This is a genomic window from Streptomyces sp. NPDC006385, assembly GCF_040612485.1.
Classification (GTDB): Bacteria; Actinomycetota; Actinomycetes; order Streptomycetales; family Streptomycetaceae; genus Streptomyces.
In genome coordinates this window covers 57034-113779 of sequence record NZ_JBEXQG010000004.1, presented here as the reverse complement: position 1 = coordinate 113779, position 56746 = coordinate 57034, and the positions used below count along the sequence as shown (strand labels likewise).

Below are 56746 nucleotides of genomic sequence, written 5' to 3'. Positions count from 1 at the left end.
GACGAAGTCACGCGGCGACGACTTCGTCACCGCGTGGGGCGGGACGGGCATCGGCGAGGCGAACCCGCTGGGCGCGAACTGGCTGACGATCGTGCTCGGCCTCGGCTTCGTGCTCTCCTTCGGCTACTGGACGACGAACTTCGCGGAGGTGCAGCGCGCCCTGTCCGCGAAGAACCTCTCGGCGGCCCAGCGCACCCCGCTGATCGCGGCGTTCCCGAAGATCTTCATCGTGTTCCTGGTGATGATCCCGGGTCTGGCCGCGGCCGTCCTGGTCCCGAAGATCGGCACCGCGGGCTCCGACCTCCAGTACAACGACGCCATCCCGTACCTGATGGAACAGCTCCTGCCCAACGGCGTCCTGGGCATCGCGGTGACCGGCCTCCTCGCCGCCTTCATGGCGGGCATGGCGGCGAACGTGTCGTCCTTCAACACGGTGTTCACCAACGACATCTGGGCGCGGTACGTGGTCAAGGGCCGCGAGGACGGCTACTACGTCCGCTTCGGCCGCCTGATCACGGCGATCGGCGTGCTGGCGTCGATCGGCACGGCGTTCCTGGCCTCGTCGTTCTCCAACATCATGAGCTACCTCCAGACGCTGTTCTCCTTCTTCAACGTGCCGATGTTCGTGGTCTTCGTCGTCGGCATGTTCTGGCAGCGGGCGTCGATGAAGTCGGGCTTCTGGGGCCTGCTGGCAGGCACGACAGCGGCGATGGTGAACTACTTCGTCCTCTACAAGCAGGACGTCGTCTCCATCCCCTCCGACCAGGGCGCGAACTTCGTCTCCGCGATCGCGGGCTTCGTGGCGGGGGCGGTCGTCATGGCCGCCGTCTCCCTCTTCACGGCTCCCAAACCGGCGGAGGAACTCCAGGGCCTCGTCTACGGAACCAGCTCCCCCGGCATGACCGAGCCGCCCGCCCCCGGTGACGAGGCCTGGTACCGCAAGCCGGCGCTGCTGGGCTGGGGCGCGGTGGTGCTGGCGGCCGTCTGCTACGTCCCGTTCTCCTTCTGACGACCGGAGGTCGACCCACCATGACCGAACATCCCGAACACTCCGGGTACTCCGAGAAGGACGTCCTGCGCGAAGTCACCGAACTCCAGGAGAAGTCCGCGACGGCCGCCCGCCTCTTCGACATCCGGCGCATCATCGGGGGCCTGTTCGTGATCTACGGCGTCATCGTCACGATCACCGGGCTCACCGACGACGATGCCGCGATCGACAAGGCGGAGGGCGTCAACATCAACCTCTGGACCGGTCTCGGCATGCTGGCCCTCGGGGTCTTCTTCCTGCTGTGGCTGAAGTTGCGGCCCATGGCACATCCGACGCCGCCGCTGCCGTCGCAGGAAGACGGGCCTTCCGAATAGCCGACCGGGACACGGCGCCGGGGTCTGTTGAACAGGCTCGGACACCGGGCCGTGCCGCGCTCAGCCAAGCGGGGACGACTCGGCACGCCGAATGTCCCGTTCCACGACCTCGGGGAGGACTCGGGAGACGGTGGCGAAATCGTTGTCCGCGTGCAGCAAGGTGAGACCGTGGTGAACGGCGGTGGCGCACAGCACCAGATCAACCGGCCCGGGACCGCGGTGCTGCCCCTTCTGAGTGAGCTTGTACTGGGCGTTCTCGGCCCAGCGCCACGCGTCCTTGGGGACGGCGACTCCCTCGAAGAGGGTGACCAGCTCTGCCTCCATCTCGTCCCGGCCGGCGGGGCTCTCCGCCGAGTACAGATATTCGAGGCAGGTCGGGGCACAGACCTTGAGCAGCCCTGCCTCGATGGGCCCGATCCACTGGGTCTGGACGTCCCTGTTACGAAGGATCTGCCAGATCCCTGAGGTGTCGATCAGATAGGAGCCGATCACGCGCCGCTCCGCTGCGCGCTCTTGCGGGCCTCGTACGCATGAATGGCGGGATCGAGTTCACCTCGTGCGGCACGCGCTGTCATCTGCTCAAGCGCCTCCAGCCTCCTCAGACGCTGGACGACCTCCCGCAGTGCCGTATTGACCGTGTCCTTCTTGGTCCTGGTCCCCAGCAGACGCATGGCATCGGCCAGCAGCTCGGGGTTGACCTCGATGTTCGTCGCGCTCATGCACCGGCCTTTCGCACATGATGTGCGCACACCTTGTGCGCTACCTCCAGAATATCGCCGATGAGACGGATCGGACGAAGCAGAAGACGGCGCGGGCTCATGAGCGTGCTCGTGCTCTGCTGTCGCTGATCTCGTCGTCCCCGCTGCCCCTGGGTCGCGGTCACCCGCGCCGCCATCCCCGGCCTCTGGCGCCGCGGAGCGACGGCGCCATCTGCTGGTACAGACGGCGCCATCTGCTGGTACATGGGCAGGGCGTCGGTGATCGGCAGTAGGGACGGCGTGACCAACGCGACGACTCGGCACACGGACAGCGGTGATCAGCGCGGACGGCGACTGGAAGACGACGAAGCCGCGGTTCGGCCGAGCGGGCCACGGGCAGGGGCGGGGCAAGAGTTGTTACGACTCCCGCCCCACCTCCGTCTCCCCGGACGTGTGCGGGAGGGGTCCCGCCCGGTCCAGCAACCCCGTCCGCGCCGCCAACGCCGCCGCCTCCAGTCTCGACCCGACGCCCAGCTTCATCAGCACCCGCTGCACATGCGTACGCGCCGTCGACGGTGCGATGCCCATGCCCGCGGCGATCAGCCGGGTGTCCTCGCCATCGGCCACTCGGACCAGGACCTCGACCTCTCGCGGGGTGAGCATCTGGAGCAACCGCTGGCCTTCGTCGTCCGGTTGGGCCACGGGGTTGAGCAACTCGCTGAACGCGCCCTGCAGAAGCTGCGGCGCCACCGCCGCCTCCCCCGCCCGCGCCTTCATGATCGCCCGCTCGACACCCTCGATGCGCTCGTCGTGGCGTACATAGCCGGAGGCCCCCGCCGCGAAAGCCGCCGCTATGCCGCGCGGACTCGGCACCGGACCGAGCACCAGCACCGCCACCTGCGGCCGTTCCCGCTTGATCTTCACGACCGGATCGAAGATCCCCGGCTCGGCCGGTGTCGCCGTCCCCACCAGACACACCTCGGGCGCCCGCGTGATCACCAGCTCCGCCGCCCCCGCGGCCGGCGCCGCCGCGGCCAGCACCCGGTGCCCCCTCAACTTCAGTGCCGAGGCCAGCGCCTCGGCGAGCAATCGGTGGTCGTCGACCACCATGAGCCGCACTCCCATCGAGCAACCCCCCAGTCCCCCAGTGCCCCCAGCGGATCCCCATCACTACCCAGGACGCCCAGGACCGGCCACGCCGGTCCGGACGACGCCCCCCTATGGATGCCCACTGGTCCGTGCGGACAGAAGCCCCCTCCCGGCTCCCCCACCCTTCTTGCCCCCGGAAGCTACACGCTTGTTCGACGTTGCGCTCCCCCTACCGGTGAGAAGTGCCCCGGAACGGCGGATTTTCTGGCTTTCCCCGCATTCGAGGACGATCAGCGGTACGCGTACGGCCGCGGCCCGCCCGCTCCCCAGCAGACAGGATCAGCCGCTCACGCCGAACGCGATCACGTGGTACCTCTTCTGGTACGCACTGCCCAGTTCACTCGCGAAACGCGCCGACATGTACAGCCGCCCCTGCGAGTAGAGGAGTTCGGCGTACTCCGGCAGCATCCGGGTCTCCACGTCCCGCACCGTCCTCGCCGCCGGGTTCTCCAGCAGCTTCGTCTCCTTGAAGCTCCCGCCGTCGATGCTGACGATCTGCCCACCCTTGTCGTACGGCGGACGCTTGTACGCGATCACGTTGCCACCGTCCATCCGCAGCGGCGTGATCGTGTAGCGGTCGCCCGCGTCCGCACGCTGCCCCGTCTGCTTGCCGGTGCCCAGGTCGAAGGCGACGATCTCGTTGGTCTGGCCGTACTCCCCGCCGCCCTGGTGCTGCTTGGTCTCCACATAGAGCCGGTCGTTGCCGACCACGACTCCCGTGCACGCCTCGATCGTGGTGACGCCGGAGCAGCGGGCCGCGTACTGGGCGGCCGGCACGGAGATGCGGATGCGCAGCTTGCCGGTCTTGTTGTCGATCGAGAAGACGTCCGAGATGCCGATGGAGTCCGTCTTGCCGAGCTCCGCGGCCACGACGAGCGGCTCGGTGGAGATCACGCTGGCGTACTCGACGCCCTCGGCCATCTTGTACTCGGAGATCACCTTCCCGGACGTCGGGTCGATGGTCTGGATGTTCAGCTGGGGGGTGTCGTAGGAGCCGCACTTGCGCACCACGACCAGCTTCGGGCCGCCGGCGTACCCGAGGTCGTAGCAGCTGTCGTCGGCCTTGGGGACCCACAGTTGCTTGCCGGACTCGATGTCGAACGCGGCGCCGCCACTGGTGCCGCCCGCGGCGACCGTGCCGCCGCTGACGGTGATGTTGTCGTAGAAGATCTGCCGGCCGTTGACCTCGGCGGTCTTCGTCCACAGCTTCTTGCCGGCGTCGAGGTCGATCGCCGCGACCTGGCTGCACCCGTGCGAGGGCCTCTTCTCGGTCGGCTTCGCGGGCTCGTAGGCGATGGCCGTGAGGTTGTCCTCGGTCATGTGCTCGCTGGCCCGGCACACGGGGCCCGGCAGCTTGATCGTCCACAGCTTCGTGCCCTTGTCGGGGTCGTAGCCGACGATCTCGGAGACGCCGCTCTTGACGTACGCCTTGTCGGTCAGCCACGAGCCGGACACGGAGATGCTGGTGTCGTCCGGGACGGCGGGCGACGGGATCTGGAAGAGAACCCGGGAGTTGGGGTCGGAGGGCACCTTCTCCTTGCCGGGCGTGGTGGTGCCGCCGCCGTCGGCGTTGTCGCCGCCGGTGCCGCCGCTGGAGTTCGCGGTGTCGTCCTTGCCGCCCTCGTCACCGGACTTCGCGTACCACACGCCGCCGACGACCAGGGCGATCGCGACGACGGCCGCCACGATGACGGCCAGCTGCGTGCTGGTCTTCCGGCCGCCACCGCCCGGCCCGCCGTGCTGCGGGTGCGGCGGCATGTTCGGCTGCTGGTAGCCGTAGCCGGGCGGCTGCCCGTACGGGTTCTGCGGCTGACCGTACGCGCCGGGCTGCTGCCCGGGGTGGCCGTACCCGGGCGGCGGGGCCTGCGGGACTCCCTGCGGCATGTGGGGCGCCGGGGGGTGGCCGTACCCGGGCTGTGGCGTGGGTGCGCCCTGGGGTGGCTGCGGGGGCTGGGGGGCCTGCGGGTAGCCGTAGCCCGGCGCCCCGCCCGACGGGGGAGCCGGTGGTGCCTGCGGAGGCTGCGCGGGCGGCGGCTGCTGGGGCGGCTGGTCCTGCGGCGGGCCGAACCCTCCCCCGGACGGGGGCTGATGCGGCGGTGGGGGCGGCTGGGTCATGGCGTGGGCACCTCGGAGGAGGGGAGCGGCGGACGACGCGGTGGGACGGTGGAGAGCGGGGACGCGGGGAGCGCAGAAGGGGGCACCCTGCGCACGCCTCACTCGCCGAAGGCGAGCATCAGCTTCTCCTTGGCCTCGTCGTTGCCGCTCAGCCGGGTGCTCGCGAGGTAGAAGCGCCCGTCGCCCCAGTCGTAGATCCGGGAGAAGAAGCCGTTCTCGACGCGCGCGGCGCCCGCCGGGTTCTGCAGCAGCTTCGCCGGACGGTGGCTGCTTCCGGTGACCGGGATCGACACCACCTGGCCGCCCGCGTCGTACGACGGCTTGACGTAGGCGATGAGCTTTCCGTCCTCGACCTTGACCGGCATCATCGGCTCGTCCGCCGGGGACTTGACGCGCCACTTCTCCTTGCCGTCGGAGAGGCCGATCGCGACGATCTCGTTGGCGCTGGAGGTCGCCTGGGTGGGCAGGTAGAGCGTGTCGGCGTCGGCGGCCACGCCGGCGCAGCCGCGCAGGTTGCGCTCAAGGATGGCCCAGCCGCACTCGACGCCGATGTTCAGGTCGACACCGACCTCCGAACGGAACTTGCCGCCGGAGCCGAGGGTGGAGATGTTCCAGGCCTTCTTGTCCTCGTTGGTGCTGTAGACGACCAGCGGGTCGATGGAGAAGACGCGGGCGATCTGCCAGCCCTTGTCGTATTTCTGGGTCCACTTGGCCTTGCCGGTCGCCGGGTCCAGCTCCTGGATCTCGTCGTGCTCGTTGGAGCCGCTGGCGTCGCAGGACGCCACGGCGATCAGCTTCTCGCCGCCCGCGAACGCGTCCGGGAAGCACTTGTCGCCGTACCGCTCCTTCTCCCACAGCTTGTCGCCGCTGTCGACGTCGTACGCCGTGCCGGACTGCGCGCGGCCCACCATCAATGTCGTGCCGGTGATGGACAGGTCGATCTTGATGGTGTTGTCGAACAGCCCGCCGTTGGCAACCGTGGCCTTCCAGCCCTTGGCTCCGGTGGTGAGGTCGATCTGCTGGAGCTGGTTGCACTTGGCGCGGTCGCTGGTGCCGCTCTCGTACGCCACGACGATCTTGTTGTCGGCCGACTTCTGCGGGGTGACCGCGCAGATCTTCTGGGGGAGGGTGATCGGCTCCCACGTCTCTTCGCCGTCGGTGATGTTGTAGGCGAAGACCTGCTTGTACGCCGCCTTCACCGCGGCCTGGTCGGTGATCCACAGGCCGGGGGCGTCGGCGCCGGACTTGGGCGCGTCGGGCGCCTGCTTGTACCAGAGCACCTTCGCCTCGCCGGGCTGGCGGCCCCCGTTGAGGTTCTCCGGGTCCGCGCCGCCCGCGCCGCTGCCGCCGGTCTCGGGGTCGGTCGGGGACGGGGAGCCCTTCGGGTCGTTGCTGCCCTGGACGACCGGCTTCTTCGGGTCGTCGTCACCGCCGCTGGTCACCGCGTAGACGGTGCCGCCGATGACGAGCAGCGCCGCGACCGCCGCGCCGATGGCGAGGGCGGGCTTGCCCTTGAAGGGGTTGCGCGAACCGCCGGGCGCGCCCGGGTACGGCGGCTGGGGCGGGTAGCCGTACCCGGGGGCGGGCTGCTGGCCGTAGGGGCCGGGCTGCTGCGGATAGCCGTACGGTGCCGGCTGCGGCTGCGGCTGCGGCTGGGCGTACGGGCCGGAGTTGTAGGGGCCGGGCTGACCGGGTTGGCCGGGCTGTTGCGGGTAGCCGTAGCCGGGTTGCGGGGCGGCCGGCGGCGGGCCCTGCGGGGGCGGCGGCTGCTGGGGCGGGCCCTGCGGCGGCGGAGGGGTCTGGGGGGCGCCCTGCGGCGGGGGCGGGGTCTGCGGAGCGCCCTGCTCCGGGGGCTGCGGTGCCCCGAAGCCGCTCTGCCGCGGATCCTGCGGTGCGCCGAAACCGCCCTGCGGCGGTTGGTTGGGCGGCTGGCTCATGAGCGGTTCCCCCTTGTGACCCGGTGTGGTGGCACGTCCTGTGCCGTCACGTTTTCGCCACACCCGCGGTTCTCAGACTGTTCTCAGACGGACCTTTCTATCACTCGCCACGGACAGCGCACCGGGCCGTGTCCACCCCTGTTCCCAAGGGAGAACCGGCCCGTGACGCCCCCGTTATGCGCCTTCACGCCCCCTTCACGCAACGCTCCTCCCGCCCTCGCCGAGGCCCTGAGCGGGGTACGCGGGAGACGTGTGCGGTGCTACGCGTCCTCGGCGAGTTCCAGCCAGCGCAGCTCCAGTTCGTCCCGCTGACCGGCCAAGTCCCGCAGTTCCGCGTCGAGTTCGGCGACCTTCGCGAAGTCGGTGGCGTGCTCGGCGATCCGCGTGTGCAGCGAGGTCTCCTTCTCGGAGATCTTGTCGAGCTGCCGCTCGATCTTCTGGAGCTCCTTCTTGGCGGCGCGCGCGTCGGCGGCGCTCTTCTCCGGTACGGCCCTCTCGGCGGCCGGGGCGGTGGCCGTGGCGGCGACCTGCGCCTCCATGCGGTGGCGCCGCTCCAGGTACTCGTCGATGCCACGCGGCAGCATCCGCAGGGTGGCGTCGCCGAGCAGAGCGAACACGCGGTCCGTGGTCCGCTCGATGAAGAACCGGTCGTGGGAGATGACGATCATCGAGCCCGGCCAGCCGTCGAGGACGTCCTCGAGCTGGGTGAGGGTCTCGATGTCGAGGTCGTTGGTGGGCTCGTCGAGGAAGAGGACGTTCGGCTCGTCCATGAGCAGGCGCAGCAGCTGGAGCCGGCGCCGCTCACCGCCGGACAGGTCCCCGACCGGCGTCCACTGCTTCTCCTTGCCGAAGCCGAACGTCTCGCAGAGCTGTCCGGCGGTCATTTCGCGCCCCTTGCCGAGGTCGACGCGCTCGCGCACGCGCTGAACGGCTTCCAGGACACGCCAGTTCGGGTCGAGCTCGTCGACCTCCTGGGAGAGGTAGGCGAGTTTGACGGTCTTGCCCACGGCGATCCGCCCGCCGGCCGGCTGCGTCTCGCCGTTCGTCCGCGCCGCCTCGGCCATCGCCCGCAGCAGTGAGGTCTTGCCCGCGCCGTTGACGCCGACGAGCCCGATGCGGTCGCCGGGGCCGAGCTGCCATGTCACGTGCTTGAGCAGCATCTTGGGGCCGGCCTGGACGGTCACGTCCTCCAGGTCGAAGACGGTCTTGCCGAGCCTGGACGAGGCGAACTTCATCAGCTCGCTGCTGTCCCGGGGCGGCGGTACGTCCGCGATGAGCTCGTTGGCGGCCTCGACCCGGAAGCGCGGCTTGGAGGTGCGCGCGGGCGCGCCGCGGCGCAGCCAGGCCAGCTCCTTGCGCACGAGGTTCTGCCGCTTGACCTCTTCGGTGGCGGCGATGCGCTCGCGTTCGGCGCGGGCGAAGACGTAGTCGGAGTAGCCGCCCTCGTACTCGTGGACGGTGCCGCGCTGGACGTCCCACATGCGGGTGCAGACCTGGTCGAGGAACCAGCGGTCGTGCGTGACGCACACGAGGGCCGAGCGCCGTTCGCGCAGGTGCTGGGCGAGCCAGGCGATGCCCTCGACGTCGAGGTGGTTGGTGGGCTCGTCGAGGACGATCAGGTCCTGCTCCTCGATGAGCAGCTTGGCGAGCGCGATGCGCCGCCGCTCGCCGCCGGAGAGCGGGCCGATGACGGTGTCGAGTCCCTGGGGGAAGCCGGGCAGGTCGAGGCCGCCGAACAGCCCGGTGAGCACGTCGCGGATCTTGGCGTTCCCGGCCCACTCGTGGTCGGCCAGGTCCCGGATGACCTCGTGCCGGACGGTCGCCTCGGGGTCGAGCGAGTCGTGCTGGGTGAGCACCCCGAGCCGCAGCCCGCCGGAGTGGGTGACCCGGCCGGTGTCGGCCTCCTCCAGCTTGGCCAGCATCCGGATCAGGGTCGTCTTGCCATCGCCGTTGCGCCCGACGACGCCGATGCGGTCCCCCTCGGAGACGCCGAGCGACACACCGTCGAGCAGGGCACGGGTGCCGTACACCTTGCTGACGTTCTCGACATTGACCAGGTTGACGGCCATTTTTCTCCTGCCCAGGGGGCTGTGTTGATGTGCGGCTCCGCCGCGTGGGTCAGCCTCCCAGAGTAGTCGGCCCGTACGACGCCCCCGCCCGCGCGCGGAACGTCCCCTACTCGGACGTAGGGATTCCCCTAATTGACGTGATCTCCTCAAAGAGCCACGGTGGTCACACGCACTCGCGTACCACCCCCCACGCCCGCCCCGGGGAATCCGATCCCCGGGGCGCAGCGCTGTGCGCGGGGTCAGCGGCGGGCGGCGGCCGCCGTGCGGACCTCGGCGAGGAGGTCGTACATGACCTGACCGGGGCACTCGGTGGCGAAGTAGTCGCGGTGACCGCCGACCGTGTGCGTGTCCTTCTTCGTGCCGTTGACGGGGTTGGTGTACGTGACCCTCGCCTGCGGGTCCAGACCCTTGAACCGGGATATCACCTTGATCAGCCGGATCAGGGACGCCTTGGCCGCGTCCGTCGGGGCCTGCTGGTCGAGGTTGCCGAGAAGGGCGATGCCGAGGGCACCGGAGTTGTAGCCCACGGAGTGGAAGCCGGTGACGAGGCGGCCGTCCGGGTTGAACGCCGGGATGCCGTCGTCGCCGGAGTAGCGGCCCTCGTAGACCCGGCCGGCCTCGTCGATGAGGAAGTGGTAGCCGATGTCACCCCAGTCGTTGGTGATCGCGTGGTACTCGTAGATCGCGCGCACCGTCGCTGCGGGGTCGGGATCGGCGTTCGGGGTCGCGGTGTGGTGGACCGTGATGATCTGCAGCGGGTAGTACGTCTCGGGCGAGTTGACCTTGCCGTCCTTGTACCGCTTGGACTCGTCGGCACCCCAGGCCGCGCGCGAGAGATAGCCGACACCCCGCACGCGCGTGGGCTCGCTCGGCACGCGGACGGTGCGGTCGGGGCCGTCCGTGGTGTCGATCGCCAGCGAGCGGACGCCGGAGACGCCGCTGCGGGCCTTCACCTCGTACGCGGTGGCGTTGCGAGCGGCGACCAGGGCGGTGCCTCCACCCTCGACGGTCGCGCAACCGCTCGTGAGGCTCTGCCAGTCGCCGTCGGCGAGACGGATGGCGGCGCCCTCCTTCGCGCCGGACCAGCGCACACCGACGTAGGAGGCGGCGAAGGCGGTGGTGGCCTCGCCGGTGCCGGTGGCGGTCTCCGTCCGGGTGGCGGGGAACTTCTCCGGCGTCGTACCGGCATCGGTGGAGCCGGACGCGGAGTTGTCCGTCTCGCCGGTGTCGCTGGACGCGAACACCATCGGCGTGATCGCGGCTCCGGCGGCGACCGCGCCACCGGCGGCGATCACGCCACGGCGGGACAGGGAGCGCTTTCTGCGGTGGGACGGCTGGGCGGGGGTGGGGGATTCGGACACGGAAGTGTCCCCTTCCAGAAGTGCACTTGACGGGGAGCCGGGCACACAGACAGCGGCCCGGCAGTTGAAATGTCAAGTGACCCTAACGACCCCACCCGCCCCACGAACACTGCGATCGCAGTACTTTCGTGTGGAGATCGGGCGAAGAAGTCCTACTTGTAAGTATGAGGTCACGCTCCGGCGCAGCGGGTCAGGCCGGCAGCACGGTGGCGCCCGGCGCGGGCCCTGATGCCGTGCGCACCGACCGGCAAGTGCCGGACGCCCGCAGGGTTTCGGCCACCTTCAGCGCCGACTCGGGGTCGCGGGCGAGGAACGCCGTCGTCGGGCCGGATCCGGAGACGAGCGCCGTGAGCGCGCCGGCACCGCGGCCGGCGGCGAGCGTGTCGACGAGCTCCGGGAAGAGGGAAAGGGCGGCGGGCTGCAGGTCGTTGGAGACGGCGGCGGCGAGCGCGTCGGGGTCGCCCTTCGCGAGGGCGTCGAGGAGCGGTTCGGAGGCGACGGGTTCGGGGATGTCCGTGCCCTCGCCGAGCCGGTCGAACTCCCGGAAGACGGCGGGCGTCGACAGCCCGCGCTCGGCCATCGCGAACACCCAGTGGAAGGTGCCGCCGACGTCGAGCGCACGGAGCTTCTCGCCCCGCCCGGTGCCGAGCGCCGCCCCGCCGACCAGGCTGAACGGCACGTCGCTGCCCAACTCGGCGCAGATGCCGAGGAGTTCCTCCCGGGAGGCGTGCGTGCCCCACAGCGCGTCACAGGCGAGCAGCGCGCCCGCGCCGTCCGCGCTGCCGCCCGCCATGCCGCCGGCGACGGGGATGTCCTTGGCGATGTGCAGGTGCACGTCGGGCGTACGGCCGTAGCGCGCGGCGAGCGCCTCGGCCGCGCGGGCGGCGAGATTCGTACGGTCGAGGGGGACCTGGTCGGCGTCGGGGCCGTCGCAGGTGACGCGCAGTCCGTCGGGCGAGGGGGTCACGGTGACCTCGTCGTACAGGCCGACGGCGAGGAAGACGTTGGCCAGGTCATGGAACCCGTCGGGACGCGCGGCACCGACCGCGAGCTGGACGTTGACCTTGGCGGGGACGCGGACGGTGACGCTCGCGCTCACTTACTCGGACTCCTTGTGGTGCTGGGCGGGGGGCTGCGGGGGCCGAGTGGCGTGGGCGGCGGGCTCCTGGGGGTGGGCGGCCGCTTCCTTGTGTTCGGCGATGCGTGCGAACTCCTCGACGGTCAGGGCCTCTCCGCGGGCCTGCGGGGAGACGCCGGCCGCGACGAGTGCCGTCTCGGCGGCTGCCGCGGAACCGGCCCATCCGGCGAGCGCGGCCCGCAGGGTCTTGCGGCGCTGGGCGAAGGCCGCGTCGATGACCGCGAAGACCTCGCGCTTCGAGGCGGTGGTCTTGATCGGCTCGGCACGCCGGGTCAGCGCCACCAGGCCGCTGTCGACGTTCGGCGCGGGCCAGAAGACGTTGCGCCCGATGGCGCCGGCCCGCTTGACCTCGGCGTACCAGTTGGCCTTCACCGACGGCACGCCGTACACCCGGGAACCGGGCGCGGCGGCGAGGCGGTCGGCGACCTCCGACTGCACCATGACGAGGGTGCGTTCGATGCTCGGGAAGGTGTCGAGCATGTGGAGGAGGACGGGGACGGCCACGTTGTAGGGGAGGTTGGCGACCAGGGCGGTGGGCGGCGGACCCGGCAGCTCGGCGACGTGCATCGCGTCGGAGTGCACCAGCGCGAAACGGTCGGCGCGCTCCGGCATGCGCGCCGCGATGGTGGCGGGGAGCGCGGCGGCCAGGACGTCGTCGATCTCGACGGCGGTGACGCGGTCGGCGACCTCCAGCAGGGCGAGCGTGAGCGAGCCGAGCCCCGGGCCGACCTCGACGACCACGTCGTCGGGGCGGACCTCCGCGGTGCGGACGATACGGCGGACCGTGTTCGCGTCGATCACGAAGTTCTGGCCGCGCTGCTTGGTGGGGCGCACACCGAGGGCCGCCGCCAGTTCACGGATGTCGGCGGGGCCCAGGAGGGCGTCAGGGGTGGGGCTGCTGCTCACCCGACCAGGGTACGGGGCCGCGGGGACACGCCTCGCCGTGGCCGGACGCGGGCCCCTGGCCGCTCAGCCGTGCAACCGCTCCCCACAGTGCGGCCAAGGACTCGTCCCCTGGCGCACGAACAGCTTCTTCGCCCGCATCGTCTGTTCCGCCGCCGGAGCGTCCTGCGGGCGCCCCTTCCCCCCGAGGTTCCGCCAGGTCTGCGTGTCGAACTGGTACAGGCCGCCGTACGTCCCCGACGAGTCCACCGCGTCCGGCCGTCCGCCGGACTCACACGCCGCCAGGCCCTGCCAGTCCAGCCCGTCCGCACCGCGCACCGTCGTCGGCAGCGGCTTGGTCCCCACCTTCACCACCTGGGTCCGCGGCTCCCGCACCACCTCGGACCTGATCCGCCGCGGCTTCTGCTTGACGCCGTTGACCGTGCGCAGGGAGTACGTGACCCGGCGCAGGCCCGGCTCCCCCGCCCGTTCGACGACCTCCGTGCCCCGGAAGACCTCCGGGTCCTCGACCCGCTCCACGGCGAACGCGATCGCCTCGTCGCGGATCTCCTTCCTGCCGGTGATCCTCAGGACCGTGATGGTCTGCCCGTCGCGCGGGAAGCCCTCCAGCGGGACGGAGGTGGTGTCCTGCCCGCGCAGGGTGATGCCGGCCTGCTCCACGACTTCGCGCACGGTCGCCGCGTTCGTCCGGATGGTGCGGGCCCGCCCGTCCGCCATGACCGTCACCGCGCGCTCGGTGCGCACATCCAGCGCGAGCCCTTCCCGACCGATGCGCCGGGAGCGCGACGTCGACAGATACGCCCCCTCCGCACGCACCCCCAGTTGTTCGAGCGCCCCCTCCACCGTGCGCTCCGTCGTCCACACCTCGCGCCGCTGCCCGTCGAGAGTGAGCCGCACGGGCCGCCCGTAACGCACCGCGATCTCGTCCCCGCTGTCGAGCCGCGCGTCGGGGGAGGGCGCCACCACATCGTGCGCCCCCACCTCCACGCCCTCCTCGGCGAGCAGTTCGGTCACGTCGTCCGCGAAGGTGTGCAGGCTGCGCGGCGTGCCGTCGACGCTCAGCTCGACCGCCTTGTCCTCGGCCACGAACGCGGTCGTCCCGCCCGCGAGGAACGCCACGACCAGCGCCTGCGGAACGAGCCGGCGCATGGACCCCTCGCCGCGCTCGGTCGGCCGCGCCCGGCGCCGGTGCGCGGCCCGCCGACCGCCCCTGGCACGCCGGCCGGACGCGGGCGCCGCCGCCTCGGAGTCCTCGTAGGCGGGCCGGTAGGTGTCCTCGTACGCCGCGTAAGCGTCATGTGCCTCGTATGACTCGTAGCTCTCATGGGTCCCCTGCGTCTCGTACGCGGGTCCATACGTGTCCGCACGCCTCTCGTACGTCCCCCGCAGCCCGTACCCCAGCGTCTGAGCGCTGTACGGGTCGAAGCCGCCGTACGCCGGGGGCTGGTGGGCGGGGCTCGGGCCATACGTCTCGAACTGCGCGTTGCTCACGACGACACGCTCCAGCGGAGGACTCCGGATTTGGGCCCCCAGAACCTAGCGGAGGGTCGGTGACTCTCCAAAGTGACTCGACTACACACAGTAGTTGAGCACTTGGGCGGACCGCGCGAGCGTGATCGGGCGGTTATCGGTCAGTAACCGAAGGCACGTGCCGTGTTCGAGCCGAGTGCCGCCGCCAGCGCGTCCTCGTCGATACCCCGGACGGCCGCCATGGCCCGCACCGTGACCGGAATGAGATACGGCGCGTTGGGCCGTCCGCGGTACGGCACCGGCGTGAGGAAGGGCGCGTCGGTCTCCACGAGGAGCAGCTCCAGCGGGGCCACCGCCACCGCGTCCCGCAGGTTCTGGGCGTTCTTGAAGGTGACGTTGCCGGCGAAGGACATGAAGTAGCCGGCGGCGGCGCAGACCTCGGCCATCTCGGCGTCACCCGAGTAGCAGTGGAACACGGTCCGCTCCGGAGCGCCCTCCTCCTGCAGGACGCGCAGCACGTCCGCGTGGGCGTCGCGGTCGTGGATGACGAGGGCCTTGCCGTGGCGCTTGGCGATCTCGATGTGGGCGCGGAAGGACGCCTCCTGCGCCTCCTTGCCCTCGGGCCCGGTGCGGAAGTGGTCGAGGCCGGTCTCCCCGACTCCCTTGACCTGCGGCAGCGCGGCGAGGCGGTCGATCTCCGCGAGCGCCTCGTCGAGCGCCCGCGCGCCCCCCGGCTCCCGCGCGCCCTGGCGCGACCAGCCGTCCGGGTCCCCGTGCACGATGCGCGGCGCCTCGTTCGGGTGCAGGGCGACGGTCGCGTGCACGGCGTCGTACGCCGCCGCCGTCTCGGCCGCCCACCGCGAGCCGCGTACGTCGCAGCCCACCTGCACGACCGTGGTCACCCCGACCGACGCCGCCTTCGCCAGGGCCTCCTCCACCGTGCCGGACTGCATGTCGAGGTGGGTGTGGGAGTCGGCGACCGGGACCCTGAGCGGTTCGGGGAGGGGCGGGGCCGCGTGCTTGTCGGAGGCGTTCGAAGGCATGTCCCGATCCTACGAAAGGGGCATGCCTTCTCATCCGGCGCTCGGTTCGCCGGCCGGCGCTCAGCTCGCCTTGCGGTGGAAGACGTGCAGGAGATCGGACAGGTGCCAGTGGTGGTGCGGCTGTTCCTCGGCCGCTTCCGCTCCGGGCTGCGCGGGGTGCGACTGCCGGGGTATCGGGCGGGGCCGGTGCAGCGAGTTCTGCACGGAGGCGACCTGCCCGGCGCGCATGATCCGCACGATGTGGCCGTCGCAGTTCTGGCACGTCGGCCGGCTCAGCGGCGACGGGACGACCTGCCCGTCCGCGACGTACATGACGAACTCGTGGCCGTCACCGTCGATGTGGTGCTCTATCTCGTACGACTGCTCCCAACCGTGCCCGCATCGCATGCAGGCGAAGGAATACGACTCGTGGACGACGGCGGTCGCGGCGCTGCGAAGGCCCGTGGTCTGCTGTGCGATCTCGCTCATGCCAGCTCCTGTGGTCCGCTGGTGGGACGGGTTGCGTCCCTGCGTCCAGTGGACTCCTCGGCCGGGGCGAACGCACGGGACCTGTCGAGTGTTTGGACCCCTTTGAACGTTCCTTGCCGCAACGGCCCGGTCGCTTTACCCGCCCATGGGGCGCCCGCTCAGCCGAGATACGCCCTGCTCACACGGTTTTTCACGCCCCGTCACCCGCCCGCGTTCTTCGCCGCCACGACCGCGTCGAAGACCTCCCTCTTCGGCACCCCGGCCGCCGCGGCCACCGCGGCGATCGCCTCCTTGCGCCGCTCCCCCGCCTCCTCGCGCACCCGCACCCGCCGCACGAGCTCCGCGGCGTCGACCTCCTCGGCCCCCTTCGCCGGCGCGCCCTCGACCACCACGGTGATCTCGCCGCGCACTCCCTCGGCCGCCCAGGCCGCGAGCTCCCCGAGCCCGCCCCGCCTGACCTCCTCGTACGTCTTGGTCAGCTCCCGGCACACGGCGGCACGCCGTTCACCGCCGAACACCTCGGCCATCGCGGCGAGCGTGTCGTCGAGCCGGTGCGGTGCCTCGAAGTAGACGAGGGTGCGCCGCTCCTCGGCGACCTCCCTGAGCCGCGACAGCCGCTCGCCCGCCTTGCGCGGCAGGAACCCCTCGAAGCAGAACCGGTCGACGGGCAGCCCCGACAGGGCGAGCGCGGTCAGCACCGCGGACGGCCCCGGCACGGCGGTGACCCGGATGTCCCGCTCGACCGCCGCCGCCACCAGCCGGTACCCGGGATCCGACACCGACGGCATCCCGGCGTCCGTCACCAGCAGCACCCGCGCGCCGCCGAGCAACTCCTGGACCAGCTCCGGCGTACGAGCGGCCTCGTTGCCCTCGAAGTACGACACGACACGCCCCTTGGGCGTCACCCCCAGCCCCTGGGTCAGCCGCCGCAGCCGCCGCGTGTCCTCCGCGGCGATCACGTCGGCCCCGGCCAGCTCCTCGGCGAGCCGGGGCGGCGCGTCCGCGAGGTCGCCGATGGGAGTGCCTGCCAGTACGAGGGTTCCAGTCACGTCCCCCATCCTCGCAGGGACCAGGGGGGACCCTCGCGGGGACCGCGAAGGCCGAGCACAACAGCCGTCGGCGGCGAACGGTTGCGCCCCCTTACCGCACATGCACGGGACTCCCACAGAACGGTTCCCTACGATGGCGCGGTGACCAGTACCGCGTCCTCCATGGACACCCGGCAGGGCCAGGCACCGCACGAGCAGCGGCCGTCGTGGCAGCAGCGGCTGCGCCGATTCGGCTATGCGGCGGCGCCCAGAAGCGACGTACGCGACCGGCTCGTGCCGCCGTATGTCCAGCCCAGCCCGCGGATGTGGCAGTTCCTCGGCGTCCCGCGGCCGCTCGCCGAGCGGATCACGCGCTGGTCGGGCTGGGGCGGCCCGCTGCTGGTGACGCTGCTGGCGGGGGTGCTGCGCTTCTGGAACCTGGGCAGCCCGAAGGCGGTGATATTCGACGAGACGTACTACGCCAAGGACGCCTGGGCCCTCGTCCACCGCGGTTTCGAGGTCGGCTGGGACAAGAAGGCCAACGATCTGGTCCTGAAGATGGGCGACCAGGTCCCGATCCCGACGGACGCGGCGTACGTGGTGCATCCGCCGGTCGGCAAGTACGTCATCGGACTCGGCGAGCTGATGTTCGGGTTCAACCCGTTCGGCTGGCGGTTCATGACGGCGCTGCTCGGCACGCTCGCGGTGCTGATGCTGTGCCGCATCGGCCGACGTCTCTTCCGCTCCACGTTCCTCGGCTGCCTCGCGGGCGCGCTGATGGCGGTGGACGGGCTGGCCTTCGTGATGGCCCGCACCTCGCTGCTCGACGGGGTGCTGATGTTCTTCGTGCTGGCGGCGTTCGGCTGCCTGGTCATCGACCGGGACCGGGCGCGCGCGAAACTCGCGGCCGCCCTGCCGTCCGACGCCCACGGCCGGGTCCGCCCGGACGCGCACATCGCCGAGACCCTGTGGCTGGGGTGGCGTCCCTGGCGGTGGCTGGCGGGTCTGACGCTGGGCCTGGCCATCGGCACCAAGTGGAACGGCCTGTACTTCCTGGCCGCGTTCGGCCTGATGACGGTGGTCTGGGACGTCGGCGCCCGCAAGGTCGCCGGCGCCTCGCGCCCGTACACGGCGGTGCTCAAGCATGACCTGGGCCTCGCCTTCCTCGCGACCGTGCCGGTGGCGGTCGTCACCTACATCGCGTCGTGGACCGGCTGGATCCTCTCGCCGGCCGACGGCACCGGCGGCTACTACCGTGACTGGGCCACCGCCAACGGCCGCAGCAGCGACTGGTCGTGGCTGTTCCCCGACTGGTGGCTCAGCCTGTGGCATTACGAGAACCGGGTGTACGAGTTCCACGTCGGCCTGTCGTCGCCGCACACCTATCAGTCCAACCCGTGGAGCTGGATCGTCGACGGCCGTCCGGTGTCGTACTTCTACGAGTCCCCGCTGCCCGGCAAGGACGGCTGCCCCGTCGACGCGGGCGAGAAGTGCGCGCGCGAGGTGCTGGCGATCGGCACGCCACTGCTGTGGTGGGTGGCCGCGTTCGCGATCCTGTACGTCCTGTGGCGCTGGCTGCTGCGTCGCGACTGGCGGGCCGGGGCGATCGCCTGCGGGGTCGCGGCCGGCTACCTCCCCTGGTTCCTCTACCAGGAACGCACGATCTTCTTCTTCTACGCCGTCGTCTTCCTGCCGTTCCTCTGTCTCGCCGTGGCCATGCTCCTCGGCGCGATCATCGGCCCACCCCGGACCGGCGAGACCCGCCGGGTCGCGGGGGCCACGGGCGCGGGCGTACTGGTGCTGCTGATCGCCTGGAACTTCATCTACTTCTGGCCGATCTACACCGGCACGGCGATCCCGATCGACGACTGGCGGGCGCGGATGTGGCTGGACACCTGGGTCTGACCCGACCCACGGGTCTCCCCGGCCCGGCGCCGGGCCGGGGAGACCACGGGTCCGCTAGCCGCGGCAGAGGTTGATCTTCGAGCAACCGCGGTCGTAGGGGTTGGCCTGCTGCCCCTGGTGGTTGCTGCCCGCGATGGTCCCCCACCGCATCGCGTCGTAGCTGATGTAGCCGTTGGCCGACACCTTGGTGGGCTCCGGCTGAGCGGCCGACGCGCTGTACGCGCCCGCGCCGACCAGAAGGGCGGCGGTGGCGGCGACGAACGCGGCCACGCCCTTACGGCGCAGAGCAACGATGTTCCTGCTCACGTGGTACCTGCTTTCTCTTGCTTTTTCTTGTCTGCTCACCACCCGACCGCGCCCCTCGAGTAGGTGCGATTCGGTTCTTGGTCGCAAACCCCCCTGAAGTGAGCGACTCAAGTTGAACAGGGCGCCGGTAAGCACCCGGACAAGAAAAGGGAAAGGGGAACACAAGAGAGGGCCAGCATTTGTACAAAGCACGGTCAGTTTCAATACCGGCGCGTTGCGTCGCGAATTCGAAGGGCACCCCAGAGTAAAGGTTGTAAAACTCTAAACCAAGTTCTGGCCGCCAGACACCACCCGTTCGTATCCGGGTCACTTCCGCGCCAAGCGAAGGAAAACTTTTCTCCCGGTCTCCACTTCCGGCACATACAGTGCGGGGGACGAACCGGGAGGGGATCATGGCCAAGGGGGTCAAGGCCGCCGTCATAGGCGGCGTGTTCGCTGTGATGGTGGGTGGGGCCGGGTACGGCGCGTACAACATCATGTCCGCGCTCGACGGGGGCGGGGCGACGGGCGCGGGCGGCGGGCCGGCGCCGGTGCGGTCCGGGCCGCCGAGCGCGGACGAGGTCAAGGAGACGACGGCCAAGTTCTTCGCGGCCTGGGAGAAGGGGCAGGCGGCGCAGGCGGCGTCGTACACGAACAACGACGCGGCCGCCGAGCCGCTCCTGAGGTCGTTCGGCGAGGCCGCGCACATCACCGGCGTGACGATCACGCCCGGTGCGGCGAAGGGCGACACGGTGCCCTTCACGGTGAAGGCGAAGGTCACCTACGAGGGCAGGTCCAAGCCGCTCGGCTACAAGAGCGAGCTCACCGTCGTCCGCGGCCTCACCACCGGGCGGGCCCTCGTCGACTGGCAGCCGGCCGTGGTCCATCCGGAGCTGAGGAAGGGCGACACCCTCGTCACCGGCGAGGCGGCGAGCCCGCCGATCGAGGCCGTCGACCGCAACGGCGCGGTGCTGACGAAGCAGAAGTACCCCTCGCTCGGCCCGGTCCTGGACACACTGCGCGAGAGATACGGCGACAAAGCCGGCGGTGAGCCCGGAATCGAGCTGGCGATACGTCACGCCGACGAGTCGCCGGACACCTCGCTGCTGACCCTCGCCAAGGGCAGGGCGGGCAGGCTGGAGACGACGCTCAGCGCGAGTGTGCAGGCGGCGGCCGAGAAGGCGGTGAAGCGGTACGCCGAGTCCTCGGTGGTGGCCCTCAAGCCGAGCACCGGCGAGGTGCTGGCGGTGGCCAACCACCGCGACGACGCCTTCAACGCGGCCTTCGAGGGCCGTGTCGCCCCCGGCTCCACGATGAAGATCATCACCGCGGCGATGCTCATCGACAACGGCGTGGCCTCCATGAACGGCCCGGCTCCCTGCCCGCCCACCGCCACCTGGCAGAGCCAGACCTTCAAGAACCTCACGGGCCTGCGGCCCGACGAGAGCGCGAACGCCACCCTCGCCAACGCCTTCGCGCGCTCCTGCAACACCGCCTTCATCAAGCTCATCGACGAGGAGCCGCTCACGGACGCCTCGCTGACCGCCGAGGCCGAGGAGCGCTTCGGGCTGCGCGGGGACGACTGGAAGACCGGCATCACGTCCTTCGACGGCAGCGTCCCCGCCTCCACCGGCCCGGACCGCGCGGCCAACGCCATCGGGCAGGGCCAGGTCCAGATGAACCCGCTGAACATGGCGTCGGTGACGGCCACCGCGATCACGGGCCGGTTCCGGCAGCCGTATCTCGTCGCGCCCGAGCTCGACGACCGGCGGCTCGCCACCGCCGAGGGGCTGAGGGCGAGTACCGCCGCCCAGCTCAAGCAGATGATGCGGCTGACCGCGACGTCCCCGCAGGGCACCGCCGTGCGGGCCATGGCCGGGCTGAGCGGTGACATCGGCGCCAAGACCGGTTCCGCCGAGGTCGCCGGAAACGCCACCTCCGACAGTTGGTTCACCGGCTTCCGCGATGACGTGGCGGCCGCGGCCATGTCCCAGCAGGGCGGCCACGGCAGCGACGCGGCGGGGCCGATTGTCGCAGCCGTGCTACGAGCGTCCGGCTGAAGTCACCCCGGGCGGCGCGGGACCCTAGTGTGGTCGTCGTCGTTATGGGTGAGGGCAGCGGGGCGGCGGGGACCCCTGGGATGTGGCGAGGGAACGGAAAGCAGTGGGCAACAGAAAGCGCGTCGCCGAGCGACGGAAGACCAACCCCGCCGTGCTCGGCGGGATGATCGCCGTGGTCGTCGGCGGCGCCGGGTTCGGCGTCTACGCCCTGTACGGCGGCGGAGCGTCGGCCGACAGCCGTACGCCGGCGGCCTCGTCCGCCGACGCCAAGGCGAAGAAGGTCAAGTCCGGCCCGCTGTCGGCCAAGGAGGTCACCACCGCGGCCGAGACGTTCCTCACCGCCTGGCAGCAGGGCGAGGTGACCGCGGCGGCCGCCGCCACGGACGACACCGACGCCGCGAAGACCCTGCTGACCGGCTACGCCAAGGACGCCCACATCAAGGACGTCACCCTCACCGCGGGCACCCGCACCGGCGACACCGTGCCCTTCTCCGTGAAGGGCACGGTGTCGTACAAGGGCACCAGCAAGCCGGTGGCGTACGACAGTTCGCTGACCGTCGTCCGGCGGGCCGCGGACGGTGAGCCGCTGGTCGAGTGGCACTCCGCGATCGTCCACCCCGACCTGAGGGACGGCGACCGGCTCGTCACCGGTGAGTCCGGCACCCCGCCGGTCAAGGCGCTCGACCGGGACGGCGGCGAACTGACCGAGGACGCGTACCCGTCACTGGGCTCGGTCCTGGACGGGCTGCGCGAGAAGTACGGCAAGAAGGCCGGCGGCAAGCCGGGCGTCGAGCTGCAGGTGGTCCGCGGCGAGGCGTCCAAGAAGGCCGAGCTGTCCGACAAGACCCTGCTGGAGCTGAGCAAGGGCACGCCGGGCACGGTGAAGACGACGCTGAGCCCGACCTTGCAGGCCGCCGCCGAGAAGCAGGTCGCCGCGAAGGCGAAGGCGTCGGTGGTCGTGCTGCGCCCGTCGACCGGCGAGATCCTGGCGGCCGCGAACTCCTCGCACGGCTTCAACATCGCCTTCCAGGGCTCCCTCGCCCCCGGCTCCACCATGAAGGTCATCACCTCGTCGCTGCTGATCGAGAAGGGCCTGGCGTCGGCGGACGAGAAGCATCCCTGCCCGAAGTACTTCACGTACGGCCACTGGAAGTTCCAGAACGACGACAAGTTCGAGATCAAGGACGGCACGTTCAAGGCGAGCTTCGCCCGCTCCTGCAACACGGCCTTCATCAGCCAGGCCCCCGAACTGGACGACGACAGCCTCACCAAGCAGGCCCAGCAGGTCTTCGGCCTCTCCCTCAACAACTGGTCCGTCGGCGTCCCGACCTTCGACGGCTCCGTCCCGGTCCAGTCCCAGGCCCAGATGGCGGCCTCGCTCATCGGCCAGGGCGGGGTGCGGATGAACCCGCTGAACATGGCGTCGGTCTCGGCGACGGTCAAGGCGGGCACCTTCAAGCAGCCGTACCTGGTCTCCCCGGAGTTCGACGGGCGGCAACTGGCGACGGCCTCGCGCACCATGTCGGGGGCCACGCTCTCCCAGCTGCGCGAGCTGATGGCCTACACGGCGGCCTACGGGACGGCGGCCGAGGCGATGGCCGGGGTCACCGGCGACGTCGGCGCGAAGACCGGCTCGGCGGAGGTCGACGGGCAGAAGAAGCCGAACGGCTGGTTCACCGCGTACCGGGGCGACCTGGCCGCGGCGGGCGTGGTCCAGGCGGCCGGCCACGGCGGAGAGACGGCGGGACCGATCGTGGCGGCGCTGCTGAAGGCGGGCGGCTGAAGGCCGGAGGCTGGACCGGAGGCTGAGGACCGGAGGCTGAAGACGGGCGGCCGAGCCTCAGCGCGCCATGGGCGCGGCGGCCAGATACGTGCGCCGCAGGAACCTCATCAGGGCCTTGGTCTCGAACTGCACGACCGCGACCCCCTGCTCGGAGTGGAACTCCACCACGGCCTGCACCCGCCCGCACGGCCACACACGTATCTCTCCGCTCCCGGCGGGGGCGCGCAGCCCCTGTTCCAGCAGGGAGCGTGAGAACGTCCACTCATGTGCCTCGCGCCCGGGCAGCCGGATCCGCACCGAGCGCGGGTCGGTCTCGGGGTCGTAGCGCAGGATCACGGGCACGGCGTCCTGCTCCTCGGCCAGGATGTCCGCGTCCGTGACGATATGGGCTCGCGCGTACTGTTCGACTACAGACATCGGACGACCCTTTCACCCTGCGTGACCTACGCGAAAGTCGTGCATCCGTTCCCCCTCCAATGTCGCATATCTTCCGGAAAGCGCTCCCTGGGGCCGCCGTATCTCACATCTGCGATACACGAGCTCCTCGCTCTTGCAAGGCGTTCGCATCAAGCCACTATCATCGAGCGGTGCACGTACCTGACGGATTCATAGACGCCCCGACCTCGCTGGCGACCGGAGTGGTCGCCGCCGGCGCGGTCGCCGTGAGCCTGCGCGGCGCGCGCCGTGAGCTGGACGAGCGGACGGCGCCGCTGGCCGGCCTGGTGGCGGCGTTCATCTTCGCGGTGCAGATGCTGAACTTCCCGGTCGCGGCCGGGACCAGCGGGCATCTGCTCGGCGGTGCCCTGGCCGCGATACTCGTGGGCCCCTACACGGGCGCGCTGTGCATCTCCGTCGTCCTGCTCATGCAGGGCATCCTCTTCGCGGACGGCGGCCTCACCGCGCTCGGCGTGAACATCACCAACATGGCGATCGTCGGCGTCGTCGTCGCCTACGCCGTCTTCCGTCTCCTGGTGAAGGTCCTGCCGAGGACCCGGCGCTCGATCACCGCCGCCTCCTTCGTCGCCGCACTGGTGTCGGTGCCGGCCGCGGCGCTCGCGTTCACACTCCTGTTCTGGATCGGCGGCACCACCGACGTCCCGATCGGCAAGGTCGCCACCGCCATGGTCGGCGTCCACCTCCTGATCGGCATCGGCGAGGCGGCGATCACCGCGCTGACGGTCGGCGCCGTCGTCGCCGTGCGCCCGGACCTCGTGTACGGCGCCCGCGATCTGCACCGGCCGCTCAAACTGCGGGTCGGCGACGCACTCGTCGACGCTCCGGCGCCCGAGGCGGCGCGGCCGGTCGCGGCCCGGACCTCTCGCCGCACCCTGTGGATCAGCGGCCTGGTCACCTCCCTCGTCCTCGCCGGATTCGTCAGCTTCTACGCCTCCGCCAGCCCCGACGGTCTGGAGAAGGTCGCCGAGGACAAGGGCTTCGCCGAGTCCGCCGAGGAGCACGCGAACGCCGACTCGCCGCTCGCCGACTACGGCGTCAAGGACATCGACGACGCCCGTCTGTCCGGCGGTCTCGCCGGCGTGATCGGCGTCGGCGCCACGGTGGTCGCGGGCAGCGCGGTCTTCTGGGCGGTGCGCCGGCGCCGTGCGGACGAGGGGGCCGACACCGCGCCCACGAGCCCCGGCGTCTGACATGGGAGCAGGGCACGCGCACCGGCTCTACCGGCACGGCCACTCGCCCGTGCACGCCCTGCCCCCGCACACCAAGCTCGCGGCGGTCTTCGCCTTCGTGGTGGTCGTGGTCTCGACACCGCGGGAGGCGATGTGGGCGTTCGGCCTGTACGCCGTGCTGCTCGCGCTGGTCGCGTGTGTCGCGCGCGTGCCCGCCGGTTTCCTGCTCAAGCGGCTGCTGATCGAGGTGCCGTTCGTCGCGTTCGCGGTGCTGATGCCGTTCGTGGCGGAGGGCGAGCGGGTCGAGGTGCTGGGCATGTCGCTGAGTGTCGGCGGGCTGTGGGGCGCCTGGAACGTGCTCGCCAAGGGGACCCTGGGCGTCGCCGCCTCCGTCCTCCTCGCCGCCACGACCGAGCTGCGTGAACTCCTGCTCGGCCTCCAGCGGTTGCGGCTTCCGCCGCTCCTCGTGCAGATCGCCTCCTTCATGATCCGGTACGGCGATGTCATCACCGACGAGATGCGGCGCATGCGCATCGCGCGGGAGTCGCGCGGCTTCGAGGCGAGGGGCGTGCGGCACTGGGGCGTCCTCGCGAAGTCGGCGGGCGCGCTGTTCATCCGGTCCTACGAGCGCGGCGAACGCGTGCATCTGGCCATGGTCAGCCGCGGGTACGCCGGTTCGATGCCGGTGATCGACGAGGTGACCGCGTCCCGGGCGCAGTGGTCGTACGCCCTCGCGCTCCCGTTCACCGCCCTCCTCGTCTGCGTGTTGGGATGGACCCTGTGAGTACCCCCGCGAGTACCCCTGCGAGTACCCCTGTGAGCGCCGCTTCCCTGGAGGTCTCCGGCCTCGCCTTCGCCTACCCCGACGGCCACCAGGCGCTGTTCGGCGTGGACTTCTCGGTCGCGCGCGGTGAGCGGGTCGCGCTGCTCGGGCCGAACGGCGCCGGCAAGACGACCCTCGTGCTGCACCTCAACGGCATCCTGAGCGGCGGGGTGGGCAGCGTGCGGGTGGCCGGGCTGTCCGTGGACAAGAAGAACATGGCCGAGATCCGGCGCAAGGTCGGCATCGTCTTCCAGGACCCGGACGACCAGCTGTTCATGCCGACCGTGCGCGAGGACGTGGCGTTCGGACCGGCGGCGGCCGGGATCAAGGGGCCCGAGCTGGAGGAGCGGGTCGACCGGGCCCTGGAGCGGGTCGGCATGGCGGACTTCAAGGACCGGCCCCCGCACCACCTCTCCTTCGGCCAGCGGCGCCGGGTCGCGGTGGCGACCGTGCTGGCGATGGAGCCGGAGATCCTCGTCCTGGACGAGCCCTCCTCCAACCTCGACCCCGCCTCCCGCCGTGAACTGGCCGACATCCTGCGGGCGTTGGACGTCACCGTCCTGATGGTCACGCACGACCTGCCCTACGCCCTGGAGCTGTGCCCGCGCTCGCTGATCCTGAGCGAGGGCGTGATCGCCGCGGACGGGAGGACGGCGGAGCTGCTGGCGGACGACGAGCTGATGCGGGCGCATCGCCTGGAGCTGCCGTTCGGCTTCGACCCTCGCTCCGTGACAATGGGCGCGTGACGAACGAGGAGCCGACGGGCGAGGAACCGCAGACGAGCGAGGTACCGCAGACGAGCGAGCAGTCCGGGGACGAGGGCTCGCTGCTGCTGGACGAGCAGCTCTGTTTCGCGCTGTACGCCGCTCATCGCGCGGTGACGGCCGTGTACCGCCCGCTCCTCGACGAGCTCGGGCTCACCTACCCGCAGTACCTGGTCCTGCTGGTGCTGTGGGAGCGCGGTGAGTCGACGGTCAAGGAGCTGGCGGCGGCGCTGCGACTCGACTACGGCACGGTCTCCCCGCTGCTCAAACGGCTGGAGTCGACGGGCCTGGTGCGACGTGAGCGGTCGGCGCGCGACGAGCGGTCGGTGCTCGTCGCGCTGACGGAGCGTGGGCAGGAGCTGCGGGGGCGCGCGGCGTGCGTGCCCGGCGCGCTGCTCGCGGCGACGGAGCTCGGTATGCCGGAAGTCGCCCGGCTGCGCGCGGAGTTGGTGCGACTGGCGGACAAGGCGGAGGCCGCCGCGAACCGGGCCCGCTGATCTCGGGTTACCCACGGTTTCCACCCCCTGGTAAGCGGTGTCTTCCTACCAGCAAGTACCTTGTGCACGATGTACTTGTGCGCCCACGCGACGGAGCCGCACAGTGATACAGCTTCTGGGGGAGGGCCAACCATGACCGCCGAGGGCGCCACCGTCGACACCCGTCCGACGAAGATCGTGTACGTCGCCGAGGCCACCGCGCACGGGGGCCGGGACGGCCATGTGACCAGCCAGGACGGCCAGCTCGCGCTGAAGGTCGCGATGCCGCCGGAGCTGGGCGGCGACGGCAACGGCACCAACCCCGAGCAGCTGTTCGCCGCCGGCTACAGCTCCTGCTTCCACAACGCGCTGATCCTGGTCGGCAACCGCGAGGGCTACGACCTCACCGGGTCCACGGTCGCCGCGAAGGTCGGCATCGGCCCCAACCAGCACCGCGGCTACGGCCTCGCGGTCGCCCTCAGCGTCTCGTTGCCGGTGCTGGACGCGGACATCGCCGCCAAGCTGGTGGACGCCGCGCACGAGGTCTGCCCGTACTCCAACGCGACCCGCGGCAACATCGACGTCACGATCCTGCTGGGCTAGCGAGACGTCGGCCACACATCGGAATCGCAGGCGCTGCCCCCATGTTGGACTGACTGTCGCAGGCGCATCGGACACCGGACGGTCAGTCGCAGAGGGAGCACGGGCGTGGACGTGAACGGCACAGTGGCCGAGGGCTTCGAGCCGGTCAGGGAGGCGTTCGTACGGAACTTCGCCACGCTCGGGGAGCGGGGCGCCGCCGTCGCCGTGTACCGGGACGGGCGCAAGGTCGTCGACCTGTGGGCCGGCACGCAGGACGTCGACGGCACGCTGCCCTGGCGGCACGGCACCGCGCAGATCGTGCGCTCGGCAACCAAGGGCGTCGCCGCCGCCGTACCCCTGATCCTGCATCAGCGCGGGGAGCTGGACCTGGACGCTCCGGTGGGCGAGTACTGGCCGGAGTCCAAGGCGCACGGCAAGGAACGACTGCTGGTGCGGCACGTGCTGAACCACCGCTCCGGGCTGCCCGTCCTCGACCGCCCGCTCACACCCGAGGAGGCGCTGGACCCGCGCAACGGCCCCGAGGCGGTGGCCGCGCAGGCGCCCGCGTGGGAACCGGGCACCGACCACGGCTACCACGCGCTGACGTACGGCTGGCTGCTGGACGAGCTGGTGCGGCGGGTGACGGGGCGATGGGCCGGCGAGTGGATCGCGGCGGAGATCGCCGGCCCGCTCGGCGCGGACCTGTGGCTGGGGCTGCCGGAGGCGGAGGCGGGCCGGGTGGGGCGGGCCGGCCGGGTCGAGGGGCCCGAGCCGGCGGGTGGGCTGCGTGCGCGTCCGAAGCGCTCGGTCACCGAGGCGTACGAGGACCCGGGCTCCCTCACCCGCCGCGCGTTCGCCGCGATCACCCCCTTCCCCGACCAGAACGACCCCGCCTACCGGGCCGCCGCCCTCCCCGCGACGAACGGCATCGCGACGGCCGACGGTCTGGCCCGTTTCTACGCGGCGCTGATCGGCGACGTCGACGGCGTACGGCTGTTCGACCCGGCGACGGTGGAGCTGGCCCGCGCCGAGGAGTCGGCGGGCCCGGACCGCGTGCTGGTCGTCAACACCCGCTTCGGCCTCGGCTACATGCTCCACGGCACCGCGTCCCCCTTGCTGGGACCGGGCTCCTTCGGCCACCCCGGCCGCGGCGGCGCCCTCGGCTTCGCCGACCCGGACACGGGGATCGCGTTCGGCTATGTGACGAACGGCTTCCGCAAGACCGTGACGGCGGATCCGAGGGCGCAGGGACTGATACGGGCGGTGCGGGCGTCGCTCGGCGGGGCCTAGGGCCTGTTGCGAAAGTGGCGTCGTCGCCCGAAGGGCGGCCGCGCAACAGGCCCCTAGCCGTCGAGGACGGCGGCTCACACGTGGATCGGGTGCGAGGTGCGCCCGGACGCCGCGTCGATCTCGCTGTGCGCCTTGGTGAGCATCTGCATCGCGAGCTCGTTCAGTGCGCGGGCCCCGGCGATCTCCTCACCGACCCGCGGCTGATTGGAGTCGGTGTGGTGCCGTGTGGCGTGCCCGTGGGCCCGTACCTCGGTGCCGTCGGGCAGGCGCACCAGCGCGACCGCCCGCGTGTGCTGGTCGTCCTCCTGGAACTCCAGCTCGACATGCCATCCCACTGCGGTGTGCATCATGACGATCACCTCCGGAAGACCTGCTTCCAGGGTGCGCCTCGGAAGGGCCCGCCGACTAGTCGGGCTCGGCGAACTCCTCGGATCGCGGCGCGGGTCCGGACGGCTTGGTGCGGGCGACCCGGCTCACCGAGCTCGGCAGGCCCAGCGGTCAGCGGTCAGCGGTCAGCGGCGCCCCGCCGCCGACTCCCACGGCATCTCGGGATCAGTGAGACTCGGCACACTCACTGTGATGACCGCCTTCGCCCTGCTTCCATGGAGATGTCGCGTTTCATGGAGCTGTCGCGCGCCGGTGGACCTGGCCCAGCCGCCACCGCCACCTCCCTCGCCAACCACCCGGGCCGCATCGAGGACATGCGCTGCTGCTTCTCCGCCCACCTGCCCGCTCTCGCGGCCCTGTCGGCCTTCCCCGGCCCCTGCGAGGTGCTGCGCTCCGGCGCGCGCCTGGCCCCCGCCCTGCTGCGGTCGGCCTCCGCCGCCGTGCAGCGGGCGCGCTCCCACCACCCCGACGCCCTGGCCGCCGTCAACCTCGAACTGGTCACCCTGACCGAGGACCGCGCCGTCATCACCTGGTACACCGGGATCCCCGGGACCAACGACGGCTTCGGCCACCCCCTGCCCGCGATCACCGAGGGCGAGGTCGTCTACGGCACCCACCCCACCCGGCTCAACCGCACCGCGGCCGAGGGCGTGCCGACCGCCCACCACCAGGTCGAGCTCACGGACCTGGAGCCGGGGCAGACGTACTACTACCAGGCTCGCTCACGGGGCGTGGCCGCCACGCCGACCCCGCTGCACCTGGTGCGCGGCAACGCGGTGGGCACGTCGACGTTCGGGTTCGGCACGGGCGGCGGACCGTACTCCTTCACCACACCGCAGCCCCCGCCCGGCCGGCACCTGCTGTCGGTCGCGCTCTGCAACGACCTGCACCTCGGCGAGACCACCGCGGGCCTCGTGGGCGGCCTGCCTCTGCCGCGCGGGGTGTCGCAGCAACCGGGGCGCGCGCCGTATCCGGAGCTGATGAGCCGGGCGCTGGTCGAGGAGGCCCGGCGGCGCGGGGCGGACCTGCTGCTGGCCGGGGGCGACATCTCGGCCGGCGGGTCGGCGCACGATCTGGGCGAGGCCCGGCGGATCCTGGACGGGTTCGGCACGCACGGGCGGGACTACTTCGTCGTACGCGGCAATCATGACCGCTCCAGGAACGACAGCTGGGGGAACGACGGCTGCGGGGACAGCGCCTTCCGCACCGCGTTCCCGGCCGGGGGCGACGGGCCGGGGTACTTCGCCCGTGACCTCGGCGGGCTGCGGATCATCGGCCTCGACACCTACGACAAGCCCGGCAACGGCGCCGACGCCGGCGGGCTCGGGCCCGAGCAACTGGCGTGGTTCCGGGCGCGGTTGAGGGAGGCACCGGATCAGCCGACCCTCGTCTTCGGCCACCATCCGCTGACCGTACGGGACTCCGTGTTCCCGGTGACGCGCGGCCACTGCCTGGAGCGCCGCCAGGCCCGCGCCGTCGTCGACGCCTACGCCTCCGCGCCCGGCGTCTTCCTCCACCACGCGGGCCATACGCACCGCAACAAGCGCACGGTGCTGGTGCGTGCCCCGCACGTCACCCAGCAGGAGGTGGCCGCCGCCAAGGAGTACCCGGGCGGTTTCACCCTGCTGCGCATCCACTCCGGCGGCTACGCCCTCAACCACTACAAGGCCGGCGACGCCGCGGCCCGGCAGTGGAGCGAGCGCAGCCGACGGGTCGCCGCGGGTCTGTGGCCGCACCACGCCCTGGGCCGTTCGGTCACCGACCGCAACAGCGTGACGGCGCACGACCTGTCCGGCGTCACACGACTGTCACCCGCGGCGTGCACCTCGTAGCGGCCTAGAACAACGCCTCCAGCCCGCCGATCAGCGGCAGTGGGGCGAACACCATGACCAGCGCTGTCACCGCCAGCCCCGGCCGGATGTCCCGCTTGCCCAGGAAGCCCGACACCGCGGCGACGGGCGGGAGGACGCACAGCACCAGGAAGCTCCAGTGCCAGCCCTCCTCGTTCGTGAGGAAGATCAGGAGGGCCAGGTACACGGGGACGGCCATCGCGGACATCATCCGCGCGCGGGAGAGGAATTGCTCAAGGCTCTCGCCCGAGTAGGGGAAGGAGGGCATCTCAGGAGACCACCTGGTTGTCGTAGCCGGCGGAGCTGGCCTCGGGGAAGCCGTCGGCCGCCGAGAAGCCGTTGACCGCCACGGACATCGCCGCCCCGAGCGTGGTGATGGCCAGCATGGTCGCGTCGAACGCCTTCACCAGAGCGGCGAACCTCTGAATGATCATGACGGCCTGCGCCGCGGCCAGGGCGAACATGGCGACGGACGCCGCCTGCCCGCCGATCGGGATGGCGTTGACCGCCGTGGCCGCGGCCATGTTGGCCATCCAGATGATCGCCATGTCGGCGATGAAGACGACCCCGGCCTTCAGGATTTCGGCGAGCTGGAACACCTCCTGCGCCGCCGCGTTGTAGCAGGACTTCAGGGAATCGAAGGTCTCCTTGAAGTCGGCGAGTTTCTTGCTGAACTCGTCGAAGTAGACCTTCGCGGCGTCGTAGGCGTTGCCCTCCCAGGTCACGCCGACGTTTGTGGTGCCCTTCTTCAGGTTCGCGGCCACCGCGTCGCAGAACGAGCCGAGCTTTCCCCAGACTTCGGCGCAGTCCTTGTATGTGTTCCAGTCACCCAGAACCCAGTTGTTGATCTCGCCGAAGATGTCGACGCCGAAGAGGAGCTTCACCGCCTCCACGGCCACGGTCGACGGGCTGCCCAGGTCCATGATGGTGCCGAGGGTCTTCTGGACCGGGTTCATGTTGTATTCGTCGACGTGTCCCTGGGCGTACTTGACCAGCGGGTTGTCGCTGTCCCCCTCGGGCTTCTTCAGGAGGCCGGAGGCGTCCTGCGCATCGGCGAAGTCGCTTCCGTTGCCGCCTGCGGACGGTGCGCCCCCGCCCCCCTTGGAGCCCGGGTAGGTGGCGTCCATCTTCGCGGCTTCTTCCGCGTCCGTCTCACGGTAGTACTTGGCGGACTTGGACAGTTCCGTCCGCGAGGAGTTGAGGACGCTCTGTACTTTCCCCAGGGCCTTCTTGGCGGAGTCCACGTACTGGTCGTGGTCCCCTGCGACGAGATCCCAGAGTTGCCCTCCGACCGCCTTGTCGATCTGTGTGTTGTTGCTCGCGAACTCCACGGCCTTGGCGGCGTCGTCGGCGCCCCGCCCGACGAGCGAGGCGAAGCCCTGGATGGCATCCGGTTCTACTCGAAAACCCACGGTTGGTTCCCCGCCCCCGTCAGTACAGTGACCAGCCCCGGCCGTCGTGCCGGGACTTGTTGCTGCCGCCCTTGTCCGGCGCCGCGCGTCGTTCCTCGTCGATCTGTTCCTGCTCCGCCGCGATCAGACGCCTGCCCTCGGCGGCCAACTCCTCGCGCTGGGCCTCGGAGAGCGAGGCCCACTTCTCCGCCATGGGGGCCGCCTGCTCGATCAACTGGTCGGCGTACGCGGACACGTTCGCCGCGTCCCGCAGGCCGGCCCGCCCGGAGAGGACCTCCTGCGCCATCTCCTTCAGGGCGTCGCCGCCGTGCCCCGCGGCGAGGGTCTCCAGGGACTTGCGCAGCAGTCTCGCCTGCGCCGGGTCGCCCTGGGACATCTCCAGGAGTTCGGAGTCGTCGAATTGCTTGCCCGAGTCCGGACTCTCGGCCACATGTCCTCCTTTGGGCAGATCACAGATGCCGTCCCGTGTGAATCTAGGGTGCCTGGACCGACACCGTCGATGCCCTGGAATCACAGATCCGTCACAGACCCCGCGCGTGGCGGAGGCGTCGGCGTGATCCGAACGACAGGCCCTAGCCCGCGTGCAACATCATCCCGATCCCCACCACCACCAGCGCCGCCGCCGCGATCCGGGGCGCACCGAACCGCTCCTTGAAGAACACGGCCCCGATGGCGGCCCCCACGATGATCGAGGACTCCCGCAGCGCGGCGATCGGCGCCAGCTCCGCCTTCGTCTGCGCCCACAACACCAGCGCGTACGCGGCGACGGACAGCGCGGCGCCGAGCAGGCCGAGGGCGGCGAACGGGCGCAGGACGGCCACGGTTCGGCCACGCCAGCGCCAGACGGCGTACGCCGGAATCGCGAGGCCCTCCACCACCATCAGCCAGGCGATGTAGCCGAGGGAGGACCCGGAGGCCCGTACGCCGAGCCCGTCGATCACGGTGTACGCAGCGATGCTCAGCCCGGTCGCCAACGCGGCGCCGATCGCCGCCCAGTCGGGCCGGTGCCCGCGCAGCCCCCACAGGGCGACGCCGGTGAGTCCCGCACAGGAGAAGGCGATCCCGGCGGCGGCCCACCCGTCCGGCACCTCGTGCGCGACGACGGCGGCGAGCACGGCGACGACGAGCGGCGCGCTGCCACGTGCGAGGGGGTAGGCCAGCCCGAAGTCTCCGAGCCGGAAGGACTTCATGAGCAGCACGAAGTAGACGATGTGGACGAGGGCGGAGGCCAGCAGATACGGCCATGCCTTCGCCGCCGGGAACGCCGCGAAGGGCGCGAGGGCCGCGCCGATCAGCACCCCGCCGCCGGCTATCAACGTGAACGCCACCAGCTTGTCGGTGATCCGGTGGGCGATGGCGTTCCAACTGGCGTGCGTGACCGCCGCCAGCAGAACGGCGGCGGTGACCAGCGGGGTCACGAAGTCGGCGGCTGCGGCTGCTCGCGCACGTCCACCACGGTGGCGCCGGCGTGCACGACGAGGTCCTCGGGCGCCATGGGGAACACGGCGTGCGGGTTGCCCGCGGCGGCCCACACGACCTCGTGCTCCAGCAGCGACCGATCGGCGAGCACCCGCGTCTTGGTACGGTGCCCGAAGGGCGGTACGCCCCCGATGGCGTACCCGGTGCTCTCCCGTACGACGTCCGCCTTGGCCCGCGTGACCTTCTCGACGCCGAGCTCCTCGCGGACGAGGTCCACGTCGACCCGCGAGGCCCCGTCCATCAGCACCAGCACCGGCGCCCCGTCCGCCGCGAAGATCAGCGACTTGCAGATCTGACTCAGCTCGCACCCGATCGCGGCGGCGGCCTCGGCGGCGGTACGGGTCGCGTCCGGGAACCGGCGGATCCGCCCGTGCAGCTCGCTGAGCCCCAACTCTTCGAGTGCCTCGGCGAAAAGGGGATGGGCTCCGGAGGCACCGGTCCGGTCAGGCTCGTCGGTCGTCGTCATGCACGGCACGCTAGCGGCGCGTGTACGGCACACGCGAACAGGTTTCGGCCGGCGCTGGGGTCCGGGAAGGGAAGCCGGTGAGGGCATCCCGTCCCCACGGAGCCGTCACCGGCCGGTCTGCTCAAGGGCGGCTGGTCAGACGCGCGCCAGTGCGCGGTCCTCGTCGGGGTCGGTGTTCTTCCCCGTTTCCGCCCGCGCCCGCAGGCCCTCGCCCTCCACATCCACGTTCGGCAGGGCGCGGTCCAGCCACTTCGGCAGCCACCAGGCCCGCTTGCCGAGCAGGGCCAGGACCGCCGGGACGACGGCCATCCGCACGACGAAGGCGTCGAAGAAGACCGCGATCGCCAGGCCGAAGCCGATCATCTTGACCATGGACTCGGACGAGCCGATGAAGCCCGCGAAGACCGCCATCATGATCACGGCCGCGGCCGTGACGACCCTCGCGCCGTGCTTGAAGCCGGTCACCACCGCCTGGCTCGGCTTCTCGCCATGGACGTACGCCTCGCGCATCCGCGTCACGAGGAACACCTCGTAGTCCATCGCCAGGCCGAAGACCACGCCGACCATGAAGATCGGCATCATGGACATCACCGGGCCGGTCTCCTCCACGCCCATGAGGCCCGCGAGCCAGCCCCACTGGAAGACCGCGACCACCGCGCCGAGTGCCGCCATGACGCTCAGCAGGAAGCCGAGCGCCGCCTTCAGCGGGACCAGGATCGAGCGGAAGACCAGGATCAGCAGGAGGAAGGCCAGGCCCACGACCAGGGCCAGATACGGCAGCAGCGCGTCGTTCAGCTTCTGCGAGACGTCGATGTTCATCGCCGTCGAGCCGGTGACCAGCACGGTCGCGTCCGTGTCGGCCTTCACCTGCGCGCCCTTGTCGCGGATGGCGTGGACGAGGTCCTCCGTCGTCACGGAGGAGGGCTTGGCGTCCGGGATCACCGTGATCGTCGCCGTGTCGCCCGCCTTGTTGGGCGTCGCCGGCGTCACCGTCACGACGTTCTCGATCCCCTTGATGTCGTCGCCGACGTCCTTGAACACGGCGTTCGGGTCGTCGCTGTCCTTGGCGTCGACCACGACCATCAGCGGGCCGTTGAAGCCGGGTCCGAAACCCTCGGAGAGCAGGTCGTAGGCGCGGCGCTGGGTCGTGGACGTCGGCTGCGAACCGTCGTCGGGCAGACCCAGCTCCAGGGAGGTCGCGGGGACGGCGGCCGCGCCGAGGCCGATGACACCCAGCAGCAGCACGGCGATCGGGCGGCGTACGACGAAGCCGGCCCAGCGGGTGCCCATGTTCGGCTTGGCCTGGCCGGAGGCGGCCTTCTTCTCCGCCCGGTCGCCGCCCATCCACCGGCTTTTCTTTCCGGCGGGCCGCACCTTGCGGCCGGCGTAGCCGAGCAGGGCCGGGATCATCGTCAGCGCGATGAGCACCGCGATCACGACCGTGCCCGCGGCCGCGACGCCCATCTTCGTCAGCATCGGGATGTTGACGACGGACAGGCCGACCAGCGCGATCACCACGGTCAGGCCGGCGAAGACCACCGCCGAGCCCGCGGTGCCGACGGCCCGGCCGGCCGCATCCTCGCGCTCGCGTCCCTCGGCCAGCTCGGCGCGGTAGCGGGAGACGATGAACAGGGCGTAGTCGATGCCGACCGCGAGGCCGATCATCATCGCCAGCGTCGAGGTCGTGGAGCCCAGCTCCAGCGCGTCGGCCAGGGCGGTGATCGTCGAGATGCCGATGCCGACGCCGATCAGGGCGGTCAGCAGCGGGAGCCCGGCCGCGATCAGCGAGCCGAAGGTGATGACGAGGACGACCGCGGCGACCGCGATGCCGATGATCTCGGTGGTGCCGGTCTCGGGTGTCGTCTGGAGCGCGTCACCGCCGACCTCCACGGTCAGCCCGGCGTCCCGCGCGTCCTGTGCGGCGTCCTGGAGCGCCTCCCGGGAGGAGTCCTTCAGCTCCATGCCGGAGACGTCGTACCGCACCGACGCGTACGCGATCGTGCTGTCCCGGCTGACGGCCTTGGCCGTGTACGGGTCGGCGACGGAGACCACCTCGGAGCCGTCGGACAGCTCCTTGACGGTCTCCTCGACGGTCGCCTTGTTGGCGGCGTCCGTCATCTTCTGACCGTCCGGCGCCTTGAAGACGACCCGGGCGGTGGCGCCGTCGGCACTCATGCCGGGGAAGCGCTGCTCCAGCAGGTCGAACGCCTTCTGCGCCTCGGTGCCGGGGATCGAGAAGGACGTGGAGCCCGCGGTGGGGGCGCCGGCCGCGCCGACGCCCGCGAGGGCGAGCAGCGCGACCCATATGAGGGCGACGAAATGCCGTCGCCTGAAGGCGAGCCGGCCGAGTTTGTAGAGAAACGTGGCCACGGAGGCGTCTCCCGGTCAGGTCGTGGGTCGGTTCTTGGGCAGGGGTGATCAGCCCGACGACGTGAGCGGTTACGTCAGGTGGAGGGCTTGCTCAGGGAACTCGTCAGCGACGGGGATCAGCTGACGGGAATCAGTCGAGGGGAATCAGTTGACGGGAACGCCGAGGGCGGGGAGGACCACGGCGTCGATGTACGACATGAGGAACGCCTGCGTCGGCGGCCGGTCGTCGATCAGGGTGCGGGTGGCGAAGGCGCCGACGAGCATGTGCACCACGTAGTCCAGCGCCGGGCAGTCGGCGCGGACCTCGCCGCGGTCGACGGCCCTTTGCACGACCCGGTGGAACTCCTCCATCTCCGGTTCGATCAGCAGTTCCTTGAACGCCGTCAGAAGGTCCGGGTTGGCGTGCACCGCCATGAACAGCCCGCGCATCAGCGCGGCGTTCTGCTGCATGGAGCAGTCGTCCTCGCGTGCCGTCAGGGCGTGGAGGTCGCCCCGCAGGGATCCGGTGTCGATGTCGGAGATGCTGCCCGGCTTGTTGTGCCGGATCGCCTTCGCCACCAGCTCCGGCTTGCCGCCCCACTGGCGGTAGAGCGTCGCCTTGCTGGACCGGGTGCGGGCCGCCACGGCGTCCATGGTGAGGGCGTCGTAGCCCACCTCCCGGAGCAGGTCGAGCACGGCCTCGTACAGCTCGGCCTCACGCTCAGGGGTGATACGACTGCGACGGCCCGTTGCGGCCTCGGTCACCGTTCTCACCTTCCCACTCCGAACGACCCGGTTCCGAACGACACGGTTTCGTACACCAAGAAGGTACCCCACCCTCAAGCGAAACGAAACGGTTTCGTTCGTGTTCTGGGTCACGCGAGCCGCCGCACACCGACGACCGACCCGTTTCGCACGACTTGCCCCTGTCCGCCCCGGGGCAAAGCATGGGGAGGTGAGTTACCTGCGCCTACCGCACCTGAGCGGCGATCTGCTGTGCTTCGTGGCCGAGGACGACCTGTGGCTGGCCCCTCTCGACAGCCCGGGCCGCGCCTGGCGGCTCACCGTGGACCGCACCAAGACCGGCCACCCCCGCTTCTCCCCCGACGGCCGGCACATCGCGTACACGAGCTGGCGCAGCCTGGTCCCCGAGATCCACCTGGTCCCGGTGGACGGCGGCCCGGGCACCCAGCTCACCCACTGGGGCTCGGCGGACACCCAGGTGTGCGGCTGGACACCGGACGGCGTGATCCTCGCGGTCGCCTCCCACGGCGAGCCCTTCTCCCACTTCACCTGGGCCTACAAGGTCCGCCCCGACGGCGACCCCGGCCGCAAGCTCCCCTGGGGCCCCTGCTCCGACATCCAGGTCGCCGACCTCGACGGCGAGCGCAAAACCCTGCTCCTGACCGGCACCCCACCGCACGAGCCGGCCGCCTGGAAGCGTTACCGGGGCGGGGCGACGGGCCGACTGTGGCTGCACGGCGAACGCCTGCTCCCGGACATCGGCGGCCACCTGCACTCCCCCATGTTCGTCGGCGGCCGCATCGCCTTCCTCTCCGACCACGAGGGGGTCGGCAACCTCTACTCCTGCGCCTACGACGGCTCCGACCTGCGCCGGCACACCGACCACGACGCCTTCTACGCCCGCCACGCCTCCGGTGACGGCACCCGGGTGGTGTACCAGTGCGCGGGCGACCTGTGGATCGTGGACGACCTCGCCGCCGACTCCCGGCCCCGCAAGCTCGACGTACGGCTGAGCGGGCCGGGCGCGGGACGCCGTATGTACCAGGTGCCCGCCGCCCAGCACGTCGACGGCATCTCCGTCGACGAGACGGGCCGCGCGAGCGCCGTCGTCGTACGGGGCAGCCTGTACTGGCTGACCCACCGGGACGGCCCGGCCCGCACCATCACCGACACCCCCGGCGTCCGGGTCCGGCTCCCGGAGATGCTCGGCTCGGCCGGCCAGGTCGCGTATGTGACGGACGCGGAGGGCGAGGACGCCATCGAGATCGCCTACCTTCCGCGGGCGACGGGCGACCGCGAGCCGCGGCGGCTGGCCTCGGGCGAGCTGGGCCGGGTGCTGGAGATGGTCGCCGACCCGAACGGGGAGCGCCTCGCGATCGCCGCGCACGACGGACGGCTGCTGCTCCTCGACGTGACGGAGGACTCCGACGGCGAGGTCACCGAGCTGATCCGGTCGGTCAACGGGCCGGTGCGGGACCTGGCGTTCTCCCCGGACGGGACCTGGCTGACGTGGTCGCATCCGGGGATCGGCCGCTCCCTGCGCCAGATCAAGCTGGCCCGGATCAAGGACCGTCTGATCGTCGACGTCACCAACGGACGCTTCGAGGACGAGAACCCGGTGTTCACCCGGGACGGCCGCTACCTGGCCTTCCTCTCCTGGCGCGGTTTCGACCCGGTCTACGACGTCCACACCGGCGACCTCTCCTTCCCCCTCGGCTGCCGCCCCTACCTGGTCCCGCTGTCCTCCGCGACCCCCTCCCCCTTCGCCCTGAACCCCGAGGGCCGCCCCGCGGCCGGTGGCCTGGACCCGGTGGAGGACGAGGAGGGCGGCGAGGCGGGGACGACGACCGTCGAGGCCGAGGGGCTGGAGAGCAGGGTCACCCCGTTCCCGGTCGCCGCCTCCAAGTACTCCGCTCTGCACCCGGTCGCGGGCGGCGGGCTGGTCTGGCTGCGCTGGCCGATCTCGGGCGCGCTCGGCGAGACGTTCGCCAACCCGGACGACACGACGGGGCGGCCGACCCTCGAACACTTCACCATCAGCAAGGCGAAGAAGTCCGAACTCGTCGACCATCTCGACTGGTTCGCGGTGAGCGGCGACGGCACCCGCCTGGTCCTGCTGGACGAGGGCGACCTGCGCGCGGTGCCCGCCACCGAGACCGGCGACAGCGACACGACGGTCTGGATCGACTCGCGCCGCATCCTGCACAAGGTGGACCCGACGGCGGAGTGGAGGCAGGCGTACGAGGAGGCGGGCCGGCTGATCAGGGCGTACTTCTGGGAGCCGGGGATGTGCGGCATCGACTGGGACGCGGTCCTCGCCCAGTACCGCCCGCTGGTCGAACGGGTCGCCTCGCCCGACGAGTTCGCGGACCTGCTGCGCGAGGTGCTGGGCGAACTCGGCACCTCGCACGCCTACGTCGCGGCCGCCCGCCGCAACGAGGGCCCGCCGCACTACCAGCGCTGGCAGGGCCTGCTGGGCGCCAACTTCGTACGCCGGGAGGAGGGTTGGGTGGTCAAGCGCATCCTGCCCGGCGAGTCGTCCGACTCCAAGGCCCGCTCCCCGCTGGCGGGCACCGGCATCAGAGACGGCGCGGTCCTCACCCACGTCGACGGCCGCCCGGTGGACCCGGTGACTGGGCCGTACCCCCTGCTGGCCGGCTCCGGCGGCACGACGGTCGAGTTGACCTTCACCCCGGCGGAGGGCGCAACGGGCCGGGCCCGGCGGGTGGCGGTGGTCCCGCTGGTCGACGAACGCCCGCTGCGCTACCAGGACTGGGTCGCCAAACGCCGTGCCGTGGTACGGGAGTTGAGCGGCGGCCGCTGCGGCTATCTGCACATCCCGGACATGGGCGGCTCGGGCTGGGCCCAGTTCAACCGGGACCTGCGCATGGAGATGTCGCGCCCCGCGCTGATCGTCGACGTACGCGGCAACGCGGGCGGCCACATCAGCGAACTGGTCGTGGAGAAGCTGACCCGCACGATCCTGGGCTGGGACCTCACGCGCAACGCCCAGCCGGTGTCGTACGCCTCGAACGCGCCCCGCGGCCCGGTGGTCGCCCTGGCCGACGAGGCGACGTCCTCGGACGGCGACATGATCACGGCCGCCTTCAAGCTCCTCAAACTGGGCCCGGTCGTCGGCCAGCGCACCTGGGGCGGAGTCGTCGGCATGACCGGCCGCCACCGCCTGGGCGACGGCACGGTGATCACGGTCCCGATGAACGCGGCGTGGTTCGACGCGTACGGCTGGTCCATCGAGAACAGGGGCGTGACCCCCGACGTGGAGGTCCTGCGCACCCCGCTGGACTGGGCCGAGGGCCGCCACGCCCAACTGGCGGACGCGGTGGAACTGGCCCTGGAGCTGCTGGAGACCAACCCGCCGGCGACGCCCCCGGACTACGCACACGTTCCCAACCGGTCGCGACCAGAGCTTCCCCCGCGCTCTTGAGGAACGCGAACGCGGGGCGCCCACCCGAACAGGGGGCACCCCGCGTTCATCGGCTCAAGCCGAGCGCAGCGGCGGGCTACCGGTCGTAGTCCTCGTCGAAGCGCTCCTCGTCCTCACGCTCACGCGTCCGCTCCGGCTCCTCGTCGCGCTGCGGCCGCTGCTGACGCCCGCGCTGCTGAGCCTGCTCCCGGGCCTGCTGCGCACGCTGCTGGAGCTGCTCGGACTTCTCCTGGAACTGGTCCTTCATGCCCATGTGGGTTCACTCCCGTAGTGGGTGGGGGGGTAGGCCCCTCGATGGGGCCTCGACCAGATTCACACGGGCGATTACCCCCCGCATGTCGATCAGTCACGCCGAGTGATCCGCTCCTGCTCATCGGCGGCGCCGCCCGCCCCGACCAGCCCCGTCCGCATCCCCTCCAGCCGCCCCGCGAACCGCCGCATCTCCCGCTGCCCCACGGTCCCGATGATCGCCGGCAGATATCCGCGCACGCCCTGCATCCCGCGCAGCCACCACTGCCCGTACACATGGCCGGCCCGCCGCTCGATGCCGGCCACGATCCGGTCGACCGCCGGCCCCAGCGGATAGGTCTTGTTGGACGGCCACGGCAGCCGCTGCCTCAACTCCCGCATGACGTCGTCCTGATCGGCCCCGCGCACCATGTCGGTGTCGGTCCAGGACAGGTACCCGACCCCCACCCGCACGCCCCGGTGGCCGACTTCGGCCCGCAGACTGTGCGCGTACGCCTCCACGCCCGACTTGGACGCGCAGTACGCGGTCATCATCGGCGCCGGGGTGATCGCCGCGAGCGAGGCGATCTGGAGCAGATACCCCCGGCTCTCCATCAGCACCGGCAGGAACGCCCTCGCCGTCACCGCGGATCCGATGAGGTTGACCTCGATGACCCGCCGCCACGCCTCGGGATCGGAGTCGGCGAACGGCCCGCCGGTCGCCACGCCCGCGTTGGCCACCACGATGTCGACCTTCCCGAACCGCTCCTTGACCTCCCGGGCCACCCGCGCCATCGCCTCGTGGTCGGTGACGTCGGCGTACCAGTGGTCGCTGTCGCCGTGCAGCCGCTCGGAGACCTGCTTGAGGGCGTCCGGCTCCAGCCCGACGAGTGCCACCTTCGCGCCGCGCGCGGAGAGCTTGCGGGCGAGCAGCTCCCCGACGCCGCGCGCCGCTCCGGTGACGACGGCGACCTGTCCTTCGAGGCTCACCCTGCTCATGCGCCCTCCTTCACCTGCGGGTACGTGCCGACCTGCGGGTACGTGCCGACCTGTGGGTACGTGCCGACCTGCGGGTACGTGTCGTCCTGCGGGTACGTCCGGTCCCGCGCGTACGCCGTGACGAGTTCCCGTATCCGTCCGGTCACCAGCTCGGGTGCCTCGACCGGTGTCATGTGCCCGAGGCCGGGAAGTTCGGTGACGCCGAGGCAGTTGGGCAGCGCGGCGGCCAGCGAGCGCGCGTGCACCGGCGGGGTCAGCCGGTCGGCCGTGCCGACGATCACGGCGGTCGGCGCCGCCAACTCCCGTACCCCGTGGTCGAGATCGAGCAGGTCGAGCACGTGCGACCAGGCGTGGCGCACCTTGCGTGGACAGGCGTGCACGATCCGCGCGCACGCCTCGACCATGTGCGGGGCCGAACCGCGGCCCATCGTCGCGTACTTGAGGATCGCCCTGGCGACCGGCGTGACCGGCCCGAGCGGCGCCCGCGAGCCGAGGACGCGCTGGGTCAGCCAGGTCCGCGGCCGCCCCGGCCGCATCGGCAGGACCGTCGACTCGGCGACCAGCCGCGAGGCGCCCGTGCTGCACAGCAGAACGGCGGCCGCGTGCTCCCGCAGCGCCGGGCGGCCGGCGGCGGCCATCACCGTCATGCCGCCCATCGAGTGCCCGGCGATCACCACCTGCTCGCCGGGTGCGAGGGTCGCCTTCAGTACGGCTTCGAGATCGTCGGCGAGGGCGTCGGCGCTGCACGCCGGGCTCGCCGGGCTGCGTCCGTGGCCGCGCTGGTCGTAGGCGATGACCCGGTGGTCGACGGCGAGGTCGCGTATCTGCGCCGCCCAGAAGGCGGTCGAGCAGGTCCAGCCGTGCGCGAGGACCACGGCGGGGGCGTCCTGCGGGCCGTGCACCTCTATGTGCAGGCGCGCTCCGTCGGCGGACTCGGCCGTCAGCTCACGGGCGGGGGCGGGCGGGGCGTACGGCCCGGACTTCACGTGCATGAGACGGCTCACGCGGTCACCTCGGCGCTCTCCTTGACGGTGGCTCGCACCACGGCGTACTCCGACAGGTCCACGCGCCGCGTGGCCCGCCGGAACTCGGTCGTCGTACCGGGCCAGATGGTGGTGTTGCGGCCGTTCACGTCGAGGTACCAGCTCGTGCAACCGCCCGTGTTCCACACGGTCCGCTTCATGCGGTCCTGCACCCGCCGGTTCCAGGCGTGCACGGCGCTCGGCCGCGCGTCCAGGGCCACCCGGCCACCGAGGACGTCCAACTGCCGCACGAAGTCGGCCAGGTAGTTCAGCTGGGACTCGATCATCAGGATCATGGACGAGTTCCCGAGTCCCGTGTTGGGCCCGATGAGCGTCATCCAGTTGGGGAACCCGGCGGCGGACGCGCCCCGCAGCGCCTCCATCCCGCCCTTCCACACCTCGGCGAGCGTCCTGCCCTCCGCGCCCACCACCCGCTCGGCGATGGGCATGTCGGTGACATGGAACCCCGTGCCGAAGACGATCGCGTCGACCTCGGCCTCGCTGCCGTCCGCGGCGACGAGGGTCGAGCCGCGGACCTCGCTCAGGCCGCCGGCGACGAGGTCCACGTTCGCCTGGGCGAGCGCCGGGTAGTACTCGCTGCTCAGCAGGATCCGCTTGCAGCCGATGCGGTAGTCGGGCGTCAGCTTGGCGCGCAGGGCCGGGTCCTTGATGGAGCGGGCCATGTTGCGCTTGGCGAGCCGCTCGACCAACCCGAGCTCGCCGGGCCGCTTGGTGAACGCCTGGACCTGCAACTCCCGGATGCCCCACAGCAGTCCGCGGCGCAGCTGCGCGGTGACGGGCAGGGCCCGGTGCAGGGCGCGCTCGGCGCCGCTGATGGCGCGGTCGATGCGGGGCATGACCCACGGCGGGGTGCGCTGGAAAAGGGTCAGCCGGGAGACCTCGGGCTGGATGGCCGGCACGATCTGGATGGCGGAGGCGCCGGTGCCGACCATGGCGACGCGCTTGCCGCGCAGGTCGTAGTCGTGGTCCCAGCGGGCGGAGTGGAAGACCTTGCCGGGGAAGGACTCCAGCCCCGGGATGTCGGGGATCTTGGGGTCCGACAGCGGCCCGGTGGCGGAGACGACGAGGTCGGCCGACAGCTCCCCGCCGGTGGTCTCGATGTCCCAGCACAGCCGCTCGCCGTTCCAGGTCATCCGCTTCACCTCCGAGTCGAAGCGGATGTGGGGGCGCAGTCCGAAGACGTCCGTGACGTGCTCCAGGTAGGCGCGGATGTGCTCCTGCCCGGAGAAGGTGCGCGGCCAGTCGGGATTGGGGGCGAAGGAGAACGAGTACAGATGGGACGGCACGTCGCACGCGCACCCCGGATAGCTGTTGTCCCGCCAGGTCCCGCCGACGCTGCCGGCGCGCTCCAGGACGACGAAGTCGGTGATGCCCTCGCGCCGCAGCCGGACGGCGGCCCCCAGCCCGCCGAACCCGGACCCGACCACCGCGACCCGCACATGTTCGCGTTCGGCCATGCCTGTGCCTCCACACTTCACCCGGAACCATGCCAGTGAACACTGGCGCATTGGGGAGAGTAGAGGAGGACCGTACCGGCCGGTAGGGGGCCGGCCGAGGAAAGTTACCCTCGGTACGAACTAAGGTGCCCAGGTGACCGAGAAGCGTGAATACCGCATGGAGGAGCTGGCCCGCCTGGCCGGCATCACGGTGCGCACCCTGCGCTTCTACCGCGAACGCAAGCTGATCCCGCCGCCTCGCCGCGAGGGCCGTATCGCCTGGTACGACGACCACCACCTGGCCCGCCTGCGCACGATCGCGGCCCTGCTGGAACGCGGCCACACCCTCAGCGGCATCGCGGAACTGGCGGAGGCCCTCGACAACGGCCGGGACGTCGCCGACCTCCTCGGCGTCGCCGCCCCCACCGAGGAGGAGCCGGTCCGCCTCACCCCCGAGGAGCTCGCCGCCCGCTTCGAGGGCCAGGTCACCCCCGAGAACCTCGCCGCCGCCCTGGAACTCGGCTACCTCGGCACCGACGGCGACGAGATCGTCCACATCAGCCGCCGCCTCCTGGACGTCTCCTCGGCCCTGGTCCGCGAGGGCATCCCGCTCGCGGAGGTCCTGGCGGCCGGCAAGCGGGTACGGGAACACGTCGACGAGCTGGCGGAGCTGTTCGCCGACCTGGTCCTGCGTCACACCCACGAGGAGGACCTGCACCGCCTGCGCCCGCTCGCCCGGAGCGTGGTGGAGGCGGAACTCTCCCTGGCCCTGGACCGGCGACTGCGCAAGCAGAACGAACGGGACAAGCAGGATGAGCGGGACGAGCGCGACGAGCGCGACGAGCGCGACGAGCGCGACGAGCGCGACTAACGGTCGTAGACCACCGTCACCGGCGCGTGGTCCGACCAGCGCTCGGCATGCGTCGCCGCGCGCTCGACGTACCCCTTGAGCGCCTTGGCGGCCAGCCCCGGCGTGGCGACGTGGTAGTCGATGCGCCATCCGGTGTCGTTGTCGAAGGCCCGCCCGCGGTACGACCACCACGAGTACGGCCCCTCCACCTCCGGATGCAGCGCCCGTACGACGTCGACATAGCCGCCGTCCGCCGGGTCGAGCACCCGGGAGAGCCACTCCCGCTCCTCCGGCAGGAAGCCGGAGCTCTTGGTGTTGCCGCGCCAGTTCCTCAGGTCGGCCTTCTGGTGGGCGATGTTCCAGTCGCCGCAGACGAGGACCTCGCGGCCGTCGGCGGCGGCACGCTCGCGCAGGGCCTTCAGGTGGGCGAGGAACTCGCCCATGAAGCGGACCTTCTCGTCCTGCCGTTCGGTGCCGACCTCGCCGGAGGGCAGGTAGAGGGAGGCGACCGTCACGCCCGGCAGATCGGCCTCGACGTAACGCCCGCTGTCGTCGAACTCACTCGACCCGAAGCCGACCTGGATGCGGTCGGGCTCGCGGCGGGTGTAGAGGGAGACGCCGGCCCGGCCCTTGGCGGCCGCGGGCGCGTGCACGACGTGCCAGCCGTCGGGCGTGCGGACCTGCTCCGGCAGCTGCTGCGGCTCGGCGCGCACCTCCTGCAGGCACAGCACATCGGCCTCGGTACCGGCGAGCCACTCCACGAAGCCCTTCTTCGCGGCGGCCCGCAGCCCGTTCACATTCACAGAGGTCACAGTGAGCACCCCGGCACGATACCGGCACACTGGAACGGGTCCGGTTCTGGATCCCCCACGAAATTGAACTGATATACGGTATTTGGCATGGACATACGCCGGGTCTCCTTCGACCACCCCGACGCCCTCAAGCTCAACGACCAAGTCCAGGCGGAGTACGGCGTCCGCTACGGCGACGACGGGGACGCCACTCCCCTCGCTCCGACGGACTTCGACCCGCCGAACGGCCTGTACCTGATCGCGTACGACGCGCTCGGCAGCCCCGTCGCCTCCGGCGGCTGGCGCACCCAGGACGAGAACGGCGAGGGCAATGCGGACGGGGACGCCGAGCTGAAGCGGATGTACGTCATCGAGGAGATGCGCGGGCGGGGCCTGGCGCGACGCATCCTGGCCGCCCTGGAGGAGGACGCGCGGGCGGCGGGGCGCAGGCGCATGGTGCTGGAGACCGGGGCCAAGCAGCCGGAGGCGGTGGCGCTGTACACGTCCAGCGGGTACGAGCCGTGCGAGAAGTTCGGTTACTACCGCTTCCATGAGCTGAGCCTGTGTTACGCCAAGGCGCTGTGACGCGGCCCGGCGTCAGCCTTCCGACGTCCGCCATCAGCCGTCAGCAGCACGCCGGTTGACGCGATACACGTCCCGCACGCACAGGTTGAGGACGACGGCGGCGGCGACGAGACCGGCGCAGGCCACCAGCACGCCCCGGTTGTCCCACATGCCGACCGCGAAGGCGGTCAGCAGATAGCCGAGCGGAATGGCCAGCCGTTCGCCGACACTGTTGAACGCGCTCATACGCCCCAACTCGCCCTGCGGCACATGCTGCTGGAAGGCGGTCGCCCACGCGACGATCGCCACGTCCAGCCCGACCCCCGCGAGGAACGTGGCCGACATCACCCAGGGCAGCGGCAGTTGCCAGCCCAGCGCGAGCAACGGCGCGGCGAGCGGCAGACTAGCCACGACGGACACCATGAGCAGGCGGTACGGACGCCAGCGCAGGCACACCACCGTCCCGCCCAGCAGCCCCGCCGCGAACGCGCCCTGCACGAGCCCCCAGTCCCGCGCCCCCGCGTAGTGCTGCGCGGCGACGACGGGCCCGAGCAGCTGGAACCCCGCCAGCCACGCGGCGACGAGGACGGCCCCGGCCGCCGTGTAGGTCCACAGCCACGTCCGCGACCAGAAGCCGGACCATCCCTCGCGCAGATCGCCGAGCGCACTGGTGACGGTGACGGGCGCGTCCAGACGCAGCCCGAACAGAAGTACGGCGGCCACGGCGAACGTCAGCCCGTCCCAGGCCAGCGCCCAGGCCGGACCGCTGACCGCGACGACGACTCCGCCGATGGCCGGCCCCAGCACCTTGACCGCGTTGCCCGGCAGCCTGAGCAGGGCGTTGGCCTGCTGCAACTGCTCCGCGGGGACGATCTGGCCCACGGCGCCCTGCGCGGCGGGCACGGTGAAGGCCAGCGCCGTCCCCGAGACGAAACCGCAGGCGGCGATGGAGGTCGTCGAGGCATGGTCTGTGGCGACGATCACAGCGAGCGCTCCCTGGGCGGCGGCCGCCACCAGATTGCCCAGGAACAGCATCCGGCTGCGGGACAGCCGGTCCGCGAGCACTCCGCCCACAAGGAGGAACAGGACGGTCGGCACGGTGTTCGTGGCCAGTACCAGTCCGAGGTCCCCGGCGCCGCCGCCCTCCCCGATCACGGAGTAGGCGAGCGCGAGCGGTGCCATGGCGGAGCCGGTGGCGGAGACGAGGTTGGCCAACAGGAACCGCCGGAAGGCCGCGTTCCGCAGCGGCGCCGAGCGGCTCACCGGTAACTCTGCGGCGACCTTCTCCACGCTGCCCCTCGACATGCTCCCCCTCGACACGCTGCGCCCGGGACACGAAAAGATCCCGCCCGATCAACTGATCGGACGGGATCTCGCCAACTCCCCGAGTTTCCTTGGAGAGTCGTTGCTGTGGACCTGAGGGGATTTGAACCCCTGGCCCCCTCGATGCGAACGAGGTGCGCTACCGGACTGCGCCACAGGCCCTTGCAACGAGTGAAACTTTAGCACCCCGATCGGCCTGCTTGAAAATCCGTTCCTGGTCGGCCGCCCCGCCGCCATCCGACCGCCGGCTACTCGTTCGCCGCCCGCGGTCGGTCGCCGTCCTCGTACTGGTCGAACAGCGGCGTACGACCCCGCTCACGTGCCCGGCGGGCGGAGGCGGCCGTGGGGTTCCCCCCGCGCGAGCGGGTTCGAGCGTGCGGGAGGGCGTCGCCGCGGCCACCGCCCTCGGCCTGCTCCTCGCCGCGAGCCGGGTCCGCGGACTCCGCGCGCCGCGCGGAACCGTCCCCGGCGTCGACGCCCGTCTCCCGGTCCCGCGCGACGGAACTGGACCGCGCCGAGCTCCACGCGTCCGGCGCTCCGAGATCCACGTCGGAGGTGGCCCGCGGAGCGACCGGGGCGGTCACGTACGTCGGCAACGGCACCGGGACCGGATCCCAGCTCTCTCCTTGCCCCGGCCGCCGCTGCCGCTCGCGCTGCTGGTCGACCCACTCGGCGTGATCGGTCTGCTCGACGAGGGCGCGCCGGTCCGCGGCGAGCGCGGCCAGCCCGGTGTCCGTGCCTGGTTCGGGCCCCTCGTCGGACTCGTCGACGCCGTCACCGCCGTCGGCGGTGCCGCGCCGGCGCGACTGGCGGGCGTGCTCACGCAGCCGCTGCGCGGCGGCCTCGGCCTGGCGCCGGTCCATCTGGTACGCGAAGCGGCGGCGCTCCTGGGAGCGCAGGTACGCGATGTAGCCACTGAGCAGTACGGCGGGAACGCCTGGCGCCCACAGGAACGCGAGCCCTCCGATCGCGGCGACGATCGTGCCCAGCGTGAAGGCGAGGAAGAGCATCATCGTGGTGCGCCGTCGGCGCGCGAGCACCTTCGAGCGCCGGGCCCGTGCCGCGGCCGCCTCCGCGGACGGGGGACGCCGGGCGGCGGGCACCCGCTTGCGTTCCTGGTTCGCGGGGCCGGCGCCCGGCTCGGGTGCGCCGGCGTTGCCGCGTTCCGGTGCCGGTCTGGACCCGTGTTCGGGCGCCTGCGCCTGGACCGCCGCCGACTGGACCGCCGCCTGGGTCTGCGGACGGGTCGGAGGTACGGCGAAGGCCCGGACGTCCACCGACTCGGTGACATCGTCCGGGTCATCGGCGCCGGGCTCCCCCTCGTCGGCGGAGCGCGCGCGCAGGTCCTTGGCGTATCGGCGCTCCATCCCCGCCCGTCCGGACAGCAACCGGATGGCTGTGCTGAAGCGTTCCGTCGGACGGGCCTCGTTCAGCTCGTCCTGCCTACGGAGCCACATCGGCACCAAGTAGGCGGCCCAGGCCCCGACAATGACTGCGTAGATGAGGCCGCTGCTGCTCACGCCTCACACGGTAGAGGGGTTTGCGTGAGGCCATCTGCCAATTGAGCCGGTGTGTCGCACGATCTGGCTGATATTTCGAACTTTTTTTGTGACCGATGCGATCAGCAGGCCGCCGAGGGCGCGAATTTAATGCCCCGAGCCGGTCATCCGGCGATCAATTTCGAACACTTATTCAATTTCCGGGCTACGCGGGATTCCCCTGGGTGTTGTTCTGCGGCTTCGTCCGCGGTGCCCGCTGTGAGCCTGCCCGGTGCCAGCGGCTCAGCAACCCTTCCGGCACCTCTTCCGCCGTGAGCGCGAAGACGAGATGGTCGCGCCAGGCGCCGTCGATGTGGAGATAACGCGGCCGCAGCCCCTCCTCGCGGAATCCGAGTTTCTCCACGACCCGCCGGCTGGGCCCGTTCTCCGGGCGAATGCAGACCTCGATGCGGTGCAGGCCGACGGTGCGGAAACAGTGGTCCACGACGAGGGCCACGGCGGTCGGCATCACCCCGCGGCCCGCCACCGCTTCGTCCACCCAGTAACCGACGTGCCCCGAACACATCGAGCCCCAGGTGATCCCGGCGACCGTCAACTGCCCGACCAGCCGCCCCTGGTACTCGATGACGAACGGCAGCATCCGGCCCGCGTTCGCCTCGGACCGCAGGTGCCGGACCATCTGGCGGTAGGTCGGCCGGTGCACGATCGGCCCGCTGGGCGTGGGCGGCGGAATCGTCGCCTCCCAGGGGCGCAGCCAGTCGCGGTTGCGCCGGTTGACCTCGCGCCAGACCCGTTGGTCGCGCATCTTTATCGGCCGGAGGACGACCTCGCCGTCCCGCAGCACGACGGGCCAGGATGGGCTGTTCAGCTCGCACCCCCCGTGCTGGGTCTGGGGTGGTCGCCGCCGCGGATCTGGTCGACGGCGTGGGCCAGGAGAGGCTCCAGGACGGCCAGGCCGTCCTTGACCCCGCCGGTCGAACCCGGCAGGTTGACGATCAGCGTCCCCCGCGCCACTCCCGCCAGGCCCCGTGACAGCACCGCGGTCGGCACCTTCTCCCGTCCGAACGCCCGGATGGCCTCCGCGATGCCCGGCACCTCGTGGTCGATCACCGCGCGGGTCGCCTCGGGGGTGCGGTCGGTGGGTGAGAGACCGGTGCCGCCCGTGGTCACGATGACGTCGTACCCGGCGTCGACACCGGCACTCAGGGCGGCCCCGACCGGGTCTCCGTCCGGCACGACCTGCGGCCCGTCGACGGCGAACCCGAAGCGCCTGAGGCCGTCGGCGATCAGCGGGCCGCCCTTGTCCTCGTAGACCCCGGCGGCGGCCCGGTTGGAGGCGGTGACCACAAGAGCGCGATACGTCATGCCCGGCTCCAGTCGCCCGACTTACCGCCCGTCTTCTCCTCGACCCGCACGTCCGTGATGACCGCTCCCTTGTCGACCGCCTTCACCATGTCGATCACGGTGAGCGCGGCGACCGAGACCGCCGTGAGGGCTTCCATCTCCACGCCCGTGCGGTCGGTGGTCTTCACGGTCGCCTGGATCTCCACGGCGTCGTCCGCGACCGACAGGTCCAGTTTCACACCGGACACCGCGAGCGGGTGGCACAGCGGGATCAGGTCCGGCGTGCGCTTGGCGCCCATGATGCCCGCGATGCGCGCGGTGGCGAGGGCGTCCCCCTTGGGGACCCCCTCGCCGCGCAGCAGCTCGACCACACGGGGCGAGACGAGGACGCGTCCGCTGGCGCGGGCCGTGCGCGCGGTCACGTCCTTCTCCGAGACGTCGACCATGCGGGCCGCGCCCGCGTCGTCGATGTGCGTGAGTCGGTCCTGCGTGAGTCGGTCCTGCGTGGGTCGGTCGTGCGTGCTCATGCTCGTGTGGCGCTCCCGGTCCGGGCCCGTCGCGGTGCGGCGCACGGGCCTGCTGTGCGCGACACGGTACCGCCAACCAGCGGGGCTCAGCCGAGCAGGACCACCTCGATCTCGGCGCCGGGCTCGACGCTCCGCACGTCCTCGGGGACGACGATCAGCGCGTCCGCGTGGGCGAGGGCGGCGATCAGATGGGAGCCGGCGCCGCCGACCGGCCGCACCTCACCGTCGGCGTACGTCCCGCGCAGGAACTGTCTGCGCCCCTTCGGGGAGGTCAGCGCCTCGTCCGCCACGAGGGTCGCCCTGGTACGCGGCCGGTGGACGTCCTCCAGGCCCATCAGGGTGCGGATCGCGGGGCGCACGAACAGCTCGAAGGAGACGTACGACGACACCGGGTTGCCCGGGAGCGCGAGCAGCGGGATGTGGTCGGGACCGATGGAGCCGAAGCCCTGGGGCTTGCCGGGCTGCATGGCGAGCTTGCGGAACTCGACGCCGCTGCCGGCCTCGTCCTCGTCGCCGACGTACGACAGCGCCTCCTTGACCACGTCGTACGCCCCGACGCTCACGCCGCCGGTGGTGACCATGAGGTCAGCGCGGACGAGCTGGTCCTCGATGGTGGACCGGAGCGTCTCGGCGTCGTCGGCGACGGCGCCGACACGGTAGGCGATGGCGCCGGCGTCACGGGCCGCCGCGGTGAGGGCGAAGCTGTTGGAGTCGTAGATCTGGCCGTCGGCCAGTTCCTCGTCGGGCTGGACGAGTTCGCTGCCGGTGGACAGCACGACCACGCGCGGGCGCGGGCGCACCCGTACCGTGCCGCGTCCGATCGCGGCGAGCAGGGCGATCTGCGACGGCCCGAGGACCGTACCGGCTTCGAGCGCCCGGTCGCCGGCCTTCACGTCGCTGCCCTTAGCGCGTACGTGCGCGCGTGCCTCGGCCTGGCGGTACACGTGCACCTGGCCGCCGGCGCCTTCGGGGGCCAGGCTGCGGGCGCGCATCCCGGTCACCGGGCCCTCGCCGAGGCCGCCGTCGGTCCATTCGACGGGTACGACGGTCTCGGCGCCCGGGGGCAGCGGGGCGCCGGTCATGATGCGGGCCGCCTGGCCGGGGCCCACGTGGAGCAGTTCGGACTGGCCCGCCGCGACGTCCCCGACGACCTCCAAGGCGGCCGGGAACTCCTCGCTCGCGCCCGCGACATCCGCGACCCGCACCGCGTACCCGTCCATGGAGCTGTTGTCGAACGGGGGCAGGGACACCGGCACCGTGACGTCCTCGACCAGGACGCAGCCCTGGGCGTCGAGCAGTTGCAGCTCGATGGGTTCGAGGGGGCGGACGGTCGCGAGGATGTCCTCCAGGTGTTCGTCCACGGACCACAGGTGGTCCGGGCCGATGGTGCGGGGCGCGGCGGTGCTCAACTCGCTACATCTCCTCGGCTACGTAACTGCGAAGCCAGGTCCGGAAGTCCGGGCCCAGGTCTTCACGTTCGCACGCGAGTCTGACAATGGCACGCAGATAGTCGCCGCGGTCGCCGGTGTCATAGCGGCGGCCCTTGAAGACGACGCCGTGCACGGGGCCGCCGATCTTCTCGTCCGCCGCGAGCTGCTGGAGCGCGTCGGTGAGCTGGATCTCGCCGCCGCGGCCCGGCTCGGTCGTGCGCAGTATGTCGAAGATGTGGGGGTCGAGGACGTAGCGGCCGATGACCGCGTAGTTCGACGGGGCGTCCGCCGCGTCGGGCTTCTCGACGAGGCCGCTGACCCTGACGACGTCGCTGTCCTCGGTCTCCTCCACGACGGCGCAGCCGTAGAGGTGGATCTGCTCGGGCGCGACCTCCATCAGCGCGATGACGCTGCCCCCGTGTCGCTCCTGGACCTCGATCATCCGCTTGAGCAGCGGGTCCCGGGCGTCGATCAGGTCGTCGCCGAGCAGGACCGCGAAGGGCTCCTGGCCGACGTGCGGGGCGGCGCACAGGACGGCGTGGCCGAGGCCCCTGGGGTCGCCCTGGCGCACGTAGTGCATGGTGGCCAGGTCGCTGGATTCCTGGACCTTGGCGAGCCGTTCGGCGTCGCCCTTCTTCTCCAGGGCGGACTCGAGTTCGTAGTTGCGGTCGAAGTGGTCCTCAAGGGGGCGCTTGTTGCGGCCCGTGATCATGAGGACATCGTCGAGGCCGGCGGACACGGCCTCTTCGACCACGTACTGGATCGCCGGCTTGTCGACGACCGGCAGCATCTCCTTGGGAGTGGCTTTGGTGGCCGGCAGGAAGCGGGTACCAAGGCCCGCCGCTGGGATGACAGCCTTGCTGATCCGAGGGTTGGACTGAGTCATGTCCGCAACCTTATCCGGTGCCTTAGGAGGGAATCTGGGGCTCCGGCTAATTGGCTCTCATATGAGCGCATTGGGAAGGATACGGGAGCGACTTGAGTCACAACGGACGTGGGACCGAGCCTGACAAGCGAATGTTGCGGCGGGAGTTCCTCGCGGTGAGAAGCAGGTTGACGGCGGATGACGTGCGGGAATCGGCGGGGGCGCTGGCGGCACGGGCACTGGAGCTGGGCGAGCTGGCGCACGCGCGCACGGTGGCGGCGTACGTCTCCGTGGGGAGCGAACCCGGCACGCTCACGCTGCTCGACGCGCTGCGCGCGCGGGGCGTACGCGTCCTGCTGCCCGCCCTGCTGCCCGACAACGACCTGGACTGGGGCGCGTACGCCGGAGAGGGCTCCCTCGCCCGTGTCCGACACGGCTCGAAGATGGCCCTCTTCGAGCCCACCGGCGAACGCCTCGGCCCGGACGCCGTGACCGAGGCCGACGTCGTGCTGCTGCCGGGCCTCGCGGTCGACGCGCGCGGGATGCGTCTGGGGCGCGGCGGCGGCTCGTACGACCGGGTGCTCGCCCGCCTGGAACGCGCGGGCGCCCGCCCCTCGCTCGTGGTGCTGCTGTACGACTCCGAGGTCGTCGAGCACGTCCCGGAGGAGGCGCACGACCGGCCGGTGCACGCGGCCGTGACGCCGTCGGGTGTGCGCCGCTTCCGGGCGCCCTGAGCCGCGTCCCTCATGCGAAAGGGCCCTCCACGCGCGCGTGGAGGGCCCTTCGGCCTGTCGGCCGTTCGCTGTCAGCGGGTCACGGCCTGAGCACCAGGGTGTCGCTGGTGCTCTCGTCGACCGCGCCGTCCGAGAAGGACCAGTCGAGCAGCTCGCCGTCGGCCCACTTGCCCGTCTGGTCGGTGTAGTGGGCGTTGTAGGCGTGCCCGGAGGCGCCGGTGAGGTTGATCCACTTCGACTTGTCGAGGTCGCCGAGGTTGACCACCATCCGCATCGACGGCACCCAGACGACGCCGTAGCCGCCCGCGGCGTTCCAGCCGGTGGCGTTGACCGTGCCCTCGCCGCCGCTGAGCTTCCAGGGACCGCGGTTGAGGACGTACTGCAGGAAGCCGGGCCCCTCGGTGCCGAGGGTCTGGTTCTTCAGGAACAGGCGGTGCAGCCGGCCCCAGCTCCAGGTGTCGATGTCCTTGCCGAGCTTGGCGGTCAGCTCCCAGCGGGCGTCGATCATGGCCCGCCTGAACAGCTGGTCGCGGTCGGTGGCCCCGGGGCGGGTGCCCGACTTCGACGTGCTCCACCAGTCGCTGTTCTCGTCGTCCATGAGGCTCCGGACGACCTCGAACCAGCGGTCGCCGCCGTCCGGCTGCGCCTGGTCGGCCTCGCGCTCGCCGCACTCGCGCACCTTGTCCGTCTCGTCGGCGGGGCCGGTGGTGTTGACGGGGTCGACATACAGGCACTGGCCCTTGACCCGCAGTTCCTTCGGCAGCTTGTTGCCGAAGGCGAGCTTGAGGATGTTGCGCCAGACCGAGTTGAAGTAGGCGGCCGCCGCCGAGTCGGCGTCCTGGGTGTAGTCCCAGCCCTCCAGGAGCTCCTGCGCGTCCCGGACGTCCGGGTCCTCGATGTCGATCTTCAGCAGCTTGGGCACGAGCAGCTTGGCGATCTCGCTGCTGTTGTCGAGCTGCATCTGGCGCATGTCCTCGGTGGAGATCTTGCCGCCGTCGTCGATCTTCGACTGGATCAGATCGGTGATGCGCTGGCTGCGGGCGCCGTAGCCCCAGTCCGTGGTGAGCGTGTAGGGGTACTTGTCCTTGTCGATCACCGCCTGGTTGGCGGTGACGATGTAGCCGCGGGCCGGGTCGTACTCGTAGGGCAGTTCGTCCTTGTCGATGTAGCCGGTCCAGCGGGACCTGGAGTCCCAGCCCGGCGCCGGGACGGAGCCGTCGTAGCCCTTCGCGCGCGTGGGGCTCTTTCCGGGCAGCGTGTAGCCGATGTGGTTCCTGGTGTCGGCGTAGATCAGGTTCTGCGAGGGCACGTCGAACAGGGCGGCCGCGGCGCGGAAGTCGTTCCAGTTCGCGGCCTTGTCCATGGCGAAGACGGCGTCCATGGTGGTGCCCGGTTCCAGCGCGGTCCAGCGCAGCGAGATGCCGTAGCCGTCGCCGCGGTCGGGGGCCGCGGTGTCGACGGTGGCCTTCTTGCCGACCTTCACGAGCTCGGAGCTGCGGTCGGAGAGCAGGGGGCCGTTGTTCGTCTCGCGGACGACGATCTTCTTGGAGCTGCCGCCGGCGACGTCGATGGTCTCCTCGCGCGTCTTGAAGGGGACCGTCTTGCCGTCGAGCAGGTAGCCGTCGCCGGAGAGCTTCTCCAGGTAGAGGTCGGTGACGTCGACACCGGAGTTGGTCATGCCCCAGGAGATGTCCTGGTTGTGGCCGATGATCACGCCGGGCATGCCCGCGAAGGTGTAGCCGCTGACGTCGAACTGGCACTTGCTGGACACCGAGCGGCAGTGCAGGCCCATCTGGTACCAGACGGACGGCAGCGAGGCCGACAGGTGCGGGTCGTTGGCCAGCAGCGGCTTGCCGGTGATGGTGTGCTTCCCGGCGACCACCCAGGAGTTGGAGCCGATGCCGTTGCCGTTCACGCCGACGGCCGTGGGGAGGCCGTCCAGGACCTTCTGGAGGCCCGCCAGCTGGCTCTGCAGACCGGCCGTGCCCGAGCCGGAGGAACCGGAGGCCGTGCCCGACGCGGCGCCCGTGGAGCCACCGGTGGAGCCGCTCGCGGACGCGGAGCCGTTCGGCTGGAACGTCTTGGTGACCTCGTCGTACGCGCCCGCCTGGACGATCGCCTTGTTCCGGCCGTACGGGTACTGCGGGTACAGGTCCGCGATCTCCTTGGGGCCGAGGCGGCTGGTCATCAGGGCGCGGTCGATCTCGTCCTGCATGTTGCCGCGCAGGTCCCAGGCCATCGCCTTCAGCCAGGCGATCGAGTCGACCGGGGTCCACTGCTCGGGCTTGTAGTCGTTGGTGAACCCGAGAGCCGCGTACTCCAGGGAGATGTCCTTGCCGCCCTTGCCCGCCAGGTAGGCGTTGACGCCCTTGGCGTACGCCTGGAGGTACTTCTTGGTGGAGGCCGACAGCGTCTTGTCGTACTCCTGCTCGGCGATCCGGTCCCAGCCCAGGGTGCGCAGGAACTCGTCGTTGTCGACCTGGCTCTTGCCGAACATCTCCGACAGACGCCCGGAGGTCATATGACGGCGTACGTCCATCTCGTAGAACCGGTCCTGCGCCTGGACGTAGCCCTGCGCCATGAACAGGTCCTCGTCGGAGGACGCGTAGATCTGCGGGATGCCGTAGCCGTCGCGCTTGACGTCGAC

The 56746-nt window shown here is 71.2% G+C and carries 52 protein-coding genes and 1 tRNA gene (2 of these 53 running past the window's edge); 16 read left to right on the top strand and 37 right to left on the bottom strand.

Annotated elements, in window-relative coordinates; all coding sequences use genetic code 11:
• Both ABZ078_RS04395 and ABZ078_RS04390 read left to right on the top strand, forming a co-directional pair.
• Nucleotides 1-1009, top strand: partial view of a sodium:solute symporter family protein gene (locus ABZ078_RS04395; protein ID WP_356571492.1) — the 3' portion only. It extends 683 nt beyond the left edge of the window; 1009 of the gene's 1692 nt are visible here — the last part of the coding sequence; its start codon lies off the left edge, out of view; it ends in the stop codon at nt 1007-1009.
• A 20-nt stretch (nt 1010-1029) separates the two neighbouring features.
• Nucleotides 1030-1362: a hypothetical protein gene (locus tag ABZ078_RS04390; protein ID WP_356571490.1), complete on the top strand. Its 333-nt coding sequence runs from the start codon at nt 1030-1032 to the stop codon at nt 1360-1362.
• Nucleotides 1363-1422: 60 nt separating this feature from the next.
• On the opposite strand, the gene ABZ078_RS04385 is transcribed toward ABZ078_RS04390, so the two are convergent.
• The 13 genes from ABZ078_RS04385 to rsmI all read right to left on the bottom strand — a co-directional run bounded on the left by ABZ078_RS04385 (nt 1423) and on the right by rsmI (nt 16762).
• A complete protein-coding gene (locus ABZ078_RS04385) occupies nt 1423-1851 on the bottom strand; it encodes a PIN domain nuclease (protein ID WP_356571701.1) in 429 nt (142 codons plus the stop codon).
• Entirely contained in the window at nt 1851-2081 is a 231-nt protein-coding gene (locus tag ABZ078_RS04380) for a type II toxin-antitoxin system VapB family antitoxin (RefSeq protein WP_356571488.1), read from the bottom strand. Before ABZ078_RS04380 ends, ABZ078_RS04385 begins: the two co-directional genes overlap by 1 nt.
• Nucleotides 2082-2477: 396 nt before the next feature.
• Nucleotides 2478-3185 carry a LuxR C-terminal-related transcriptional regulator gene (locus tag ABZ078_RS04375; RefSeq protein ID WP_356571486.1) on the bottom strand — a complete coding sequence of 236 codons (708 nt, stop codon included), beginning with the start codon at nt 3183-3185 and terminating at the stop codon, nt 2478-2480.
• Between the two features lie 303 nt (nt 3186-3488).
• Nucleotides 3489-5324, bottom strand: a complete 1836-nt coding sequence (locus tag ABZ078_RS04370; protein WP_356571484.1) for a PQQ-binding-like beta-propeller repeat protein — start codon at nt 5322-5324, stop codon at nt 3489-3491.
• Between the two features lie 98 nt (nt 5325-5422).
• Complete coding sequence (locus ABZ078_RS04365) at nt 5423-7261, bottom strand: PQQ-binding-like beta-propeller repeat protein (RefSeq protein WP_356571482.1); 1839 nt, start codon at nt 7259-7261, stop codon at nt 5423-5425.
• Between the two features lie 260 nt (nt 7262-7521).
• Nucleotides 7522-9330 (bottom strand): ABC-F family ATP-binding cassette domain-containing protein, encoded by a 1809-nt coding sequence (locus ABZ078_RS04360; protein ID WP_356571480.1) that lies wholly within the window; start codon nt 9328-9330, stop codon nt 7522-7524.
• Nucleotides 9331-9569: 239 nt separating this feature from the next.
• The gene (locus tag ABZ078_RS04355; protein ID WP_356571478.1) at nt 9570-10691 is read right to left on the bottom strand and encodes a peptidoglycan recognition family protein; all 1122 of its coding nucleotides are present in this window, start codon (nt 10689-10691) and stop codon (nt 9570-9572) included.
• A gap of 190 nt (nt 10692-10881) precedes the next feature.
• Nucleotides 10882-11790, bottom strand: a complete 909-nt coding sequence (locus tag ABZ078_RS04350; protein ID WP_356571476.1) for a 4-(cytidine 5'-diphospho)-2-C-methyl-D-erythritol kinase — start codon at nt 11788-11790, stop codon at nt 10882-10884.
• Entirely contained in the window at nt 11791-12735 is a 945-nt protein-coding gene (gene rsmA / locus ABZ078_RS04345; RefSeq protein WP_356571474.1) for a 16S rRNA (adenine(1518)-N(6)/adenine(1519)-N(6))-dimethyltransferase RsmA, read from the bottom strand.
• A 63-nt stretch (nt 12736-12798) separates the two neighbouring features.
• Nucleotides 12799-14223 (bottom strand): ubiquitin-like domain-containing protein, encoded by a 1425-nt coding sequence (locus ABZ078_RS04340; protein ID WP_356571472.1) that lies wholly within the window; start codon nt 14221-14223, stop codon nt 12799-12801.
• Between the two features lie 140 nt (nt 14224-14363).
• Entirely contained in the window at nt 14364-15245 is an 882-nt protein-coding gene (locus ABZ078_RS04335; protein WP_356571470.1) for a TatD family hydrolase, read from the bottom strand.
• Nucleotides 15246-15305: 60 nt separating this feature from the next.
• On the bottom strand, nt 15306-15713 hold the full coding sequence (locus tag ABZ078_RS04330) for a hypothetical protein (RefSeq protein WP_356571468.1): 408 nt from the start codon (nt 15711-15713) through the stop codon (nt 15306-15308).
• A 200-nt stretch (nt 15714-15913) separates the two neighbouring features.
• Entirely contained in the window at nt 15914-16762 is an 849-nt protein-coding gene (gene rsmI, locus ABZ078_RS04325; protein ID WP_356571466.1) for a 16S rRNA (cytidine(1402)-2'-O)-methyltransferase, read from the bottom strand.
• A gap of 141 nt (nt 16763-16903) precedes the next feature.
• Here rsmI and ABZ078_RS04320 point away from each other — a divergent pair, with 141 nt between their 5' ends.
• Complete coding sequence (locus ABZ078_RS04320) at nt 16904-18646, top strand: phospholipid carrier-dependent glycosyltransferase (protein ID WP_356571464.1); 1743 nt, start codon at nt 16904-16906, stop codon at nt 18644-18646.
• A gap of 54 nt (nt 18647-18700) precedes the next feature.
• On the opposite strand, the gene ABZ078_RS04315 is transcribed toward ABZ078_RS04320, so the two are convergent.
• Nucleotides 18701-18952, bottom strand: coding sequence for a hypothetical protein (locus tag ABZ078_RS04315; RefSeq protein WP_356571462.1), 252 nt, complete (start codon nt 18950-18952; stop codon nt 18701-18703).
• 392 nt (nt 18953-19344) lie between these two features.
• Here ABZ078_RS04315 and ABZ078_RS04310 point away from each other — a divergent pair, with 392 nt between their 5' ends.
• Both ABZ078_RS04310 and ABZ078_RS04305 read left to right on the top strand, forming a co-directional pair.
• Nucleotides 19345-20991 (top strand): penicillin-binding transpeptidase domain-containing protein, encoded by a 1647-nt coding sequence (locus tag ABZ078_RS04310; RefSeq protein ID WP_356571460.1) that lies wholly within the window; start codon nt 19345-19347, stop codon nt 20989-20991.
• A gap of 103 nt (nt 20992-21094) precedes the next feature.
• Complete coding sequence (locus tag ABZ078_RS04305) at nt 21095-22774, top strand: penicillin-binding transpeptidase domain-containing protein (RefSeq protein WP_356571459.1); 1680 nt, start codon at nt 21095-21097, stop codon at nt 22772-22774.
• A 57-nt stretch (nt 22775-22831) separates the two neighbouring features.
• On the opposite strand, the gene ABZ078_RS04300 is transcribed toward ABZ078_RS04305, so the two are convergent.
• Nucleotides 22832-23191 carry an SsgA family sporulation/cell division regulator gene (locus ABZ078_RS04300; RefSeq protein WP_356571457.1) on the bottom strand — a complete coding sequence of 120 codons (360 nt, stop codon included), beginning with the start codon at nt 23189-23191 and terminating at the stop codon, nt 22832-22834.
• Between the two features lie 170 nt (nt 23192-23361).
• On the opposite strand from ABZ078_RS04300, the gene ABZ078_RS04295 reads away from it, so the two are divergent.
• From ABZ078_RS04295 to ABZ078_RS04270, 6 genes are all read left to right on the top strand, one after another.
• Nucleotides 23362-24420 carry an energy-coupling factor ABC transporter permease gene (locus ABZ078_RS04295; protein WP_356571455.1) on the top strand — a complete coding sequence of 353 codons (1059 nt, stop codon included), beginning with the start codon at nt 23362-23364 and terminating at the stop codon, nt 24418-24420.
• A gap of 1 nt (nt 24421) precedes the next feature.
• Complete coding sequence (gene cbiQ / locus ABZ078_RS04290; RefSeq protein WP_356571453.1) at nt 24422-25183, top strand: cobalt ECF transporter T component CbiQ; 762 nt, start codon at nt 24422-24424, stop codon at nt 25181-25183.
• Entirely contained in the window at nt 25171-25968 is a 798-nt protein-coding gene (locus ABZ078_RS04285; RefSeq protein WP_356571451.1) for an ABC transporter ATP-binding protein, read from the top strand. The genes cbiQ and ABZ078_RS04285 overlap by 13 nt, the downstream gene beginning before the upstream one ends.
• 80 nt (nt 25969-26048) lie before the next feature.
• Nucleotides 26049-26483 carry a MarR family transcriptional regulator gene (locus tag ABZ078_RS04280; RefSeq protein ID WP_356571699.1) on the top strand — a complete coding sequence of 145 codons (435 nt, stop codon included), beginning with the start codon at nt 26049-26051 and terminating at the stop codon, nt 26481-26483.
• 132 nt (nt 26484-26615) lie between these two features.
• Nucleotides 26616-27065 carry an organic hydroperoxide resistance protein gene (locus ABZ078_RS04275; protein WP_356571449.1) on the top strand — a complete coding sequence of 150 codons (450 nt, stop codon included), beginning with the start codon at nt 26616-26618 and terminating at the stop codon, nt 27063-27065.
• A gap of 105 nt (nt 27066-27170) precedes the next feature.
• Nucleotides 27171-28334 (top strand): serine hydrolase domain-containing protein, encoded by a 1164-nt coding sequence (locus tag ABZ078_RS04270; protein ID WP_356571447.1) that lies wholly within the window; start codon nt 27171-27173, stop codon nt 28332-28334.
• A gap of 74 nt (nt 28335-28408) precedes the next feature.
• Here ABZ078_RS04270 and ABZ078_RS04265 read toward each other — a convergent pair whose 3' ends face one another.
• Complete coding sequence (locus tag ABZ078_RS04265) at nt 28409-28684, bottom strand: DUF1876 domain-containing protein (protein ID WP_356571445.1); 276 nt, start codon at nt 28682-28684, stop codon at nt 28409-28411.
• A gap of 351 nt (nt 28685-29035) precedes the next feature.
• Between ABZ078_RS04265 and ABZ078_RS04260 the strand changes: the two genes are divergently transcribed.
• Nucleotides 29036-30553, top strand: coding sequence for a metallophosphoesterase family protein (locus ABZ078_RS04260; protein WP_356571697.1), 1518 nt, complete (start codon nt 29036-29038; stop codon nt 30551-30553).
• A 4-nt stretch (nt 30554-30557) separates the two neighbouring features.
• Here the strand turns inward: ABZ078_RS04260 and ABZ078_RS04255 are convergent, their stop codons facing one another.
• From ABZ078_RS04255 to ABZ078_RS04225, 7 genes are all read right to left on the bottom strand, one after another.
• A complete protein-coding gene (locus ABZ078_RS04255; protein WP_356571443.1) occupies nt 30558-30839 on the bottom strand; it encodes a hypothetical protein in 282 nt (93 codons plus the stop codon).
• A 1-nt stretch (nt 30840) separates the two neighbouring features.
• Entirely contained in the window at nt 30841-31983 is a 1143-nt protein-coding gene (locus ABZ078_RS04250; RefSeq protein ID WP_356571441.1) for a type VII secretion target, read from the bottom strand.
• A gap of 19 nt (nt 31984-32002) precedes the next feature.
• Nucleotides 32003-32413, bottom strand: a complete 411-nt coding sequence (locus ABZ078_RS04245; RefSeq protein ID WP_356571439.1) for a hypothetical protein — start codon at nt 32411-32413, stop codon at nt 32003-32005.
• 142 nt (nt 32414-32555) lie between these two features.
• Nucleotides 32556-33401 carry a DMT family transporter gene (locus ABZ078_RS04240; RefSeq protein ID WP_356571438.1) on the bottom strand — a complete coding sequence of 282 codons (846 nt, stop codon included), beginning with the start codon at nt 33399-33401 and terminating at the stop codon, nt 32556-32558.
• A complete protein-coding gene (locus ABZ078_RS04235) occupies nt 33398-33928 on the bottom strand; it encodes a YbaK/EbsC family protein (protein ID WP_356571436.1) in 531 nt (176 codons plus the stop codon). The genes ABZ078_RS04240 and ABZ078_RS04235 overlap by 4 nt, the downstream gene beginning before the upstream one ends.
• A gap of 135 nt (nt 33929-34063) precedes the next feature.
• Nucleotides 34064-36298, bottom strand: a complete 2235-nt coding sequence (locus tag ABZ078_RS04230; protein WP_356571434.1) for an MMPL family transporter — start codon at nt 36296-36298, stop codon at nt 34064-34066.
• A gap of 144 nt (nt 36299-36442) precedes the next feature.
• Entirely contained in the window at nt 36443-37042 is a 600-nt protein-coding gene (locus tag ABZ078_RS04225) for a TetR/AcrR family transcriptional regulator (protein WP_356571432.1), read from the bottom strand.
• 190 nt (nt 37043-37232) lie between these two features.
• Between ABZ078_RS04225 and ABZ078_RS04220 the strand changes: the two genes are divergently transcribed.
• Nucleotides 37233-40466 (top strand): S41 family peptidase, encoded by a 3234-nt coding sequence (locus tag ABZ078_RS04220; protein WP_356571430.1) that lies wholly within the window; start codon nt 37233-37235, stop codon nt 40464-40466.
• Between the two features lie 76 nt (nt 40467-40542).
• On the opposite strand, the gene ABZ078_RS04215 is transcribed toward ABZ078_RS04220, so the two are convergent.
• The 4 genes from ABZ078_RS04215 to ABZ078_RS04200 all read right to left on the bottom strand — a co-directional run bounded on the left by ABZ078_RS04215 (nt 40543) and on the right by ABZ078_RS04200 (nt 44193).
• Nucleotides 40543-40719, bottom strand: coding sequence for a hypothetical protein (locus ABZ078_RS04215; RefSeq protein WP_356571428.1), 177 nt, complete (start codon nt 40717-40719; stop codon nt 40543-40545).
• An 89-nt stretch (nt 40720-40808) separates the two neighbouring features.
• Nucleotides 40809-41693, bottom strand: a complete 885-nt coding sequence (locus tag ABZ078_RS04210) for an SDR family oxidoreductase (protein ID WP_356571426.1) — start codon at nt 41691-41693, stop codon at nt 40809-40811.
• Nucleotides 41690-42697 (bottom strand): alpha/beta hydrolase, encoded by a 1008-nt coding sequence (locus ABZ078_RS04205; RefSeq protein WP_356571424.1) that lies wholly within the window; start codon nt 42695-42697, stop codon nt 41690-41692. The genes ABZ078_RS04210 and ABZ078_RS04205 overlap by 4 nt, the downstream gene beginning before the upstream one ends.
• Entirely contained in the window at nt 42694-44193 is a 1500-nt protein-coding gene (locus tag ABZ078_RS04200; protein ID WP_356571422.1) for an NAD(P)/FAD-dependent oxidoreductase, read from the bottom strand. The genes ABZ078_RS04205 and ABZ078_RS04200 overlap by 4 nt, the downstream gene beginning before the upstream one ends.
• A 133-nt stretch (nt 44194-44326) precedes the next feature.
• Between ABZ078_RS04200 and ABZ078_RS04195 the strand changes: the two genes are divergently transcribed.
• Complete coding sequence (locus tag ABZ078_RS04195) at nt 44327-45043, top strand: MerR family transcriptional regulator (RefSeq protein WP_356571420.1); 717 nt, start codon at nt 44327-44329, stop codon at nt 45041-45043.
• Here ABZ078_RS04195 and ABZ078_RS04190 read toward each other — a convergent pair.
• A complete protein-coding gene (locus ABZ078_RS04190) occupies nt 45040-45843 on the bottom strand; it encodes an exodeoxyribonuclease III (protein ID WP_356571419.1) in 804 nt (267 codons plus the stop codon). The genes ABZ078_RS04195 and ABZ078_RS04190 overlap by 4 nt on opposite strands.
• 78 nt (nt 45844-45921) lie before the next feature.
• Between ABZ078_RS04190 and ABZ078_RS04185 the strand changes: the two genes are divergently transcribed.
• A complete protein-coding gene (locus ABZ078_RS04185; RefSeq protein WP_356571417.1) occupies nt 45922-46398 on the top strand; it encodes a GNAT family N-acetyltransferase in 477 nt (158 codons plus the stop codon).
• A gap of 33 nt (nt 46399-46431) precedes the next feature.
• On the opposite strand, the gene ABZ078_RS04180 is transcribed toward ABZ078_RS04185, so the two are convergent.
• The 8 genes from ABZ078_RS04180 to galU all read right to left on the bottom strand — a co-directional run bounded on the left by ABZ078_RS04180 (nt 46432) and on the right by galU (nt 53386).
• Nucleotides 46432-47682 carry an MFS transporter gene (locus ABZ078_RS04180; RefSeq protein ID WP_356571415.1) on the bottom strand — a complete coding sequence of 417 codons (1251 nt, stop codon included), beginning with the start codon at nt 47680-47682 and terminating at the stop codon, nt 46432-46434.
• A gap of 106 nt (nt 47683-47788) precedes the next feature.
• Nucleotides 47789-47862: transfer RNA gene (locus ABZ078_RS04175), tRNA-Ala, on the bottom strand.
• A gap of 86 nt (nt 47863-47948) precedes the next feature.
• Nucleotides 47949-49220 (bottom strand): gephyrin-like molybdotransferase receptor GlpR, encoded by a 1272-nt coding sequence (gene glpR, locus ABZ078_RS04170; protein ID WP_356571413.1) that lies wholly within the window; start codon nt 49218-49220, stop codon nt 47949-47951.
• 184 nt (nt 49221-49404) lie between these two features.
• Complete coding sequence (locus tag ABZ078_RS04165; RefSeq protein WP_356571411.1) at nt 49405-50043, bottom strand: GNAT family protein; 639 nt, start codon at nt 50041-50043, stop codon at nt 49405-49407.
• A 20-nt stretch (nt 50044-50063) separates the two neighbouring features.
• The gene (locus ABZ078_RS04160) at nt 50064-50564 is read right to left on the bottom strand and encodes a MogA/MoaB family molybdenum cofactor biosynthesis protein (protein ID WP_356571410.1); all 501 of its coding nucleotides are present in this window, start codon (nt 50562-50564) and stop codon (nt 50064-50066) included.
• Nucleotides 50561-51070: a cyclic pyranopterin monophosphate synthase MoaC gene (gene moaC, locus ABZ078_RS04155; protein WP_356571408.1), complete on the bottom strand. Its 510-nt coding sequence runs from the start codon at nt 51068-51070 to the stop codon at nt 50561-50563. The genes ABZ078_RS04160 and moaC overlap by 4 nt, the downstream gene beginning before the upstream one ends.
• A gap of 86 nt (nt 51071-51156) precedes the next feature.
• On the bottom strand, nt 51157-52479 hold the full coding sequence (gene glp / locus ABZ078_RS04150; protein WP_356571406.1) for a gephyrin-like molybdotransferase Glp: 1323 nt from the start codon (nt 52477-52479) through the stop codon (nt 51157-51159).
• Between the two features lie 4 nt (nt 52480-52483).
• The gene (galU, locus tag ABZ078_RS04145) at nt 52484-53386 is read right to left on the bottom strand and encodes a UTP--glucose-1-phosphate uridylyltransferase GalU (protein WP_356571404.1); all 903 of its coding nucleotides are present in this window, start codon (nt 53384-53386) and stop codon (nt 52484-52486) included.
• A gap of 131 nt (nt 53387-53517) precedes the next feature.
• Here galU and ABZ078_RS04140 point away from each other — a divergent pair, with 131 nt between their 5' ends.
• Entirely contained in the window at nt 53518-54099 is a 582-nt protein-coding gene (locus tag ABZ078_RS04140; RefSeq protein ID WP_356571402.1) for a 5-formyltetrahydrofolate cyclo-ligase, read from the top strand.
• A gap of 79 nt (nt 54100-54178) precedes the next feature.
• Here ABZ078_RS04140 and ABZ078_RS04135 read toward each other — a convergent pair whose 3' ends face one another.
• Nucleotides 54179-56746, bottom strand: the 3' portion of a protein-coding gene (locus tag ABZ078_RS04135) for a penicillin acylase family protein (RefSeq protein ID WP_356571400.1). Its footprint extends 207 nt past the window's final position; only the last 2568 of its 2775 coding nucleotides appear in the window; the start codon falls outside the window, past its right edge — the gene reads right to left on this strand; its stop codon occupies nt 54179-54181.

Bases quoted from the DNA above. Each gene is read 5' to 3' on its own strand.
- ABZ078_RS04390 (WP_356571490.1), top strand. From the start codon at position 1,030: ATGACCGAACATCCCGAACACTCCGGGTACTCCGAGAAGGACGTCCTG.
- ABZ078_RS04380 (WP_356571488.1), bottom strand. From the start codon at position 2,081: ATGAGCGCGACGAACATCGAGGTCAACCCCGAGCTGCTGGCCGATGCC.
- ABZ078_RS04375 (WP_356571486.1), bottom strand. From the start codon at position 3,185: ATGGGAGTGCGGCTCATGGTGGTCGACGACCACCGATTGCTCGCCGAG.
- ABZ078_RS04370 (WP_356571484.1), bottom strand. From the start codon at position 5,324: ATGACCCAGCCGCCCCCACCGCCGCATCAGCCCCCGTCCGGGGGAGGG.
- ABZ078_RS04365 (WP_356571482.1), bottom strand. From the start codon at position 7,261: ATGAGCCAGCCGCCCAACCAACCGCCGCAGGGCGGTTTCGGCGCACCG.
- ABZ078_RS04360 (WP_356571480.1), bottom strand. From the start codon at position 9,330: ATGGCCGTCAACCTGGTCAATGTCGAGAACGTCAGCAAGGTGTACGGC.
- ABZ078_RS04335 (WP_356571470.1), bottom strand. From the start codon at position 15,245: ATGCCTTCGAACGCCTCCGACAAGCACGCGGCCCCGCCCCTCCCCGAA.
- ABZ078_RS04330 (WP_356571468.1), bottom strand. From the start codon at position 15,713: ATGAGCGAGATCGCACAGCAGACCACGGGCCTTCGCAGCGCCGCGACC.
- ABZ078_RS04310 (WP_356571460.1), top strand. From the start codon at position 19,345: ATGGCCAAGGGGGTCAAGGCCGCCGTCATAGGCGGCGTGTTCGCTGTG.
- ABZ078_RS04300 (WP_356571457.1), bottom strand. From the start codon at position 23,191: ATGTCTGTAGTCGAACAGTACGCGCGAGCCCATATCGTCACGGACGCG.
- cbiQ (WP_356571453.1), top strand. From the start codon at position 24,422: ATGGGAGCAGGGCACGCGCACCGGCTCTACCGGCACGGCCACTCGCCC.
- ABZ078_RS04285 (WP_356571451.1), top strand. From the start codon at position 25,171: ATGGACCCTGTGAGTACCCCCGCGAGTACCCCTGCGAGTACCCCTGTG.
- ABZ078_RS04275 (WP_356571449.1), top strand. From the start codon at position 26,616: ATGACCGCCGAGGGCGCCACCGTCGACACCCGTCCGACGAAGATCGTG.
- ABZ078_RS04265 (WP_356571445.1), bottom strand. From the start codon at position 28,684: ATGATGCACACCGCAGTGGGATGGCATGTCGAGCTGGAGTTCCAGGAG.
- ABZ078_RS04260 (WP_356571697.1), top strand. From the start codon at position 29,036: ATGCGCTGCTGCTTCTCCGCCCACCTGCCCGCTCTCGCGGCCCTGTCG.
- ABZ078_RS04255 (WP_356571443.1), bottom strand. From the start codon at position 30,839: ATGCCCTCCTTCCCCTACTCGGGCGAGAGCCTTGAGCAATTCCTCTCC.
- ABZ078_RS04235 (WP_356571436.1), bottom strand. From the start codon at position 33,928: ATGACGACGACCGACGAGCCTGACCGGACCGGTGCCTCCGGAGCCCAT.
- ABZ078_RS04215 (WP_356571428.1), bottom strand. From the start codon at position 40,719: ATGGGCATGAAGGACCAGTTCCAGGAGAAGTCCGAGCAGCTCCAGCAG.
- ABZ078_RS04210 (WP_356571426.1), bottom strand. From the start codon at position 41,693: ATGAGCAGGGTGAGCCTCGAAGGACAGGTCGCCGTCGTCACCGGAGCG.
- ABZ078_RS04200 (WP_356571422.1), bottom strand. From the start codon at position 44,193: ATGGCCGAACGCGAACATGTGCGGGTCGCGGTGGTCGGGTCCGGGTTC.
- ABZ078_RS04185 (WP_356571417.1), top strand. From the start codon at position 45,922: ATGGACATACGCCGGGTCTCCTTCGACCACCCCGACGCCCTCAAGCTC.
- ABZ078_RS04180 (WP_356571415.1), bottom strand. From the start codon at position 47,682: ATGTCGAGGGGCAGCGTGGAGAAGGTCGCCGCAGAGTTACCGGTGAGC.
- ABZ078_RS04160 (WP_356571410.1), bottom strand. From the start codon at position 50,564: ATGACGTATCGCGCTCTTGTGGTCACCGCCTCCAACCGGGCCGCCGCC.
- moaC (WP_356571408.1), bottom strand. From the start codon at position 51,070: ATGAGCACGCACGACCGACCCACGCAGGACCGACTCACGCAGGACCGA.
- galU (WP_356571404.1), bottom strand. From the start codon at position 53,386: ATGACTCAGTCCAACCCTCGGATCAGCAAGGCTGTCATCCCAGCGGCG.
- ABZ078_RS04140 (WP_356571402.1), top strand. From the start codon at position 53,518: ATGTTGCGGCGGGAGTTCCTCGCGGTGAGAAGCAGGTTGACGGCGGAT.